Genomic DNA, 55448 nt, shown 5'->3' on the forward strand with positions numbered 1-55448 from the left:
CCAGAGCAGCCGGTAGTCCCGGGAGGACCGCCAGGGGGAGAGGTCGGGGCGGAGCCGCTGCCAGCGGGAGGGTTGCTTGGTCACGGCGCATGGTGCGGTTTTCGGCCGGACGGCTGCAACCGAATTACCAGGTGGCGATCGGCGATCCGGTGAGGCGCTCGGCCAGCCTGGCCAGCCGGGAGGAGGGGGTCCCGGCGGCCGAACTGACGAGGTGTTGGATCAGGTCGAACGGTTCGGGCTCGGCGGCCGGCACGGTCAGCCGTTCGTGCGCCAGCTCGGCCAGCTCCGGGTCGCCGGTGTCCAGCGCGAGCACGGTGGCCCCGCCGCGCCGGGCGTCCTGCACCCGCTCCAGCAGACCGGCCTCCGCGGAGGCGGGCGCCACCAGCAGCACGGTCGCGCCCCGCCGAGCCTCCGTCAGACCGCGCAGCCCGTACGAGAGATGGGCTGGATCACCGGGCTCGACCCGGTGGCGCAGCAGGGTGGGGGCCAGTCGGGGGACCCCCGAGCGGGTGGCCTCCTCGTCCAGGTGGGCGGCCAGGTGCCAGGGTTCGTACGCCTCGGTGCCGACCAGCAGCAGGCCCCGGGCGGTGCGGCGGCCCACCGAGCGGCGCAGCGTCCCGGCGAAGAGCAGGGCGGACTCGGGCCAGCCGGTACCGGCCAGCCGCTCGCGTAGTGCTGAAACTCTCACCGGGTCCATCTCTCTCCTTGCGTGGGTGTCCCCGGCTTCAGCCCGGGAGGGAAACGCATCCTTGGCCCGTAGGCGCGGAGCGCCGTAGGCCGCTGCGTTGTCAGTGGCTAGCTTGATCGCATTGACCGGAGGAGGGCGGGCCGGGTGATCCGGGCGTTCGGCCCGGAGCGGCAGGGACGCTGGTCCTTCTCCAGCCAGCAGGCCACCCTGCGCCGTCTCGACAAGGCGTTCGCCGCGTTCTTCCGCCGGGTCAAGTCCGGTGATACGCCCGGCTATCCGCGCCTTCGCGGGGTGAACTGGTTCGACACGGTGGAGTTCCCCAAGGACGGGGACGGCTGCCGCTGGGACTCCACGCCGCACGACCCGCAGACCCGCGTGCGCGTCCAGGGCGTCGGCCACGTCAAGGTCAAGCAGCGCCGCGCCGTGATCGGCAAGGTCAAGACCGTCTCCGTCAAGCGCGAGGGCAAGCGCTGGTACGTGGCGCTGACCGCCGAACAGGAGCAGCCCGAGCCGCTGCCTGCGACCGGCAGTGTGGTCGGCATCGACATTGGCACAGCCAACTTCCTCACCACCTCCCACGGTGAGCACATCGCCAACCCGCGCCGTGGCCGCAGGGCCGCCGGGAAGCTTGAAGCCGCGCAGCAGGCCCTGGCTCGGTGCAAACGCCGCAGCAACCGGCGCCGCAAGGCCGTGGCCAAGGTCGCCGCCCTGTACCGCAAGGTACGACGCCAGCGCCTCGACCACGCGCACAAGAGCGCCCTCGCCCTGGTCCGCGCGCACGACCTGATAGCGCACGAAGACCGCTCGATCAATGATGCCGGATGGGGGGTGTTCCTGACGATCCTGCACGCCAAGGCTGAGAGTGCCGGACGGGAAGTCATCGCCGTGGACCCCCGCAACACCTCCCGGACGTGCCCGCCCAGCGGGCGCCTCCACTGCGTCAACTGCGGCCACCGCGCGCACGCCGACACAGTAGGGGCTCTCAACGTCCTGCGGGCCGGGCCGGCCCGTCGCGACGCCCGGAAGGGTTAGCGAGAAGCCCCCTCGTTCGCAAGGGGGAGTAGTCACGGACCAAGAGGATGGAGCAGGGCGAGGGGCTTTGGCAGAATCTTCGGCATGACTACCCACGATTCAGTGACCACGCCCGCGCTCCCCGACGTCTCCGGTCTGGTGGTCGGCGTCCTGGGCGGCACCGGCGACCAGGGCCGTGGGCTGGCCTTCCGGCTGGCCAAGGCCGGCCAGCAGGTGGTGATCGGCTCCCGGACGGCCGAGCGCGCGGAGGCGGCGGCTGCCGAGATCGGCCTCGGGGTCCGGGGCGCGGACAACGCGGGTTGCGCCCGGGAGAGCGACATCGTGATCGTCGCGGTGCCCTGGGACGGCCACGCCGCCACCCTGTCGGCGCTGCGCGAGGAGCTGGCCGGGAAGATCGTGGTGGACTGCGTCAACCCGCTCGGCTTCGACAAGCAGGGTGCCTACGCGCTCAAGCCGGAGGAGGGCAGTGCCGCCCAGCAGGCCGCCGCCCTGCTGCCGGACTCCCGGGTGACCGCCGCCTTCCACCACCTCTCGGCGGTGCTGCTGCAGGACGAGTCGATCGAGCAGATCGACACCGACGTGCTGGTGCTCGGCGAGGACCGGGAGGCCACCGAACTGGTCCAGGCCCTGGCCGGCCGGATCCCCGGCATGCGCGGCATCTTCGCGGGCCGGCTGCGCAACGCCCACCAGGTCGAGTCCCTGGTCGCGAACCTGATCTCGGTGAACCGCCGCTACAAGGCCCACGCGGGCATCCGGATCACCGACGTGTAGCCCCGTCGGGAGCGGTCGGAACGGTCGGCGAGAATGGGGGCCGACCGTTCCCGGCTCTAGGAGTCCCGCGCCATGCCCCGCAACGCCCTCTTCTCGCTGATCATCTGTGTGCTCGCGCTGACCGCCGCCGTGGTCTCGCTGATCCAGGGCCGCTGGCTGGGCCTGATCTGGGTGCTGATGGCCGGGGTCTTCAGCAACTTCGCCTGGTACCACCTGCGCCGGGCCCGGCAGGCGAAGCCGGTCCCGCCGCAGGGCTAGCCAAGCAGTGTGTGCCATGTAACATTTCACCGTTGTTTGACGGAGGGATGACGCATGTCCGGTACGGCTCTGGTGGTGCGCGGCGGCTGGGCGGGGCATGCACCCGTCGAGGCGGCCGGGCAGTGTGCGCGGCTGCTCGAACGGGACGGCTTCGAGGTGACGGTCTCCGACACCCTGGACAGCTATCTCGACGAACGGCTGCTGGCCGCCACCGACCTGGTGGTGCAGTGCTGGACGATGGGCCGGATCACCGACGAGCAGGCCGCCGGGCTGTCCCGGGCGGTCCGGGCCGGGACAGGTCTCGCGGGCTGGCACGGCGGGATCGTCGACGCGTTCCGGGACTGCACGGACTACCAGCTGATGACGGGTGGTCAGTTCGTCCACCACCCGCGCGAGTTCGTCCGTTACCGGGTCGAGCCGGTGGCACCCGGGCACCCGGCGATGGCCGGGGTCCACCCGTTCGAGGTGACCACCGAGCAGTACTACCTGCACGTCGACCCGGCGGTCGAGGTGCTCGCCGACACGGTGTTCACCGAGGACCCCGACCACCCCGAACTCGCGGGCACGGTCATGCCGGTGACCTGGACCAGGCGGTGGGGCGCGGGCCGGGTGTTCGTCACCACCATCGGTCACACCCCGGCCGACCTGGCCGTCCCCGAGGTGGAGCTGATGATCAGGCAGGGGATGGCATGGGCGAGCAGGTGACGGACCTTCGGACGGCGGACCTCCGGATCGGCGTGGTCGGCGCGGGGAAGATCAGCGCGGTCTACCTGGACACCCTCACCCGCCTCCCCGGCACCCGGGTGACGGCCGTCGCCGACCTGGACATCGCGCGGGCCGAGGCCGCCGCCCGCACCGTACCGGGCGCCCGGGCCACCGGGCTCGCCGAGCTCTGCACCGCCGCCGACGTCGACCTGGTGCTCAACCTGACCGTCCCCGCCGCGCACGCCGAGGTCGCCCACCGCGCGATCGCCGCCGGCAAGCACGTGTACGGGGAGAAGCCGCTGGCCGCCGGCACCGGCGAGGCCCGTGAACTGCTGACCGCCGCCGCCTCGGCCGGGGTCCGGATCGGCTGCGCACCCGACACCGTGCTCGGCACCGGCCTGCAGACCGCCCGGGCGGTGCTCGACTCCGGCCGGATCGGCACCCCGATCGCCGCCACCGCGTTCATGACCACACCGGGCCACGAACTCTGGCACCCCGACCCGGACTTCTACTACCGCCCGGGCGGCGGCCCGCTGCTCGACATGGGCCCGTACCACCTGAGCGCGCTGGTCACCCTGCTCGGCCCGGTCCGCCGGGTCACCGGTATGGCCGCCACCCCGCGACCGGTGCGCACCATCGCCACCGGCCCCCGGGTCGGCACCCGGATCGGGGCCGAGGTGGCCACCCACGTCACCGGCGTGCTGGAGCACGCCGACGGGGCGCTGACCACCCTGCTGATGAGCTTCGACGTCTGGGCCGCCCGGCTGCCGCACATCGAGGTGTACGGCACGGCGGGCTCGCTCTCCGTCCCCGACCCGAACCACTTCGACGGCCCGGTCCGGCTGCACGGCCCCGACGAGGCGGGCTGGTCGACGGTGCAGCCGAGCGCGGGCTACCGGGACGCGGCCCGTGGCCAGGGCGTGGCCGACCTGGCCCGCTCACTCGTCACCGGCACCCCGCACCGGGCGGGCGCCGAGCTGGCGTACCACGTGCTCGACGTCATGGAGTGCCTGCTGGCCGCCACAGTCGGGGGCCGCCCGGTCGAGGTGTCCAGCAGCTGCGAGCGCCCCGGGGCAGTTCCGCTGGGCTAGTTCTCCCAGAACCGGAACAGGTAGCTGCCGAGCTGGCTGAGCGCCGGGTTGGCGCCGAACAGGTCCATCACCGAGTAGACCAGGTCGAAGAACCAGCGGTTCACCTCGGACTGCCAGAGCAGGATGAAGACCGCGAGCAGCCCGTACGGGGCGAACGGCTCGACCGCCCGGCGGGCCTTGAGGGAGAGCCACGGCTCGACGATGCCGTAGCCGTCCAGGCCGGGGACCGGCAGCAGGTTGAGCAGGGCCGCGCTGACCTGCAGCATGCCGAGGAAACCGAACGCGGCGGCCAGCGGTGAGACCGAGAGCTGCCGGCCGTCGAGCTCGACGAAGACCGACGGGTTGTCCAGCCAGCCGACCCCGATCGGGATCAGCAGGACGGCCGCGCAGAGGACGTTCACCAGCGGCCCCGCCGCCGAGACCAGGCTGTGCTTCAGCCGGCCCTGGATGCGGTGCCGCTCGATGTAGACCGCGCCGCCGGGCAGGCCGATGCCGCCCAGGATCACGAAGATCACCGGGAGCACGAAGCTCAGCAGGGCGTGGGTGTACTTGAACGGATTGAGGGTCAGGTAGCCCTTGGCGCCGACCGAGATGTCCCCGCCGTGCAGCGCGGTGCGGGCGTGCCCGTACTCGTGCAGGCAGAGCGAGACCACCCAGCCGGACACCACGAACAGGAAGATCCCGAACTGCGCGCTGCCGTAGCCGGTGGCCACCGCCCAGCTCGCCGTGCCGAGGGTCGCGAGCAGTACCCAGAACACCGGACTGATCCGGCGGTCCTCGCTGCGCGAGCGCTGGGTTTCGGCGAAGGTCATGGCGGGATGGCTCCGATGCGTGGGGAAGGGCCGACGGTCGATCATGCCGGGTCCGGCCGGGCCCGGACAAGGCGTGCCGGATGAACGGACCGGACGAGGCAGCAGTTCCGGGCGTACCAAGGGCTCGGCATCACCCAGAATGGCCGAGTGCACTACGGCATCCTCGGAACCACCACGGCCCACCACGACGACGGCACCCCCGTACCGCTCGGCGGCGCCCGGCTGCGCGCGCTGCTCACCGCGCTGGTGCTGCGCCAGGGCCGGCCCGTCCCGGCCGACCTGCTGGTGGACGAGGTCTGGGGCGCCGACCCGCCGCAGGACTCGGCTGCCGCGCTGCAGACCCTGGTCGGCCGGCTGCGCCGCACCGTGGGCCGCGAGCAGGTCGGCTCCGGGCCCGCCGGGTACTGGCTGACCGCTTCGGTCAGCGATCTGACGGACTTTCAGCGGCTCGCCGCCGAGGGCCGCCGGGCCGCCGAGCAGGGCGACCACGCGCTGGCCGCCGAACGGCTGACCGCCGCGCTGGCGCTCTGGCGCGGCCCGGCGCTGGCCGACCTGCCGGACCGGGGCGGCTCCGCCACCCGGCTGGAGGCCGACCGGGACGAGGCCCGCCGGCACCGGATCACCGCCGAGCTCGCGCTCGGCCGGGCCACCGAGGTGACCGCCGAACTCGCCGAACTCTGCGAGGACCGCCCGCTGGACGAACCGCTCGCCGCCCTGCTGATCCGGGCACTGCGCGACGGCGGCCGCACCGCCGAGGCCCTCCAGCAGTACGAGCACACCCGGCGCGCGCTGGCCGACCAGCTCGGCACCGACCCGGGCGAGTCGCTTCGCGCTCTGCACCGGGACCTGCTGAACGGCGCCGAGCCCGCCCCGGCGGCCCCCGAGCGCCCCCGGACGACCGGCAACCTGCGGCCCCGGCTGACCAGCTTCGTCGGCCGGGACGAGGACCTGGCGGCGGTCCGGGCCGCCCTGAACGGCGGCCGGCTGACCACGCTGACCGGCCCGGGCGGCTCCGGCAAGACCCGGCTCTCGGTCGAGGTCGCTCTCACCGAACAGGCGGACGGCAGCTGGCCGGACGGCGTCTGGCAGGTCGAGCTGGCCTCGCTGGACGACCCGGCCGCCACCCCCGGCGCGGTGCTCTCCGCGCTCGGCCTGCGGGAGACCGTGCTGCACAACGGCGGCACGGTCGGCGAGGTCGCCCGGGTGCACGACCCGGTCCGCCGGCTGGTCGAACACTGCGCCCAGCGCCGGATGCTGCTGGTGCTGGACAACTGCGAGCACCTGATCCAGGCCGCCGCCGAGCTGGCCGACCAGCTGCTCGCCGAGTGCCCCGGGCTGACGGTGCTGGCCACCAGCCGGGAGCCGCTCGGCGTCCCCGGCGAGGCGCTGCTGCCGGTCGAACCGCTGCCCGGCGCGGTCGCGCTGCGGCTGCTGGCCGAGCGCGGCGCCGCCGCCAGGCCCGGCTTCGACCCGGCCGAGGACCCGGCCGCCTGCGCCGAGATCTGCCGCCGCCTGGACGGCCTGCCGCTGGCCATCGAACTGGCCGCCGCCCGGCTGCGCGGCCTGACCCCGCGTCAGCTCGCCGACCGGCTGGACAGCAGGTTCGCCCTGCTGACGGCCGGTTCGCGCACCCTGCTGCCCCGGCAGCAGACCCTGCGCGCGGTGGTGGACTGGAGCTGGGACCTGCTGGGCAAGCGCGAGCGCGCGGTGCTGCGCCGGCTCGCGGTCTTCGCGGGCGGCTGCACCCTGGAGGACGCCGAGCAGGTCTGCGCCGACGAGGCCGAGGTGCCCCGGGAGGAGGTCGCCGACCTGCTGCTCTCGCTGGTGGACAAGTCGCTGCTGGTGGCCGGTCTCGGCGGGCACCCCCGCTACCGGATGCTGGAGACCATCCTGGAGTACGCGGGGGAGCGGCTGGCCGAGGCCGGCGAGCCGGAGGTGGCGATGCGTCACGTCCGGCACTACCGCGAGCTGGTGCGCGAGGCCGATCTCCGGGTGCACGGCCCCGAGCAGCTGCACTGGCTGGACGTGCTGGAGCGCGAGCAGGACAACATCAGGGCCGCGCTGCGCCGGGCGGTCGACCTGGGCGAGGAGCAGGAGGCGCTGGTCCTGGCGCTCGGGATGAGCTGGTTCTGGCAGCTGCGGGACTACCGGAGCGAGGCCCAGGGCTGGTACGAGGAGATCACCGCGCTCGGCCCCGACGTATTTGCCGAGGACGCCCGGCCGGCCGTCCCGCTCACCGCGGGACCGCTGGACGCGCCGCTGCCGATGTCCGAAAACATGGTGGACGAGGCCCGACGCCAGCTCCAGCTGTTCAGGCTGGCCACCATCTTCTCCGGCGACATGGAGCAGCTCGTCGAGACTGGTGTGGTCCGGCTCGCCAACCGGGTGCTGGCGGTCTACACCCCGGATCTCCCGCAGTCGTTCCGCTTCCCGGCGCTGATGCGGGTGTTCGCCGCCTTCGTGGCCGGGCAGATGGACAGCCTGAAGGAGCTGCTGGACGGCGCGGTGGAGGGGGCAAGGACGCACGGCCGCCCCGGCGACCTGGCGTTCGTGCTGGGGATCCGGGCCCGGATGCTGAACGACTGGGTCGGGGGCCTGCCGCAGGCCACCTTGGACAGCGCGGAGGCGCTGGAGATCTTCACCCGGATCGGCGACACCTGGGGCCGCTCGGAGGCGCTGGCCGCGCAGGCGGAGGCACTGGGCAACAACGGTGACTCCGAGGGCGCGGCCGAGACGTACCGGCAGTCGATCCGGCTGGCCGAGGAGCTGGGGGCGCACCACGAGGTGCCGATGCTGAAGGTCCGGCTGGGTGAGGCGGTGCTGCAGAGCGATCCGGAGCGCGGTGAGGCGCTGGTGCGGGCCGCGCTGGCGGACGTGGTGCCGGGCAGCCAGTCGGCGGACGGGGCCCAGCTGTTCGGCAACCTGGTGCTCTGCTCGGTGCTGGCCCGCCGGGGCGAGTACGCCGAGGCGCTGGCCAGGCTGGACTTCCTGATGGGGAACCGGCAGATGCTCGGCCCCCTGGTGCCCGAGGTGTTCTCCGGTCTGCTGCTCTGCATCCGCAGCTGGGTGGTGGCCAGGGCGGGCGATCCGGAGCTGGCGATGACGCTGCTCCGGGAGGGCCGGCAGAAGATGCGGGCGGTCGACGACGCGGCCGGGGTCTTCGCCCAGCACATGACGGTGCTGCTGCTGCCGGCCTTCACCGGCACCCTGCTGGCCGTCGCGGTGCTCCGCGACGACCTGCGGATCGTCCGGTACGCCGCGGTGCTGCTCGGTGCGCACGACCAACTGCACGGCCCCCGGGGCACGTTCATCGAGCGGCAGGAACGGCTGGAGGCCGAGCAGACCGCCCGGGAGCTGCTCGGCGAGGCCGGGTACCTGGCCGCACACGCCGAGGGCGGCGAACTCGACCTGGCCGAGACCGCCGCCCTGCTGGACGTGGTGGGTGCCCTCTGAGGAGCCGTCAGGTCCGCTTGCGGAACCGGGCCACCGCGAGCGGGGCGGTGACGGCGGTGATGGCCACCGACCAGATCACCACGATCAGCACCGAGTGGGTGAGCGGCCCGCCGTTGATCAGGTTGCGGCAGGCGTCGGCCAGCGCGGAGAGCGGGTTGTACTCGGTGAAGCTCTGCAGCCAGCCCGGCATGGTGGTGGTCGGCGCGAAGATCGAGCTGCCGAACTGGAGCGGCATGATGACCAGCATCGAGACGCCCTGGACGGCCTGCGCGCTGCGCAGCGACATGCCCAGCAGCATCGAGATCCAGACGATCGACATGCCGAACATCAGCGACAGGCCGACGGCGGCGAGCAGGTGCAGGACGTCGGTCTTGATCTCCAGCCCGAGGATCATCGCGAAGGAGATCAGGATGGTGAAGGAGACCAGCCCGCGCAGCGTCTCGGCGACGAGCTTGGAGACCAGCACCGCGGACCGGCCGATCGGCAGGGTACGGAACCGGTCCATCACGCCGGTCTGGAAGTCGCTGTTCAGCCCGGTGCCGACGGCCATCGCCAGGTTCAGGCCGGTGGTGCCGAGCAGGCCCGGGATCATGTACTGGATGTAGTCCTGCTGACTGCCCGCCACCGCGCCACCGAAGACGTAGACGAACAGCACGGTGAAGATGATCGGCACCAGCAGGGCGTCGAGCATCGACTCGGGGTCGGCCTTGATCCGCATCAGGTTGCGGCGGGTCAGCGCGCCGATGTGCCGCAGGGTGGCCCGGGGGCCGATCCGGACGTCGTCGGCGTTCAGGGTCGCGGGCTTCACGGTGGCGGGGCTCAGGGTGGCGGCGCTCATGCCACGGCCTCCTTCTGCAGGGTCGGGACGGCGTCGGTGGGGCCGGACTTGCCGGTGATGGTCAGGAAGACCTCGTCCAGGCTGGGCAGCTTGGTGTCGATCCCGGCGATGCCGAAGCCGCGCGAGCCGAGCACGCCGACCACGGTGGTGAGCTGCTCGTCGTCGGTCAGCTGGACCGAGAGCAGCGAGGTGTCGGCGGAGAAGGTGACCCCGGTCAGGCCGCTCTCGTGCAGGCAGCGGGCCATCTCGGGCAGCTCGGCCGGGTGCACCGGGCGGACCTGCAGGGTGCGGCCGCCGACCTGGGCCTTGAGCTCGGCGACCTGGCCGTTGGCGATCACCTTGCCCTTGTCGATCACGGTCAGCTCGTCGGCGAGCTGCTCCGCCTCCTCCATGTACTGGGTGGTGAGCAGTACGGTGGCCCCCTCGGACACCATCCGCTGCACCTCGTCCCAGACCTCGTTGCGGGTGCGTGGGTCGAGACCGGTGGTGGGCTCGTCCAGGTAGAGCACCTTGGGGTTGCCGATCATCGAGGCGGCCAGGTCGAGCCGCCGGCGCATCCCGCCGGAGTAGGTCTTGGCCGGGCGCTTGGCGGCGTCGGTGAGCGAGAAGCGCTCCAGCAGCTCGGTGGCCCTGGCCTTGGCCTGCTTGGCGGAGAGGTCGAGCAGTCGGCCGATCAGGTAGAGGTTCTCGTAGCCGGAGAGCAGCTCGTCGACCGAGGCGTACTGGCCGGTCAGGCCGATGGTGCGGCGCAGCTGCTTGGGCTGGCGCAGGACGTCGTAGCCGCCGACGAAGGCGGTGCCCGCGTCCGGCTTGATCAGGGTGGAGAGGATCCGGACCAGGGTGGTCTTGCCCGCGCCGTTCGGGCCGAGCACGCCGAGCACGGTGCCCTGACGGACGGTCAGGTCGACCCCGTCCAGCGCCTTGGTCTCCCCGTAGTGCTTGACGATGCCTCGTACCTCGACGGCGTTCGTGCCGCTGAGCCCCCGGTCGTTCGGGGCGGTGTCGTTTCGGTTCATGGCATCAGCCTGCCCGGGGCCGCTGTCACGGCGCTGTCAGCCCGCTGTCGCCACCGACAGCTCACCGACAGCCCACTGTCAGGGCCGACCAGTTGTTCAATCTGACGACGCCTCAGATTCATGCGTATAGTGCAATATCACATTGCAGCAGTTCTTGGCGTGGGGCCGAGAACGCTGTTCAGAGGGAGGGAACTCTCATGTTCCGCAAGCTTCTCGTTGTCGCCGGTTCGGCCGGTCTGGCGCTCGCCGCCACCCCGGCTTCGGCCGCCACCGCCACCGAGACCGTCGTCACCTGCGGCTACGCCGGTCTGCAGTCCGGCCTGCAGACCAAGGTCTGCGCCGAGGTCACCGGCGACCAGGTGCAGCTGTACGGCCAGGTCGGCCTGGCGGGCCCGCCGAGCCCGGGCACGGTGCTGCAGCCCAAGGAGCTCATCGTCAACCTGACCGGCCAGATCGTCGGCGGCGCCTCGCTCGGCTCGGTCCAGGGCTACCGCACCTTCACCGCCTCCACCATCCAGGTGCGCGGCGTGGGTGGCACCGTGCCGTGCGGCTCGACCGTGCACGCCTCGTTCTCGGTGGCGTCCTACCCGTGGGCCCCGAACCCGGTGACGCTGGACCTGCCGATCGCCTGCTGATGACGCGTCAGTGAGACGCGGGGGGGGGGGGGGGGGGGGGGGGGGGGGGCGGCGTCGCCGAGCACGGCCCGCAGGTTCGCGTACTGCTTGACGAACTTCGGCACCCGGCCCGCCGTCATCCCGGCCATGTCGGTCCACACCAGCACCTGGGCGTCGGTGCCCACCCCGGCGCCGATGCCGACGGTCGGGATCGCCAGCTGCTCGGTGACCTGTGCGGCGAGCTCGGCCGGTACGGCCTCCAGCACGACGGCGAAGGCGCCCGCCTGCTGGACCGCCTTGGCGTCCCGGAGCAGCTGGTGCGCGGCCTCGTCGCCGCGTCCCTGCACCGGGTACCCGCCGAACGCGTGCACCGACTGCGGGGTCAGCCCGATGTGGGCCATCACCGGGATGCCGGCCTCGACCAGCAGCTCGATCGAGCGGGCGCTGCGCTCGCCGCCCTCCAGCTTGACCGCGCCCACCCCCGCCTCCTTCATCAGGCGGGCCGCGTTGTGCATGGCCTGCGCGGGCGACTCCTGGTAGGAGCCGAACGGCATGTCGCCGATCACCAGGGCACGCTTGGTGCCGCGCACCACGGCGGCCGACAGCATCACCATCTGATCCATCGTCACCGGGACGGTGGTCTCGTAGCCCAGGTGGCAGTTGCCGGCCGAGTCGCCGACCAGCAGCACCGGGATGCCGGCCTCGTCGAAGACCCCGGCGGTGAGCGCGTCGTAGGCGGTGAGCATCGCCCACCGCTCACCGCGCTGCTTGGCGGCGGCGATGTCGCGGACGGTCACCCGGCGGTTGGTGACCCCGCCGTAGAGGGTGTGGCCCTCGCCCTGGGCCTTGCCCTGGCTCTGGCCCTGGGCAGGCTGAAGCGGAGAAGCGTTCATGGAACAGGCTCCTGAAGGTTGTCGTCTCGTGGCGCCGTACGGCGTCCCCGGATCTGCTCCCATGCTTGCACGCCGACCCCGCTTGGCAAAGGGCGGGCGCGCCCCGGGTTCTTTGCCGAGAATTTACGATACGGACCCGTCTCGTATCGTAAAGCTCGCTAGTCTGATTCGAGACGCTTCCGACTCGTAAATACCCGCTCTTCGGGGGAGACCAACTCATGACCACCGCCGCACCGTCCCGGATACCCGAGGCCGTACACCGCCGCCGCTGGGCGATCCTGGGCACGCTGGTGCTCGCCCTGCTCGTCGTCGTCCTCGACAACTCGATCCTCAACGTCGCGATGAAGACCATCGCCTCGCCCGCGCCCACCGGGCTCGGGGCCAGCCAGAGCGATCTGGAATGGTCCATCAACTCGTACACCCTGGTCTTCGCCGGGCTGCTGTTCACCGCCGGGCTGCTCGGCGACCGGCTCGGCCGCAAGTGGGCGCTGCTCGGCGGCATGGTGGTCTTCGGCTTCGGCTCGCTGCTCTCCGCGCTGGCCAGCTCGCCCGGCGAACTCATCGGCTTCCGTGCGGTGATGGGCCTGGGCGGCGCCTTCGTGATGCCCGCCACGCTGGCCATCATCATGAACGTCTTCGAGCGGGACGAGCAGCCCAAGGCGATCGGCATCTGGGCCGGCGCGGTCGGCCTGGCCATCGCGATCGGCCCGATCACCGGCGGCCTGCTGATCGAGCACTTCTGGTGGGGCTCGGTCTTCCTGGTGAACGTCCCGATCGTGCTGCTCGCCCTGGTGGCGATGGCCCTGCTGGTGCCCAACTCCAAGGACCCGAGCCCGGGCCGGCTCGACCCGGTCGGCGTGCTGCTCTCGATCGTCGGCCTGGTCGCGCTGATCTACGGCATCATCAAGGGCGGCGAGCTGGCCGACTTCACCGCTCCGGCGGCCTGGGTGCCGACCCTCGGTGGTGTGCTGGTGCTGGCCGGCTTCGTCCTGTGGGAGAAGCACACCGACCACCCGGCGATGAATGTGGGCTGGTTCCGCAACAAGGTCTTCAGCGCCTCCGTCACGGTGATCGGCCTGGTCTTCTTCGCGCTGATGGGCGTCGCGTTCTTCGGCGTCTTCTACACCCAGAGCGTGCGCGGCTACAGTGCCCTGCAGGCCGGCGTGCTGATGCTGCCGCTGGCCGTCGCCCAGCTGGTCTTCGCCCCGCGGGCCCGGCTGGTGGTGGACCGCTTCGGTGTCCGGGCCACCTGCGCGGCCGGCATGGCCCTGATCGCGATCGGCTTCCTCGGCTACCTGCTGCTCGGTCAGACCACCTCGATCTGGCTGCTCGTGGTGCTCGGCTTCCTGATGGGCGCCGGCATGGCGCACGTGATGCCGCCGGTCACGGTGGCCATCATGGGCTCGCTGCCGCGCGAGAAGGCGGGCGCAGGATCTGCTCTCAACAACACCTTCCGCCAGGTCGGCGGCTCGCTCGGGGTGGCCGTGCTCGGCGCGGTGCTCTCCACCGTCTACCGGGACGGCGTCTCCGACTCGCTCGGCAACCTGTCGCCCGCGCTGCGCGACAAGGCCGGCGAGTCGCTGGAGGCCACCCTGGCGATCGCCGCTCGGACCGGCGACAGCGCGCTGGTGAGCCAGGCCTCGGAGTCCTTCATCCACGCCATGCACGTGGTCGCCGGGCTCTCCGCCGGGGTGACCGCGGTCGGTGTGCTGCTCGCCTGGTTCCTGCTGCCCGGCAAGGTCGCGGCCCCGGCCCCGGCCGCAGGCCCGGCACCGACGGCCGAACAGGTCACCGAACAGACCGCCGGACCGGCCGCCGAACAGACCGAGCGGGTCTGAGCAGGCGTCATGGTTGATCAAGGTGGTGTCCGGGGCGGGCAGAATGGCCCCATGCAGACCGAGACCACCACGCCCGCCCCCGGTGGGGAGCCCTGCGCCCCCCGCCGGGGGCGGCCGCGCAGCGAAGCGGCCGAGCAGGCGATCGTGGCCGCCGTCGAGCGGCTGATGGAGGAGGGCACCGGGCTGGCCGAGCTCTCCGTCGAACGGATCGCCGCCGCGGCGGGCGTCGGCAAGGCCACCATCTACCGGCGCTGGCCCAACAAGGAGGCCCTGCTGGTCGACGTGGTGGCGCGGCTGGAGGAGCAGCCGGAGCCGGTGCTCACCGGCGTCGGCGTCCGGGACAGCCTGATCGCGATGGTGGACGACATCCGGCGCCGGGGCCTGGCCAAACGCTCCCGCTGGGCGCTCAAGGCCGCGCTCGGCCAGCTCGACACCTGGCCCGAGCTGCGCCAACTGTACAAGGAGCGGATCATCCAGCCGCGCCGCGAGCTGGCCAGGGAGATCATCCGGCGCGGGGTCGCGGAGGGCGTGCTCCGGGACGACATCGACATCGAGCTGCTCACCGAGATGGTGATCGGCCCGATCCTGGTCCGCGCCGTGCTCTGGGGCGAAGGCCCGCTGGACGACGACGGCCTGGCCGAGCAGATGGTCGACGCCGTGCTGACCGGCGCGGGCGTGCGGCCGTCCGGTGGCGAATCTCACTGACCGGGGGCGCGCCGCAACCCGGCGCGGCTCCGGTGGCGTCTGTCCCGTCATAGGCTGAGCCGAGAATCCGACTAAATCGGTGGCAGTCCCGACGAAGCGGAACAGCACGGAGGATCGGTTCATGGCGCAGACGGACGAGGCAGCGGCACCGGCCGAAGGTGGGCAGCCCGCGGCTCGTCGGTTCTGGCGGACCGACGGCTGGCGGTCCGGCACCTGGCGCCGGGGCTGGGTCCTCGCCGTGCTGGCCGCCCTGACGGCCGCTCTGCTCGCCTTCCACTCCTCGGTGCCGAACGCGATCGGCAACCTCGGCAGCCTGCTGGAGACCTTCCTGCCCTGGCTCGGCCTGGCCGTCCCGGTGCTGCTGGTGCTCGCGCTGCTGCGCCGCTCGGCTCTCGCCCTGGTCGCGGTGCTGCTGCCCGCGGCGGTCTGGCTCAATCTGTTCGGCGGCCTGCTGACCGACAAGGGCACCGGCAAGGGCGACTTCACCGTGCTCACCCACAACGTCGCGGCGGGCAACCCCGACCCGGCCGGCACGGTGCGGATGCTCAACAGCTCGGGCGCGCAGATCGTCGCGCTGGAGGAGCTGGCCTCGAACGCCGTCACCACCTACCGCAACGGCCTGGCCGCCGGTTACCCGTACCACGTGGTGGAGGGCACCGTCGGGCTCTGGTCCAAGTACCCGATCACCGACGCCCGGGTGGTGGACATCAAGATCGGCTGGACCCGGGCGTTCCGGGCCACCGTGACGACCGGTCAGGGCCCGCTCGCGGTCTACGTCGCGCACCTGCCCTCGGTCCGGGTCAAGTTCGACGGCGGCTTCACGGCCGAGCAGCGCGACGTCAGCGCGCAGGCGCTCGGCGACGCGATCGAGGCCGAGCCGCTGAAGAAGGTCCTGCTGCTCGGCGACCTCAACGGCACCATGAACGACCGCTCGCTGGCGCCGGTCACCTCACAGCTGCGCTCCGCCCAGGGCGCCGCCGGGGACGGCTTCGGTTTCAGCTGGCCGGCCGACTTCCCGATGGCCCGGATCGACCAGATCCTCAGCAAGGGCGGCCTGAAGCCCACCGACTCCCGGGTGCTGCCGGCCGACGGCAGCGACCACCTCGCGGTCGCTGCCGACTTCCGGTACTGATGTCTTCGGTTGAGTGACCGTCAGCCCTGGCGCCAGCGGTTGGTGATGGGGAGGCGGCGGTCCCGGCCGAAGCCCTTGCGGGAGATCTTCGGGCCCGGCGGGTACTGCCGCCGCTTGTACTCGGCGGTGTCCACCAGCCGGACGATCCGGTCCACCACGGCCGGGTCGAAGCCCCGCGCCACGATCGCGTCCCGGCCCTGGTCGCCCTCGACGTAGAGGTCGAGCACGGTGTCCAGCAGGTCGTAGTCCGGCAGCGAGTCGGTGTCCACCTGATCCGGCCTCAGCTCGGCCGACGGCGGCTTGTTGATGGTGTTAGCCGGGATCGGCGGCACCTCGCCGCGCTCCTCGGCCACCTCGTTGCGCCACCTCGAGAGCCGGAAGATCAGCGACTTGTAGACGTCCTTGATAGGCCCGTACGCACCCACCGAGTCGCCGTACAGGGTCGAGTAACCCACCGCCAGCTCGCTCTTGTTGCCCGGCGCGAGCACCAGGTGCCCCTCCTGGTTGGAGATCGCCATCAGCAGCGTGCCGCGCAGCCGGGACTGCAGATTCTCCTCCGCCAGCCCGGTCAGCCCGAGCGCCTCCATGTACGCGTCGAACATCGGGGCGATCGACACCGTACGGAAGTTGAGGCCGGTCCGCTCGGCCAGCTCGGCCGCGTCGTCCCGGGAGTGCTGGGAGGAGTACCGGCTCGGCATCGAGACGCAGTGCACGTTCGCCGCCCCGATCGCGTCCACCGCGATGGCCGCCACGAGTGCCGAGTCGATGCCGCCGGACAGGCCGATCAGCACCGAGCCGAAGCCGTTCTTGCGGACGTACGCCCGGGTGCCCTCGACCAGCGCGCCGTAGATCTCCGCCTCGTCGCTCAGCCGGGGCTGCGGCTCGTACGTGGACTGCTTGCCGTTTCCGGGCTCGCCTTCAGGCCCGCCGCCGAGCTCGGTGCGGACCAGTCGGAGTCCGTCCACCAGCAGTAGCCCGTCGGTGTGGTTGGCGGGCGCGGCCGGCAACTCCAGGTCCACCAGCAGCAACGTCTCCTCGAACTGCGGCGCCCGCGCGATCACCTCGCCCTCGGCACTCACCACCAGCGAGTCGCCGTCGAAGACCAGCTCGTCCTGCCCGCCGACCATGTTGAGGTACGCCAGCGGGCAGCCCGCCTCGGCCGCCCGCCGCTGCACCAGCTCCAGCCGGGCGTCGTCCTTGTTCCGCTCGTACGGCGAACCGTTGATCACCAGCAGCAGCCCGGCCCCCGCCTCGCGGGCCGCGCTCACCCGGCCGCCGTCCTGCCAGATGTCCTCGCAGATCGCCAGCGCCACGTCCACGCCGTGCAGCCGCAGCACCGAGAGCTGGTCGCCCGGCACGAAGTAGCGGTGCTCGTCGAAGACGCCGTAGTTGGGCAGGTAGTGCTTGGCGAACCGGTTCACCACCTCGCCCCGGTGCAGCACTGCAGCGCAGTTCTGCGGCGAACCGGCCGGCCGGTTCGGTCTCGCCTGCTCCGACCGCCCCAGATAGCCGACCAGCACCGGCAGCTCGCCCAGGCCCTCGGCCGCCAGCCGCACCGCCAACTCCACCAGCGCCGACCGGGACGCCTCCACGAACGAACCCCGCAGCGCGAGGTCCTCGACCGGATACCCGGTCAGGGCCATCTCGGGAAAGGCGACCAGCTGGGCACCGGCTTCGGCGGCCTGCCTGGTCCAGCGCACCACCTCATCGCAGTTGCGCGCGATGTCACCGACCCAGGGGTCGGTCTGACTCAGGGCGAGACGGAGATTGGGCATGGCTCCGAGTGTAATCGTCTAACTGACGCTATGTCTGCACGGGCGTAGCCTGAGAGCGCAGTCTGGACAGACTAGACGGAGGTATTGGGATGAGATGGCAGGTGCAGGAGGCCAAGCAGAAGTTCAGCGAGGTGCTCCGATTGGCGGAGGCGGAAGGGCCGCAGGTGGTGACCAGGCACGGTGACGAGGTCGCGGTGGTCATCGACATAAGGGAGTACCGGCGGCTGCGCGGAGAGGATCTCTCCTTCGAGGAGTTCCTGCTGCGCAGGGCCGAGCCCCACCTCGACGACGCGGCCATCGCCGAGATCGACGCGATCGTGACGAACCGTGGGATGCCCCGCCCGGTCGAACTCTGGGAGGACTGATGGGCTATCTGCTCGACACCAATGTGCTGTCCGAGCTGCGCAGGCGGAACCCCGATCCGGCGGTGCTGTCCTGGGCAGCCAAGGCCACCCCACTGTTCACCAGCGCCTTGGTGATCGGCGAGATCCGCCAGGGAGTCGAGGCGCTCCGCCGAAGGGACACCGCTCAGGCGGACCGGCTCGCGGAGTGGCTCTCGACCGTTCGGCACAGCTACGCGGACCGGATTCTGCCGGTCACCGCCGAGATCGCCGAGACGTGGGGGCGGCTCACTGTCTCCGACCCGCTGCCGGTGATCGACGGGCTGCTCGCGGCCACCGCGCAGGTGCACGGGCTCACCTTTGTGACCCGCAACGTGAAGGACGTGGCTCGCACCGGAGTGCCTGTGCTCAATCCGTTCGAACCGGCCGACCCGGTCGGCTGAGGGTCGCCCGGGGGTGGACTCCGGACGAAGATCCGACATGATGGGGGCAGTTGTCACCAGGTCCCTTCGGGCGCGCCTCGGGACGTAACACGAACGTAAAGAGCAGAGGTGAGACTGTCCCCATGGGCAAGCAGCAGGAGTTCGTGCTTCGTACGCTCGAGGAGCGTGACATCCGTTTCGTCCGGCTGTGGTTCACCGACGTGCTCGGGTTCCTCAAGTCGGTCGCCGTCGCTCCGGCCGAGCTGGAGCAGGCGTTCGAGGAGGGGATCGGCTTCGACGGCTCCGCGATCGAGGGCTTCGCCCGGGTCTACGAGTCCGACATGATCGCCAAGCCGGATCCGACCACTTTCCAGATCCTGCCCTGGCGTTCGGAGACCCCCGGCACCGCCCGGATGTTCTGCGACATCCTGATGCCCGACGGCTCGCCCTCGTACGCCGACCCCCGGTTCGTGCTCAAGCGCACCCTGGAGAAGGCGTCCGCGCTCGGCTTCACGTTCTACACCCACCCGGAGATCGAGTTCTTCCTGCTGAAGAACCTCCCCGGTGACGGCACCCCGCCGATCCCCGCCGACCAGTCCGGCTACTTCGACCACACCCCGCGCGGGGTCGGCCACGACTTCCGGCGCCAGGCCATCACCATGCTGGAGTCGATGGGCATCTCGGTGGAGTTCTCCCACCACGAGGGCGCCCCCGGCCAGCAGGAGATCGACCTCCGCTACGCCGACGCACTCTCCACCGCCGACAACATCATGACGTTCCGTCTGGTCATGAAGGAGGTCGCGCTGGAGCAGGGCGTGCACGCCACCTTCATGCCGAAGCCGTTCTCCGACCACCCGGGCTCGGGCATGCACACCCACCTCTCGCTGTTCGAGGGCGACCGCAACGCCTTCCACGAGTCCGGTGCCGAGTACCAACTCTCCAAGGTCGGCCGCTCGTTCATCGCCGGCCTGCTCCGGCACGCCGCCGAGACCGCCGCCGTCACCAACCAGTGGGTCAACTCCTACAAGCGGATCTGGGGCGGCTCGCAGCGGACGGCCGGTGCGGGTGGCGAGGCCCCGTCGTACATCTGCTGGGGCCACAACAACCGCTCCGCCCTGATCCGGGTCCCGATGTACAAGCCCGGCAAGCAGGGCTCCACCCGCGTCGAGGTCCGCTCCCTGGACACCGGCTGCAACCCGTACCTCGCGTACGCGGTCACCCTGGCGGCCGGCCTGAAGGGCATCGAGGAGGGCTACGAGCTCCCCCCGGGCGCCGACGACGACGTCTGGGCACTCTCCGACGCGGAGCGTCGGGCGATGGGGATCCAGCCGATGCCGCAGAACCTCGGCGAGGCCATCGACCTGATGCAGCGCAGCGAACTCGTCGCGGAGACGCTGGGCGAGCACGTCTTCGACTTCTTCCTGCGCAACAAGCGCCAGGAGTGGGAGGAGTACCGCTCGGAGGTCACGCCGTTCGAGCTGCGGAAGAACCTCCAGGTGCTGTAACCGCAGGTCAGAGCAGGTCTGTAACGCATGAAGCCCCACGGGCCGGCGGATGGATTCCGTCGGCCCGTGGGGCGTTTTCGGTGCTTATGTCACTCCTGGGCCGTCTCTGGGCCGTGAGGCCGTGAAGCGGGAGCCCACCCGAGGGCGTCGTAGAGCGCATCCACGGCCCGCCGGGTCCGCCCGTCGCTGCTCGGCATCAGGTGCGTGTAGACCCGGAGCGTGAACCCCGGGTCGGTGTGCCCGAGATACCCGCTGAGCGCCTTGACGCTCTCGCCGGCGTCGAGCAAAACCGAGGCGTAGAAGTGCCGCAGGGCATGCATCCCGTCCTCCCGAGCGGACTGGAAACGTGCCCACTTCACCGGGGGAGGGATCACACCCGCGCTGACGAGTGCGGGCTTCCAGGCGTAGGTGTTGAAGTCGCTCCGCCGGACCGGGCCGCCCTGCTCGCGCGAGAACAGCAGCTGCTTGGTGACCAAGGGGCCGTCGGGTGTCAGCCAGGGCAGGGTCACCTGCTCCGGGGGGAACGCCTCCAGGTGAGCCGCGAAGATGTCGGCCACCCGTTCCGGCAGCGGTACATCGCGGACCTTCCCGCGCTTCGGCGGCGCGAACACCAGCCGCCCACCGATGTCCTTGACCTGGTAGCCCACGTGCAGCCATCCAGTGTCGGAGCGGATCTCATCAACGGGGAGACCGAACACTTCGCCCTGCCGCAGACCGCAGGCACCGGCCGCATCCACCATCGCCCGGTAGCGGGCCGGCAGCCCGGCCCGCACAGCCTCGACCCGGTCCGCCGTCCACGGGCGGACCCTCCCAGGGGCCCGTCCGGGCGGAGTCACGGCACGGGAGCGGCATGGGTTCGTTGTCCGGAGCCGGTCCTCCATCGCGGCCATGAAGATCGAGGACACGTTCCCGAAGATGACCCGGCGATACGAGGACGCCGGAATCGCCTTCTCCAACTCGCTCAGCCACTCTCGAATGTGCGACGGCTGGAAGGAGTCCATCGGGCGGATACCGAGGTACGGGATCGCGTGCCGGCGGATCTGCGCCTCGACTGAGGAGCGAGTATTCAGATCGGTGGTCTGCGACTCCAGCCACCGTTCTGCGAACTGACGGAACGTCACCCGAGCTTCCTGCGGGTTGATGTACTGCCCGCGCGACATGTCGGCCTCAATGTTGGCCAACCACTCTTCCGCCTTGCGCTTCTGACGATCGGGGAACGACTGGCTCTTTTCCTTGCCGTCCGGGCCGATGTACCGGGCCCGGTAGCGGGAGCCAGATCCGTGCCGACTGCTCTTCACTCGATGTGGCTTGCCGTCGGGGCCGGTCTCGGTCTTGAACCACCGGTCCTGGATGTGTCCGGCCAAGGGTCAGGCCACCTCTCGGTTCTGGTCGGCCACCCATTGAGCGACCTCGCTGGGGTCGTAGCGCAGGTGCCGGCCGACGCGGAAGCCGGGCGGACCGGTGCGCTTGCGACGCCACTGGTAGATGGTTTCCAGGGGGACGCCGAAGATCCGGGCGATGTCCTCAGGTTCGAGGTACGCATTGGGGAGAGGGCGGACTTGGACGTTCCTGTCACCGCGGTCGGCTGGACGCGCGTCAAGGAAGGATGTTCGACGGGTTGCCATTCTTGGGCATCTCCTCGATACGAAGGGGGCGGTGACCCGCTCCCTTCTCCCAGATCCGCTACCGCCGCTACCTCCGCTACCGCGCAGGTCAGGGGCATGATCGTGGTAGCGGATTGGGTAGCGGTAGCGGATAGGTGCCGCCACCGCCGGTGGGCGGTGGCGGCCGGGTCCGGCTACGGGGTGCCGGTGCTCGCAGTGGCGAGTTCGGGGGTGGGTAGCGGATGGCTATCCGCTACCTGCGGCTTATCCGCTACCGGAAACAGGGCTCTGACCTGCGAGGTAGCGGAGGTAGCGGAGGTAGCGGATTCCTGGGAGCGAGGCGGGCAGTAGCGCAGCCAGGCGTCGGCGAGGTCGGTGGCGTAGTAGCCCTTGGCGACGCTCTTGCCGGTCTTGATGTTGCGGGGCTTGATGGGCTGGTTGTCGGCGGTGACGTAGTCGCCGAGCATCTTGGACAGGGCCCGGGTGGTGAGGGGCTTGCCGTCGAGGTCGGCCCAGGGGGCGTCGTCCATCGCGGTGAGCTGGCTGACGAGTTCGGCGCTGAGCATGCGCTCGGCGCCGTCGAAGACTTCGCGCAGGTCTGTGAGCAGGCGGATGCCGACGGAGCCCTTGTCGTTGGCCTTGGCGGCGTGGACCAGGTGAAGGCAGGCGGCTCGGCCCCGCGCTGGCCAGTCGCCTCCGGCGGCGTCGGCGACGGCGAGCAGGGGCTCCCAGACGTCGGCGGGCCGGTCGTCGATGCCCTCCGGCAGCTCGGGGAAGGCGTCGGTGATCTGCTCGCGGATGCTGTCGGCCCAGGCGGCGAGCCGGTCGCGCAGCACGTTCCCCTGGGGGATGTGGATCCGCTCGCGGAACGGCTCGACCTTCTCGTTGGGTGCGCGGCGGCGCATCCGGATGACGATGGAACGGCTCATGATCGTGTCAGGCAGGTCCCCGAGGCCGCCCATCGCGAGGGCGGCGTAGACGGGGAACTTGGTGACCTGCTGGTTGGAACCGTCGCCCACGCACCGGTGGATGCCGCCGGTGCGCCGGTATCCGGCGTTGATGAGGCTGCGAAGTTCCTCGTTGCCGTTGGCCTTGGGGCCGAAGATGGCGTCGACCTCGTCGAAGAGGATGGTCGGCCGGCCGTCGGGGTCGGCCACGGTGCGGAACAGGGCGGCGTGGCTGGCGTCGGTGGTGACCATCGGCCGGGGGACCAGCGTCTCGATGACCTCCAGCGCGCGGGTCTTGCCGCTGCCGGGTTCCGGGGACAGGAACGGCAGGCGCGGCGTGGCTCCGAAGCAGTCCAGCAGGTGCGTGTGCGCGTCCCAGAGGACCACGGCGACGTAGGCGTGTTCGCTGGGGAACACGTTGAAGCGCCGGTGGTGGGCTTCCACCGCGTCCAGCAGCAGCGCGCCGCTCTCGGCTGCCGGTCCGCCGTTGCTCTGGGGCTTGCTCTTAGGGGCGGTGTGGGTGGGCTGGTTGGTCATGCTGCGGCGCCGGGGTTGTTGCGGATGGACCAGTTCAGGGCGCTGGTGACCACGCCGTCGACGTAGCGGGACTGGAGGCCGGCTGCCGCGCCGGCGCCCCTAAGAGCGTCTTCGACGTCAACGCGGTCGAGCTGGCCGCTGGCGACGAACCGTCCCAGGGCGCGGGCGGCTCGCAGCAGGGTGGCGTTGCGCTGGCCCTCGGGGGCGCTGGCAACGGCGCTGGTCTCGTTGACCAGGGCGGCGACCACGTACGCACCGGCCCGGTCGCCCGTCGTCGGCGCCGGGATCCAGGCGCGCCGGGGGGCGGGCTCCGGCTCGACCAGCAGGTCGGCGAGCCAGCGCGGAAGCGGGACCGGGTCCGTGCCGCATTCCACGGTGTAGGGGCGGCCGTTGACGGTGCTGTCGGGGGCGACGACGTAGCCACCGCCCGCGCGGGTGTCGATCTTCCACCCGAGGCGGCCGGCCGTGTTCCGCAGCAGCATTCCGTCTAGGGCGGTGAAGTAGAGCTGCCAACCCCCGCTCCACGTCCGGACGGTGAACGTCTCCGGCATCTGCTGCTGGTGACGGCGTGCCAGGTGGTCGAGCATGGCCCGGCCGTCGGTGATGCCCAGCTCGGCGACCTCCAGCGGCGCGGTGTCATCGGGGCTCTTGGGGACATCCAGGTCGATGACAACCAGGCGGGAGGGGCCGGTGGCCAGGCCGATGTTGTACGGGGCCTGCTCCCACGCCTGTCGGATGTTCTCCGGCGCCGTGGTGGCGCGCTGCTCCCAGCCTTGGTGGCCGTCGGCGCAGATGCCGGTGCGGGGGCAGCGGGCTTCGCCGTGGAGGGCGGGGCGCTTGGTGCCGGGGGCGAGGGGGAAGACGTGGAAGCCGCAGGCGGCGAGCGCGAGCGCGCTCTCCAGCAGCGGGTTCGAGCGTGTGGTCATCAGGGCCCTTTCGGGAAGCACCGCGCCCGCCCAGTGGCTAAGGGGCGGGCGCGGTGGTGGTGGGTCAGAGGGTGAACAAGGCGTCCGGCGCGGTGGCCTGGACGGTGGCGTGGTGCTGCTTGCGGGCGGCGGCGAGGGCGCCGTGGTGGCAGGCGGGGCACCAAGCGGCGAGCGCGCCGGCCGGGAGCGCGGTGGGCGGGCAAGAGCAGGTCCGCCGGGTGGATGGGGGCGGCGATGAGGCGGATGGTGCCGCCACCGTGCCGGTGCCCGTGGCCGCCGTCCTCGCGCTGGCAGCGGATGCCTCCGTCGTCGGCCTTGTGCTTCTTGCCGCACTGCCCGGTGCACCAGCAGCGGTACCCATGCGCCTCCATGACGCCCTGCCAGAGACCGGCGGCGGTCATGGGCGGGGCGGTCACCGCAGTGCCCCGAGCAGGTGGGCGTGCTGGTTGGCGTGCTGGGCCAGGGCCTGGACGGTGCGCTTGGCTTCCTGGGTGGTGCTGCGGCCGTGGTAGCCGCCGGCGGGCGCGGTCAGCAGGTGGAGCGGCACCGGGATGAGGAAGACGGCGGTGGTCAGCAGGGCCGGGTGGGTGACGGTCTCCGGCTGGACGCGCGCCTGCCAGGGGCTGGGGTTCCAGGCGTCGCGGTAGGTGTCCCAGTCGTCCATGCGGGTGGCGGGCCGCACGGCCAGGGCCCGGTGGGTGATGGGGAGTTCGGCGCGCAGGTGGAGGTTGCCTTCCTCGTCCCGGTCGGTGGTCAGGGTGGCGAGGTCGGGGCGGATGAGGACGTAGCCGGGGCTCATGACGGGGCTGGTGGCGATGTGCCAGGCGGTCATGGCGAACTCGACCGGGGTGAGCGGGTCGCGGGGGCCGCCGAACTGCTCGGCGCGGTCGGCGAGGTAGGCGCCGTAACGGGAGTGGCCGTCGGAGGCGCGCTCCCGGTCGTACACGTCGTCCGTGTAGGCGATGGTGTGCTCGTCGAAGCTGGTGTTCTGGGGCATGCTGGACCTCTGGTCTCGTCTCGTACGGGATTGATGGGCCCCGCAGTGGCCGGCTCTCTGCCAAGATCAGGCGGCTGCTGCGGGGCTTCGTGCTGTCCGGCCCGGGGTTAGAACGGGGGCTCCGCGGTGTCGCCGGGCCACTGGCCACCGGCGCCGACCGAGGCCGGCGTGCTGGCCGACCACTGATCGGCGGTCGGGCCTTGAGTCGAACTGGTCTGGGTGCGCTGGGCTTTGGTGACCGTGGCGGTCGCGAACCGCAGGCTGGGGCCGATGTCGTCCAGGTCCAGGCCGAGCATGGAGCGGTTCTCGCCCTCAGGGGTCTGCCAGTTGTGCTGCACCAGGCGGCCGGTGGCGACGACGCGCATGCCCTTGGTGAGGGACTCGGCGGCGTTGGTGGCGATCTCGCGCCAGGCGGTGACCCGCAGGAACAGCGCGGTGCCGTCCTTCCACTGGTTGGTGGTCTTGTCGTAGGAGCGCGGGGTGGAGGCGACGGTGAAGCGGGCCATCGCCACCCCGGCCGGGGTGAACCGCAGTTCGGGGTCGTCGGTCAGGTTGCCGACGACGGTGATGGGGGTGTCTCCAACGGACACGGGAGCCTCCAAGAAGGTGGGGCGTGCGGTGGTCCGGGAGCGGGTCTGCCCGTCCCCCGCACCACCCACCAACCGCCTTCTAAGCGGTTGCTGGGTAGCGCGGCCGGTCGAACAGCTCGGATACAGCGGCGCTCGGTGGTAACTGAGCGTCAGGAATGCTCGATGGTCGGCCCGCTGCCGGACTGGCAACGGGCCAGGGCCGCCGTGGGGCCGTCCGGGGCTCGATCGTGGGGGGTGTTCAGATCTGATCGGCTGGATTGGATTCCGCAGGTCACGATCGGTTCTCTGATCGGCGGCTGATCGGTTTCTGATCGGCTGCGGTACGGTCCGCTGCCGATCGGAAACCGATCGCCCGCCGATGGATCGCCGATCAGCCGCCGATCGCGTGTCAATCACGCGTAGTGACGGAGTGCACTGTGGAGGTCGTCGCGGCGAATGCCCCGGGGGCTGCCGTCGAGCTCGTCCAGGCGGACCGTGGACAGGTCGATGTCGGCTCGGCGAAGCTCGGCACTGAGGGCCTTGCCGACTTCCCGCAACCGGTCCTGCTCGGTCCGGACGTCCCATCGCCCCCACCGTTGGGGGTCGGCCCGCACCAGGTACGCGTGGAGCTGGTCGAGGGTGAGGCATGCGGCGTTCTCGGTGGTAAAGGCGTCGCGCAGGAGGGCCAGGACGGCCGGGGCTTCGGGCCGGGGGCCGGTGCTGCCCCTGGTCGTGGCCGGGTCGAGGGCGGGCAGGCCGGCGGCGAGCCGTTCCACCGCCCGCTGCTTGGCTCCGACGGCGTCCAGGAAGGTGGCTTTGCGCAGGATCGGGTCGGCCAGGCCGGGCGCGATGATGTAGAAGCAGCCGGCGTCGGCGAGGTCCCAGTCACCCGGGGACGGGGTGAGGCGGTGCGGCATCCAGCCCTCGGAGATCGCGGTGTCGGAGCCGACGACCAATGGCACGTCCGCCTTGCGGCACGGCAGCATGATGCGGATGCCGAACACGTCGGCGACGGCGTCGCCCACCACGTCGGCGGTGGCGTCCTGGGAGGCGAGGACGACGGTGAAGCGGGCCTTTCGGCCGATCCGCATCAGGTCGATGACCTTCGCTTTCTGCTTGGGCGTCAACTGCGGGTGCTCGTCCACGAACACGAACCCGGCGGGCGACTCGTCGGTGACCTGCCAGTTGTCGACGTCGTCGTCCATCACCTGGGCCCGTGCCTTGGCGAAGGCGATCGCGTCGTCCAGCGCGTCGTCGATGTCCTCCGGCGTGTAGGCCTTCCGGGCCGCCAGGCGCCGCAGAGGGCCGAAGCCGCGGCCGGTCGGGTCGATGTCCCAGGCGATGGCGTCCGTGCAGCTGGTGATGTAGTCCACCAGGCTCCGGATCACTGCCGACTTGCCACCACCCGGAGAGGCGATCAGCAGCACGTTCTGCCCAGCGAGGGTGACCTCGGTGGGGGTGGCGTCCATGGACGGTCCGAGGACCATGGGGTTCTTGATGCTGTTTGAGCGGGGCGGGTAGGCGGGGTGGGGAGGCATCGGGTCGAAGGCGTCCGAGGTGACGATCCGCAGTACCACCGAGGCGGCGGCGCTCTTCTGCGGCTGCGCCATCACTCCGCCTTGGCGGACGCCGAGCAGCACGTCCAGGTTGGCCAGCTTGGCCACCAGGTCGGCGGGCTTGCCCTTGGTGAGGCGGGCTTCCGCCCGCCAGCCCCACCGTTCCTTGGTGACGCCGGTGACCGACCCGACCGCCAGGCCCTCGGCAGCCAGCGCCCGCAGGATGCCGGCGGCGGCCAGTGCCGGATCGGTGACGTCGCGGACAGGGAACGGCTTGCCGGTGTCGCCGGGGAACAGCTCCTCGCTGCTGGTGGCGTCGGCGGGCGGGGCCTCGGGGCTGAATAGTTTGGCGGGCGGGGCGAGTTCGGGCAGCAGCAGGTCCTCCGGTATCGGGCGGTGGGTGAGGCGGGGCGGGTGAGTGCCGGTCCACCAGGCCAGGCCGGTGGCGGCGAGCCCGCCGAGCAGTGCGAGGGCCGGTTGGTTGACGGCCAGCATCACGGTTGCGGTGGCGGCGCCGAGCAGGGCGGCGCCGCGCCGCAGGCGGCCCAGCGAGCGGGCCCGGGCGATCTGCCGCTCGGTGGGCTGCACCGGACGGAAGTTGTCTTTGCGCAGCTCGTTCAAGGACTTCTCCAGGCGCCGCGCCGCCTCCCGTCGGAAGGTGAGGTCACCGCGCTGTGCCTGGGTGAGACCCCCGTCGGAGGCTTCCTCTTCCAGCCGCACGATCTTCTTGACCTCGGCGATGAGAGCGTCTTCGGCGTCGGTGCGTCGGTCGTTGTGGGCTTCGAGCTGGTCGGCGATGATGCGGCGGCGGATCTCGTCGCCGGACTGGTCGGCGGTGGAGGCCCAGTGGCCGAGCCAGGCGCCGAGGTGGCGGGCGCCGTCGCCGGTGCGGCGAGCCTGCGAACCGGCCCACCGGGTGGCCCGGTTGGGCACGGCGTCCTTGGCGGACTCGGCGCTGGCTGCCTCGGCAGCGACGGCGGATGGGTCAGTCTCGGTACTCAACTCGCTTCCTCCTGTGGCGCGTTGGTCTGGGTGGGGGTGTGACGCGGTTAGCCGATGAGGAGGTGGCCGAGCCAGTTGGCCAGCGGGATGGCGGACCAGGCGGCGGCGCCGCCGAGGGAGATGGTCAGGCCCCAGGTGGAGCCGGTGAGCGCTCCGGAGAGCATGAGCAGGCGCTCGCCCCACTTCTTGGCGAAGTACAGGAACAGGCCGCAGATCACGAGGATCGCCAGCGCGATCCAGGACCCGGAGAACGTCAGCTGGGTGTGCTGGCCGACATCCACCGCGCCACCTCCGCCGACCATGCCCCGGCTGACCAGGTCACCGGCCTTGTTGCCGGAGGCGGTGGTGGAGCCGGAGACCAGGGCGAGCAGGCCGCCCGCGCAGGACGACGCCAGCACCATCACGAGCAGGCCCAGCAGGTAGGGGACGAGGAACTTCTTCTTCTTGAGGGCCTTGAACTTGCGGCCGTTCTGGAAGTAGAGGAACGCGAAGGTGGAGACGAACAGCAGGAACCCGAACCCGGACCCGGCGAGAGTGACGGTGTGGGTGGTGTCGAAGGCGAGCGAGTTCACCGGGGGTCTCCGATCGGGAAGTTGAGCAGGTCAAGGGCGGTGCGGGTGGCGGGGTTCGGGGTGGTCACCGAAGGGCGCCAGTGCTGATGGCGGTGGCCAGGGCGATGGCCCAGGCAAGGGCTGGCGGGTGGGTGAGCGTGCCGAGGACGACGGTCCAGGCGGCGAGGCGGGCGATCGTGCGGCCCAGCGGGAGCCGGCGGACCCAGTGACGGACGATCAGAACACCAGTCAGCGCCATCAGCCCGAGGCACAGCCCGGGGTCGGCGATGTCGGCGGCCGGCGCGAACGAGCCGGACGCGTCGGCGACAACCGAGCGCCACAGCCAGGCCGGGCCCGCGAGGACGACCGTGGCGGCGGCGGTGTTGGGCCAGAGCTGGAGGGCGCGGCGAAGTGCGGTGGCGGCGCGGCGGACCTTGGGCCAGTCGATCAGGTGGTCCGCGTCGTCGGCCTTGAGCGGGATCGCGGCGTCCAGCCGGGCCTGTCGGCTCTCCTCGGTCAGTGCGGCGAGGTTCTCCGCGATCCCGTTCAAGGCGGCCGTGCCAACGACTGGTGGACGCGGGCGGGTCCAGAAGTCCTCCACCAGTCGCTCCGCCGCCAGGTCCCGGTTCTGGGGCGGGGTCGGGGCTGTCATGTCGGGGGCGTGGGTGGGGCGGGGAGGGATCTCGCTGGTGTCAGGCATCTGCGGCCCCCTTGCGGGCTCGGCGGAGCGGGGACAGGTAGGTGCGGGTGCCTATCGCGAGCAGCAGCCACAGGCTGGTGGCCGCGTTGGTGGCGAAGAAGGCGAGGAACAGCAGGTCGAGCACGGGTGCCTCCCTTCCGAGGTCAGTGGGTGAGCAGGAACCGCAGCAGCGCGGGGCCGGCGTGAACGGCGGCCAGGCCCAGCAGAGGCGATGCGGTGAGGCGGGCCAGGTCGGCGGCAGCGGCGCGGGTGTGGGCGGATCCCCGTCGGGCCAGGCGCCACAGCCGCACGGCGGCAAGCAGGTAGAGCGAGGCGGCGGCGGCGCGGGCGGGCCACCAGGGCAGGGCCCAGGCGAGTGAGGCGAGGTCGGCGGCCACCGCGATCGGGCGCCGTCCTTGGGTGGAGAAGCGGTGGGGCCAGGCGGGCAGGCCGCAGACGGCGGCCACCAGGTCACGGATGATCACGGGTCGGCCCTTTCGGCTGCGGCCAGCAGGTGAGTTGGGTGTCAGGCCAGGGCGTGCAGGGCGGCGCTGGCGAGGTCGAGTACGGCGCCGAGCGCGGACAGGGCGATCAGCGCCCCGGCGGCGGCGAACACCGGGAACAGCAGGTCGGCGAGCGCCTCGCCACCGATCGGCCGGCCGCATGAGGCGGAGCGGGCCCAGCCGAGCAGCAGCGGCACGGTGTAGACGGTGGCGAGGATCAGGAACAGCGCCCACAGCGGCAGCGCCGCCAGCGCGGACACAACAGCACGCATTCAAGGCCCCAAGGAGCGAAGGGACCGGGCCCCAGGCAGCGTCGCCGCCCGGGGCCGATCCGGCTGGTGTGGTGGCTAGTTGGCGGCGCGCAGGCAGGGCGAGTCGATGTGCGATCCGCCCTCCGTCGTCTTGAGGGCGGTGCGGGTCTGGGGGCCGACGACGCCGTCGATCTCGATCCCGGCGCAGGTCTGGAAGAGGGTGACGGCCTCGGCGGTCAGCGGCCCGAAGCGGCCGTCGACGGTCAGCGGGGTGAGCTGGGTGAGTTCGGCGTTGAGCTGGCGCTGGAGGTCGGCGACCGCCGAGGACGCCGCCCCCTGGGCCAGGGCGGTCGGGGCGGTGGCCTGGGCGGGGACGGCGGTGCCGAGGGCGATGGCGGCGGTCAGGGCGAAGGCTGCGGTGGCGGTGCGGGTGCGCAGGGTGCTCACGGTTGCGGGTCTCCTTCACGCGGGGGGAGGGGGCCGTGGTGGTCCCGGAACTCCCCTTCACCCCCGGCCGGTTGGGCCGGGGGATCAGGCAGCCACGGGCTTATGAACATGGGCATGACAGGGCATCGCGCACGGAAGTGGCGGCGCGGTTCCGAGCTGGGGTGGGGGTTAGCGGCCGAGGCGGTCGCGGCTGGTGCCGGGCGCGGGCCTGGGGCTGAGCAGGCGGCGGCCCCGGTTGTCGGTGGCGGCCGGCTCTGGGTGGACCTCGCGTTCGGGCAGCGTGACGTTCGCGTCGCTGCTGAACCAGGGGCCGGAGTTGGACTGGCCGCTGGTGCGGGTGGTGGTCGAACCCGACTGCGAAGCACCGGAGTTGCTGGCGATGCCGAGGTAGGAGCGGATGCCCATCACTGGCCCTTCCCGTCGGACGGGCCGCTCGGCGGCGGGGGCGGGGAGGGCTTGGGGTCGTGGCCGTAGCCACCGTTGACGTTGTAGTCGCTCATGACGGTGATCTCCTGTCCGGTCAGGCGGATGCGATGAGGGCGGCGGCGGTCTCGAAGGTGTGGTGGAACGCCTGGTCGAGGGCGTAGGCGCCATTCATGCCGTAGTCGGTGAGGCGGACGAAGTTGGCTTTGCCGGTGGCGTCGGCCAGGCGCCGCAGCGGCTCGCGGCGGTCGGCGGCGTAGTGCGTGGCGGCCGACAGGGCCAGGGCGACGGCGACCGGGCCGGGCCGCAGGCGGACGCCGAGCACGCGGGAGCCGAGCAGCAGAGCGGCGGCCTGGGTGGCGGTGTAGGTGACGACGTGGGCGGCGCAGGCGCGGCGGCCGGCCGCGCTGGACTGGCCGTCGTTGTGGTCGTGCTGGCCCTTGTTGCTGGCCTGGTGGTCGGTCTGCACCCAGTGGTCCGCCAGATCGGCGGAGGCGCGGAGCAGGGCGTAGGCGGCGGCGAAGCGGGCCGCTCGGGAGTGGGACACGGCTGTCTCCAGTTGGGTCAGGCGGCTTGGGAGTGCTCGGAGTTGAGGCGCTGGTAGACGCGGCCGACGTAGGACGGCGCGCGGGTGGCACGGCGGCCGGCCTCGCGCAGCGGTACGCGCTCGCGCCAGCACCGCTCGATCTCGGCGGCGGCGTCCTCCTCCGACAGGCGAACCGGCGCGGGCTCCTCGCTGTCGTCGTCGCCGTCCACGGTGGACAGCTCACCGGTGGCGGCGTCCACGGCGGTGGACGGCTCGGCCGATTCAGCGGCCACCGGCTCCGGTTCAGTGGACGGCGTGGTGTCCACTGGGTCCGGCAGCGTGTTCCCGGAAGCGTCCGGGGCGGACTCCGGGATGCTCTCGGCCGGAGTCGGGTTGGTCTCGGTGGGGGCGGTGGGTGTCCACTGTGCGGCGGTGGGCGCGGGGTGGACGGTGATGCTGTCCACCGGAGCCGCTTCGAGTACCGCAGGGGCGGCCGGAAGTGACGCGGGAAGCGCGCCAGCGGGCACCAGCTCGACCGCCTCGGGAGTGGCGGTCGGTGCGGTGTGCAGCGGCCACGGTGCCGCTTCGGGCTCGGGGAAGGTCGGCGGCTGGTGGTGCTGCCGGGCGCGGTGGGCGAGGTGGACCAGGGCCTTGCGGTAGGCGGGTCCGGCCTCGGCGACCAGCAGCAGCAACAGGGGCGGGATCAGGTGCACGGCCACGCCGACCAGGTCTTTCACCAGGATGGAGTGGCCGATGTTGAGCCAGACCGTGGACAGGCCGGTGGCCCAGCGGAACAGCCGGGTCCACCATCCGCCGTCCGCGCCGAAGCGGGCCAGGACGCTGTCCGCTTGGAGGGCGAGAATGAAGCAGCCGTCCGTGCCGATGACCATGATCGGGCCGGTGCCGTAGCCGGTGGAGTGGGCGTCCACGAAGGGGGCTGCGGTGAACATGCTCGCCGCGACCACCGCTCCGGTCAGCACCCACGTGGCGGCCGTGATGACCGCCGACGTGCGCCGTACCTGCTCCTCGGTGGGCACCTCCGTGCCGTCCAAGCGACCACCGGTGTCCACCGGGTGGGTTCGGTGGGCGTTCACCGTCCACCACCTGTGGACAACCCGAGCGCGTTGCGGTCCCGGTCGCGCAGCACCGCCAACTTGAGCTGATGCCGCTGGGCGTCGGCGGCGTTGCGCTCGGCCGCCAAGCGCACCCGACGCAGTGACTCGTCCACCTGAACCGTGCCAGTGGCCATCACGCCGCCTCGCCGTACGTGGCGGGCGCGGCCACCGGTCGGGTGGTGGACAGGCGGCGGAGCAGCGGGACGGCTGCGGTCCGCAGCAGGCGCTCCGCGTAGGCGGCCAGCTCGAAGTCCTCGCGGCGCAGGTCCTCCAGCACCGCGCCGGCCACCTCCAGCCGAATCGTCCGCTCCTCGGCGGACTCGCCCGGCACGCCGGCGAACAGCTCCTCGTCCACGCCGAGCGCCAGCTCGGCGAACTCATCCGGACTGTAGGCGCGTTGGCCTGCGACAATGTTCCTCATGGGTTGTGGTTCCTTCCAAGTAGGCACGGCCCTGAGCGGCTCCGGTGTTCCAGCACCGGGGCCGCAGCCGTAAGGGACGGGGTGGATCAGGCGCTCAACGAGCAGCCGCGGGACCCGACGTACCGCCGCCGAAGCGGTGCACGCCGGGAACCGTGAACGCTGGTCGAGAAGCCTCACCGGCAAACGGCACGGTGAGGCGGCCTATGGGACTCGCGGATCATCAGGCCCATCGGGACCTCCTCCAGTTGGCACGGACAAACGGATTCACACTGCAAGGGGGGCCACGCCCCCACTCTCCGGCCGTTGCTCGCGGTCACCGGGCCACCTCGCCAGTAGGAGCCGAAGCCCCCGTTCCTCTGGCCTTTGCGGAGATTGCAGCGTCCTCCGCCTCAGCTCACAGCCACCCAGTTCGGACAGCTGCCGCCCCTAGCCGCAGGGCGTATTTGCGCAGTTCAGAGCAGCCCAAAGAAGGGCCAGAAGCTCGTCAGCCTCGCCATGCGAGACATGTTGAACATGTCTCTTACGATGACGTGAGAGTGACGCTGCGTCAAGTCCTTCGTTTGGTTGGGCCGGAGAGCTTCCCGACCGCGCATCACTAGATTCGCCCGTTGGGCCATGTCGAGATACGGCGGCACTGGACGGCTTCAGCCCGACCTCGCTACGGTCAAGTCGTCCCGCATCGTCCAAGCGGCACAACTTCGTCCAGGGGAGGGCGAGATGGCCAACGAGAGACTCCGAGGCGCAATCCTGGCCAGTGGCCTGACGGTCGAGCAGATCGCGGACAGGCTCGGCGTCAGCGCGCGCACGGTTGAACGGTGGGTGGAGGCCAAGGACCAGCGCCGTCCATACCGACGCTTTCAGTACGCCTTGGCGAACCTGCTGAAGCGCGATCTGTCTGAGCTCTGGTCAGACGAACAGACCAGCGCTGAAACCATCGAGGCGGGCAGGGCGGAGTTGGTCACGCTGTACCCGCATCGCGCGGTCGTCCCGAAGGAGCTGTGGACCTCGCTCTACGCCGGCGCGAGGCGACAGTTCGACCTGGCGGTCTATGCAGGCTTCTGGTTGTCCGAAGACCCGCTCTTCTTCCGGCTGATCCGAGAGAAGGCGGGTGAAGGTGTGCCTGTGCGGCTCATGCTGGGCGACCCCGACTCCGCTGGCGTGGCCCAGCGCGGTGAGGACGAGGGCATCGGCCCAGCGATGGCAGGCAAGATTCGCAACGCGCTGGCCAACTACGCACCGCTGTTCGGTGTGCCAGGAGTTGAGTTCCGGCTCCACTCGACCACGCTCTACAACTCCTTGTACCGGGCCGACGACGACATGCTCGTCAACGGCCACGTCTACGGCGTAGGCGCCTACCTTGCGCCTGTTCTCCATCTCTCGCAGGTCCCAGGCGGTGAGCTGTTCAGCACCTACGCGGCGAGCATCGAGCGAATCTGGGAGAGTGCTCGGACGATCACATCTCCTGCGTTCGCGAGTGAGGCAGCATGAGCCGCGTCGACTACTACCACGATCCGGAAGCGCCGCCGGCTAACTCGGTCGTCCCGTCGGTGACCGCAGTGGTCACAGACGAGACCGGACGGCTGCTGCTGATTCACAAGACGGACAACAACCTCTGGGCACTTCCCGGGGGCGGTCACGACGTCGGAGAGTCCGTTGCCGAGACCGTAGTGCGTGAGGTCCGGGAGGAGACGGGTATCGACGTCGAGGTCATTGCGGTCACAGGGCTGTACACGGACCCCGACCACGTCATGGCGTACGACGACGGCGAGGTCCGGCAACAGTTCTCGATCTGCTTCCGGGCCCGCCCGATCGGCGGTGCCCTTCGTACCAGCGAGGAATCAAAAGAGGTCCGCTGGGTAGCCCCAGCGGACCTCGGAGACCTGGAGATTCACCAGTCGATGAGACTCCGGATCAAGCACGGCCTTGAGCCCGAGAGGGTCCGGCCGTACATCGGTTAGGCCCTCTCGTCCGTTCGAGCGAGTCGGCGCTCCACCCGCTCTGCGGCGGCGTGGATCTCGGGTTCGGCGCGGCGAATGAACCGCCCGACGATACTGTCCGGGCCGTACCGGCCCACGATCTCGGCGACCCTTGCCGGGGTCGTGGTCGAGGTGCCGTCAGGGGTGGTCGTCATGTCGCAGTAGATCAGCGCGTCGACCAGGCGGGGTTCCTCCAGAGGGAACTCGGTTTCCAGCTCCTGGCGGAGACCGCGCTCCTCTGCTTCGAGCAGTGCGCACGAGTGGTGGGCCACGAGGCGGACGATGCGCTCGTCCACCTTCTCGACCTGACGCAGGAACCGTGCCCCGTCCAGCGGGTGAAAGCCAGTGTCGCTGATACGAGGGGAATAGCCGATGTCGTGGAGCACTGCGGCGGCTTCCAGCAGTTCGGCGTCCGGGCCGAGGATCGGAGCCAACGAGCGGGCTCGGTCGGCTACCCCCTTGGAATGGGCCCAGCGGCGAGGGAGGTCGTCAGAGAGCAGGGATTCGGCGAGGTCGTAGGCCCACACAGTTGAGGTCCGTTCTGAAGCGGGGACGTGTCAGTTGTGGTTGGTCGGCAGTGCCCGAACGTGCCGGCCCTTGCCGTGGCGAGCCTCTAGGACTCCTGCGCCTTCGAGTTGAGCGAGTGCCCGACGGACGGTGCCACGCGATGCGCCCGTCAACGCGCAAAGGTCCTTCTCGGACGGGAAGCTGTCGCCAGCCGTGAGCTTGTCCGGTCCGATCAGGGCGGTGAGCTGGTCGAGGATGGGCGGCTTGCCGTCTTGGCCGGCGACCATCCAGCCAACCCCAGGCTGAGACTTGATGAGCCCCTCGCTCGCGAGCACATCCAAGGCCCTTTTCACGGTGGTTCGCGCGACGCTGTGAGTCCCCATCAGCTCCGCCTCGGACGGCAGCGCAGTCATCTGAGAGCCACCGATGATCTCTGCGCGCAGTGCGTCGGCAATGCGCAGGTACGTGCCGCGCGGGCTCCGCTCGGACACTGGCCACTCCTTCCGTACGATCGATTCCTGACCAGGATGGACGATGAGAGCGTACGGTGACCAGCTTCCCTGAGGAGCCGAAGCCCCTGGCCGTCGGGGGGTGAGGGCGCTGGTGTGGAACATGCGCGGAACGCTCAGAGCCTGGAGGTAAGCGCGCAGATGAGCGGCAATAGCCGCGATGCGCTTGAAAGTTGGTGTGGACTCACCGTCACCGGAGCTCAGCGTTCACGCGCTCCGCGACACTGGTCCCGACCAGCAGGGCTGGTCGGGGACCGGTGTCGCACTGAGCGGGTGATGGGTGATCAGATCAACATGCCATCACTGCCCTCCCAGCGTTGGCTGGCTCCAGGAAGCGGCCGAGGCAGCAGTGTTGCGCAGAGATCTTCTCTGCGACGTCAAGGCCGCGCGCGGCCTCCGCCGCTCGCCGTCGGTCTTGCCTTCGCCCCGCTTCGGCGGCGACCGGCCGCGCCAGGCGGAGGAACGGTTCGAGGGTGGCCCAACCCCGCCGTGGCTGGCGGCGGGTGGTTCCACGGTTTTACCCACCTGTCCGGACCGGGACCCGCACCGAACAAGACCGGGGGGCCACTCGGCCAAATTGCGGTCAGGCCCAAAAGCCCTGACCGAGACGCGATGAGCTTGCGGCCCCCCGATCACGCTCGGACCCAGACCAGACAGCACACCGGCCAAAACCGCTCCACCACCCGCTGGATGCCGCTACCGTGAAACAGGAGCATCCAGCACAATGCGGACTGGTGCACGCCATTCGATGATGGTCTAAAGTTGGCCAACAAGATTCCAGGCGATGGCGCGCCTCCTGTTCTTCATTGTAGAAGGGGAAAAATGAAACCTTGGTCTGTGCAATGGAACAACTTTCGAGGCTTCTCTAGGCCTACATCGCTAGACTTTCCGCGCCTTACTCTTCTAATTGGAAGGAATAATGTCGGGAAGACGTCGGCATATGCTCCGCTGTTGATGCTCCGGCAGACGCTGGAGGCCAGGAATCCCCGAACTGCCCTGCTGACAAGCGGCGCCATTTTTGATGCCGGAACATATCGGGATCTAATTACGGATCACAATTCCGAAAAAAAGCTCACCTTTTCCATTGGGCTGGATTCAGAGAGCTTCTTCGGTCAACGGCGGCAAAGGGTTGCAGTCCCCCGTGCCTTGGAGGTCTCCTTCTCTGAAGGCGGCGGGGGTGAGATTGCTCTGTCAAAGTATCGAGTGGTGGATTCGGGCAATGCATCGCTTATTATGCGATCGCTTCGTGCGGACGGCACCTATAATGTGGCGTCACCAATTCTTCCCACGTCCGAATCGATCGGCAGGCCACTGCGGGAGGTTTCGGGACTCAGGAAGGCTCTCCGAGAAGAGCGCCCAGAAGGGTTCCTCTTTAGTGGATATGGCGCGCTAGGGATGCCGAGCTCATGGCGGGAAGATGAGGATCGGTGGAAAAAGTCTAGGCACTGGTATGTGGCAGCAAATGATCTCGTGGATCTCCATATGGATGTCAATAATGAGATCGAGAACCGCCTGAAGTCAATTTCCTATCTGGGCCCGCTAAGGTCGCTCCCTAAGCGGACCTATCGGGTTTCTGCGGAGCCCCCAACCGACGTCGGCCGCGATGGAGAATTTGCCCCAGAGCTCCTTTTTCGTAGGGCAGATGATGAGGTTCACGAGTCAGTCAATCGCTGGCTGCAGGCTCTCGGGTATGGAAAGTTGGTGTTCTCTGCGCCAGCAGAGGATTTCTTCCAGGTTCACCTTCGCCCGGAGGGGAGATCTACGACGGAGGTAAACCTCGCGCACTGCGGAATTGGACTATCGCAGCTCCTTCCGATGCTCGTTCAAGGCGCTATTACGCCAGTCGGCGGAACCTTGATCTCGCAGCAGCCCGAGATTCATCTAAACCCTGCCCAGCAATGCCAGGTATCGGACTTTCTCATTGAGACGGCAGTACATGGGAAGAGGGTGATTGTAGAGACGCATAGTGAGCACGTTCTGCTGAGAATTAGAAGGAGGATTGCTGAGGGGAGGATCGACAGTGGTGACGTTGCAGTTTACTTCCTTGACAAGGAAGAGGGTCGCACTGTAATTGAAAGAATCCCTATGGGGGGCATGGCGGAGGTCGAGCCATCCGCATGGCCAGTGGGGTTCTTTGAAGAGCAGCTTGAAGATTCTTTTGCGCTCGCTGTGGCTCAGTCGAGAAAGAAGCGCGCGTGACTAGGGAAATCTCCGAGATCTGCGCGACTGATTTTGTAATAGATACAAACGTGCTAGCTCACTCCTGCCGTGATGATTATCCGCTGTACGATTCGGCTTTCGCTCTTGTGGCGTGGATTGCTGAGCAGAAAGGTGCAGCTTGGGTGCTGGATGACAACGGCAAGAAGGCCCCTGCGATAGAAACAAGCACTCTTTATGCAGAGTATCTCGCGACTCTTCCACCGCAGAGCCTCCCATTGATACTCCTGGCGCGATACATGCGTTTTGGGATGGTTGGGTTTTCCCCGCGGCCGGACCAGAAGCTACGCGAGGGGATCAGATTATTGATCCCGAGAAACAAGAAAGACCAAGTGGTTCTTGGTGCGGCTGCGGGGTCTGTCGACAGGGTGCTCTTCAGCAACGACGAGGACGACTTCTCCTACGATGTGAGGCAAGAGGTCGCTGAAAGCATCGATGTTCTGATCCTGTCTTCGGACGAGGTTCATGGGACTTCCCCGGGCAGCTAGATAGTCGGCAACGCCGACGCAGGTAGGGATTTATCAGGCTGGGCCATGAGGAGAGGCGCAGTGGCTGCGGCGCCTCTAGGCAGCCACAGGCTGGGCGTTGCGGGTGCGCTTGGACGAAGGCAAGCAGTCGCGGCAAGTCGAGCCCGTGGACGCATTGGAAGTCCGTCGCAGGTGCACTTCCTTCCCTGGCAGGAGGGTGCTCGGCCGAACTTATGAGTCCGTCGTCAGTAGTGGATGACCGGCCTGTGGGCGATGAGCGTGGCCTGATCTAGAGCCGCAGTCCGAACGAGCGGGGCGAGGTGAAGATGGGCTGGTACCAGTTTCGCTACCTAATCAAGGCTCGCGGCGCTGGCCCGCCGCTCGCCGTCGCTCCTCTCTTCGCCCCGCTTCGGCGGCGCCGGCCGCGCCAGGCGGGGGAAGGTGGGTGGGTGGCGAGACCCGCCGGGGCCGGGGCGAGTGGCTGGCCGCTGCGGTGCAGTACGTTCACTACACACTGGAGACGGCGACAAGGGGACGGCATGGCCGTGTGGGGCCGCAGCGAGCAAGAGTGGGATCAACTTGTCGAGGCCGGGTACAAGTTCCTCGTGGAGCGGGCGCGACTGCACAAGGTGACCACGTACACCGAGTTGAACGCGACCCTGATGAGGCGTACGGGTTTCGGGGGCTTTGACTTCGAGCGGCCCGATGAGCGCGCCGCGATGGGGCATTTGCTCGGACTGATCGTTGAGCGGGACGTGCCGGACAACTCACGGCTAATGATCTCTGCGCTGGTGAACTATCTGGGCGATAACAACGCTGGCCCTGGTTTCTACGAGCTTGCTCGACGGCGCGGCCTCCTTCCGAAGGGAGCCTCGGAGTCGGCCAGGCTAGAGTTCTGGGTGGGGCAGATGAATGCTATTTACGACCGGCATGCCCAGGGCTGAATACCGGTCGTGGACGAGGCTGATGGGTCGCCTGTGTGCTATCAGTCCTCGTGGCCTTGGATGTTGAAAGGAGGCGATGGTGACGGCACAACCTGGGCACCTACGTGAAGAGACTTGCATACGTCTCAATTGTCTTTAGAAGCTCATAGGAGATCTGGCGGACAGACGCGGCCACCATATTGCCGCTAAGGGGCAGATTGGCGCCGCTGTAGAAGAAGATGAACCCGAGCCCGTTGTGCTTAGCAAGGCTTTCATATGCAGCATTCAGGTTCGGGTCAACGTGTGCCCCGCCTTCCTTGTTTGCCATAGTCAGGACGAATTTCTTCCTGCACCATAGCGTGCCATCGGAATCACGCGCGATGTCTTCAGTCCACCATGCGTCGAAGGTAGCAGGCGGGTTGATCCGGTTGGGCGGAAGCGGGAGCCTATCGAGCGGCGGGACGTAGGAAGCTCCCACCCCTGCTGTCACCTGCATAATGACAAGCCCGGGCGAACTCGGCAATAGGTTGGTCGGGTCGATGTGGTAGGCCGTGTCCATGAAGGTCATCTGATGCTTCACGCCGAGCTGGTCAAGCAATGAGTGGCTCTGCTGTGTGTTGTGAAGCAGTACGCGCAGGGCCACGGCGAGGCGCTTCGCCTCAGCTTCGAAACCCTCATCGAACGAGGCTGACGACGCCTTCAGAAAGCTGAGATTCTCCTCAAGCAGCATAAGGAGGTCCGATCGGTCTCGCTGTGGCACTGTGATCCTTTCGGCCCGATACCTCTTGGCGGGGCAAGCGTACCGAGATGAGCCGGACCAGGACGCTATCTAGATGAACGGATCGCCACTCGGGCAGGCGCTCTCCGGGCGTCAGGGACTACGCCGGGCCGTCTGTGGGCCGTGCGAGGCGAACCGAGGGCAACCGGCGACGACAGTCGCCGACGGCTCGATCCCAGGTCCGGAGCGTGCGGCCGGGTAGAGCCGCACGTCGATCGGACGGCTCGTCAGTTCCTGCGCAACAAGCGCCAGGAGTGGGAGGAGTACCGCTCCGAGGTCACGCCGTTCGAGCTGCGGAAGAACCTCCAGGTGCTGTAGCCCAGGTCAGCGGGTTTCACCGAACGTAAGAGGGCTCCGGCTCAGCGGATCATCACCGCTGAGCCGGAGCTTTCTTGGTCTCTCAAGGGGCGGCTGGCGGCGCAAGTGGTCAAGTTTGGAGCAGAGATTCCAAACGGGGTCGCTTACCTTCCCGAAGGCACCACCATCGGGGACCTTCCCCTCCCCCACCTGTTGCAGCCTCACCACGAGGCCAGCTGGGCGCTCCCGCTGGACATGGCTCAGGCAATGGTCTCCGCCGCATCCGGAACTTGGCCGGACAAGGACTTGAGTCGGGTGCGGATGTTCGTTCAGGTAGCGGGCCGCCAGAAGATCTACGCCAGGGGCTCTCTTCGCCTCTCCGCAGACTAGGCAGTCAGTCCACTGGGAACCCAGCCGTGCCACAGCCATGCCAGATCGTGCGGTACGTAGCGGTCAGTCAGAGCCCTTGGCGGACTGGTTAGTCGACCCCAGCCAAGGCCGCGTTCGTGCAGGTCGCTCATTGTGAGCACCTCCCGCCCTCCGGAGGCGGTGGTGTCGGCGTCGACCGTTATGGTCCGACCATGATGATCAGACCGTCTAGGACTTGGCGCGAAGGCGTAGCCGAGGAGGCGCGCGAGCTTGCAGCAGGCACTCTTGATCCCGAGCAGGCCTACATGGCGAGCCTCTTTCCGGAGGCGCTTTCGGCCGCCACAGATGCCGTCCTCCAGGACTTCGAGACTGACGTTCGTGCGCTCGCAGAACCATCGGACGAGCAAGTCTTGGAGGTGGTCAAGCGCGTAGTGCTCGCGTTGAACGCCGTCAACGAGTCTTTCGATCATGCCGCCTACGAGACCGGCGAGCGAGAGCAACTGTGCGACTACATCGACCAGGTGCTAGCGAACAGCGGCAATGACGTTTCAGCGCTTACAGCGCGCCACGGCATAGACCGACATGCGATCACGGATGAGTGGCGTGACTGGTGACAGCGATGCGCAGGCCAGCAAGCGCTGTTGTGAGCGTCTAACTGCGCCACAACGGGGGCGCACAGCGAGGTACTTCCACGGACACTCACGGACTATCAGCACAGGTCAGTGGCACTACGTGCCCAGGTCGATCAGGTGTCCGAGTTGCTTCGGGGCGAAGAGGCCCGATCATCATGATCCGGACCAGTGGCGGACCACGAGCGGTGGGCTACCAACTGATGGCACGTCAGAGTTGCTCCGCTCAGCGGACTGTAATCTGTCGATGCTGTGGTGCAGCCTGGAGCTGTGTCACAGTCGCGCCAGAACAGGTGGTACGTGACGGGCAGTCGGCGGGAGGACCGGATGACGGAGGGCGCGGCCGGTTCGGTGGGCGGTAGGAAATAGGGCTGCCGGACGGAGCGGGGGCGCGCCTAGGATCGGGTTCATGATGTCGCGAAGGTCGGATGCCGCGTAAGGCCCCGCGTGTGGTGCGTGCCGCTCTGACTGATCGTCTGGAGCGTGGTGCGGTCAGTTTGCTGTTGATCGGTGTCTGTCCTGGGATACCGCTGTGTGGTGCCGTGCACACGTATCTCTTTGTCGACGGCCTCGACCTGATCACGCGGAGCAATGCTCACGCGGTCGGTGGCCCTCCGAGTCAGTTGCTCAGGCCCGGCGGGCCGCTCTACCCGACGGACCGGGCCCGGACTGTGGGTGTGGCGGTCCAGGATGAGGCGTCCGGCGGGGAGGCGGGGGTTGAGGTCCGGATCCGGTTGCGGGGCAAGGTCGTCATCTGGAGCGATCTGATGTACCCCGGCGTCGACGGCGGGGTAGTTGGGGAGGTTCGCTTCGACCTGCGTCAGTACCTGGCCGAGATCGAGCGGGGCTACGCGCGATGGGGCCGTCGCAACGGCAGTCGATCGTCGGAGGTCGGTTGACCAGGGTGATGTCACTTCGGCTGGAAGGTGTTCAGGACGGTGGCGAACTGCTGCTGGGTGGTGGTCAAGTCCCCCTCCGGCGAGGCCAGGTAGATCGCGTACTCGGTGCCGTTCGTCGCGACGAACGCTTGGTCGACCGCGTGTCGCGGGCCGCGTTTGGCGTCGGTCCAGCTGAACTCCCACAGGGCGCCGTAACTGCCCTGGTAGACGTTCGCCTGCAGGGTGATCCGCTGGTAGTCGGTCTGCTGGCCGACGGTCTGTTCCAGTTCCAGGAAGTGTGCCTCGGAGCTCTGCGTTGCGCCGGGGCCGATGCCGAAGCGGAGCAGGTGGAGCCCGCCGTCGGGTGAGTAGTCGATCTGGCCGCCGGTCTCGGTGCGGGTCCAGTTCTGCGGGACCGCGACGCGGAAGCCGGCCGGATCGTCCACCCAGCGGAAGCCCGCCGGTGCCGCCGGTACGGTCGGCGCGGCGGAGGTCGGCGGCGAGGCTTTGGGTGGGCTGGACGGCGGTTGTGAGGTCGGCGTCTGCGAGATGGGGGGCTGGGTTATCGGGGCKGGGGTCGTCGGTGGTTGAGAGCTCGGCGGGGTGGTCACAGGGGCGACGACGGTTGTGTTCTGGGCAGCGTCCTCCGAGCCGCTGTTGACCACCGCGAACACCACACCACCGGTCAGGAGCGCAGCCAGTACGGCGCCCCCGACGACCAGCAGGGTTCGGCGACGGCGGCCGTCGCCGGGCGGGCCCGGGGGACTCGGGGCAGGGGGAGCCGGAGGCGGCGGTGTGGGGCCCGGTGCCGGGGGCAGCTGGATCGGGGTCGGGGGTGTGGTCTGGGTCGGGGCGTGGGGCTGGGTCGGGTGGGTGCCCGTGCCTGTGCCGGTGAGTGCGGTCTCGGCGAGCATGGCCAGCGCCTGGTCCGCCGTTGGGCGTTCGGCCGGGTCCTTGCGCAGCAGTGCCTCGATGACGGGAGCGAGGGCGCCCGCGTGCCGGGGTTCGGGGAGCGGGTCGGCGATCACCGCCTGGAGGGTACCCATGGTGGTGGTGCGGTGGAACGGTGACTGGCCCTCCACCGCCGCGTACAGCGTGGCGCCCAGGGACCACAGGTCGGACTCGGGGCCGGGGCGGTGGCCGTTGACCCGCTCCGGGGCGACGTAGTCCGGCGAGCCGACGATGTCGCCGGTGCGGGTGAGTCCGGGCGCGCCCTCCAGCAGGGCGATGCCGAAGTCGGTGAGCACCGCCCGACCGCCACGTTCCAGCAGTACGTTGGCCGGCTTGACGTCCCGGTGCAGCACGCCGTGCCGGTGTGCCTGGTCGAGCGCCGCGAGCATCTGCTCGCCGACCTTGGCGGCGTCGCGCGGGAGCAGGGTGCCCTCGGAGTCGATCACGTCGGCCAGGGAACGGCCGTCGATCAGCTCCATGACGATCCACGGCCGACCGTCCTGTTCCAGCACGTCGTAGACCGTGATCACCCCGGGATGCTTGATCTTCGCCGCCGCCCTGGCCTCCTGCTGCATCCGGGAGTTGAGAGTGGGCAGTTCGCGCTCCGGGATGCCGCTGACGCTCAGCTCCTTGACGGCGACCAAGCGTTCCAGTTTGGTGTCCCGGGCCTTCCAGACGGTGCCCATCCCGCCGCGCCCCAGCTGCTCCTGCAGCAGGTAGCGGTCGGCCACCACCCGGCCGACGTCGGGCGCACCATCGTCCTGAGAGCTCATGCCGAACCCACTGTCCGTCCCATGGTGTCCCCGAGCTGCTCCTCCCAGTCTGCTGCCGCACGCCGTCCGGCGCGCCCCGGGCGGCGCGGCGCCGGTCGAGCTGCCCCCCGATCAGACCGTGCGGAGAGAAGGGCCAGATTGAGCAGTCGTCAGATCGTCAGGCCGGACGGGCCTTTCAGGCCCGTTCCGCCGCGAGGAGCTCGGCGACGATCTCGGTGCCGAGGGCGTAGGCCGGTACACCGGCGGTGATGAGGGCGGTTTCGGTGACGCCGATCAGGTCGGTGAAGGTGGCGCCGGTGTGGAGGGCGCCCCGGGCATGGATGCGGGCCGGGGTGGGGTGGTTGAGGGCCAGGAGCTGGCCGAAGTGGACGAGTTGCTGGACCCGGGGGCCGAGCGGGTTGTCGGTCAGCACGATGTGGCGGAGGGCCGCGAGGGCGTCCTCGGTGGGGAGGCGGCCGAGGTGCTGGGCCAGCTGGAGGCGGTCCTCGACGCCTTGGGGGACGGTGCCGAGGGTGCCGCGGTAGCGGTCGCGGATGGCGTCGGCGGGGGTGTGGTCGGTCATGACGCGACCCGGGCGATCGAGGTGCGGACGGCTTCCAGGGCGCCGGCGGGGAAGTCCACCGCTCCGCCGAGGGCCACGGCGGCGAGCTCCGCCTCGGCGCTCTCCTCGATGGCGACGACCAGGTGGGCGGTGGCCGCCGAGTCGGGGCCGAAGACCAGCAGGCCGTGGTTGGCGAGCAGTACGGCGGAGGTGGTCGGGCGCAGCTCCAGGACCGAGGCGATACCGCGGACCGAGACGTCCGAACCGCGCGGGCCCCAGGGCACCACCGGGACGTCCTCGGGCTGGCCGAAGCGGAGCATCGGTTCGGTGCGGCAGGGCAGCGGCCGGTGGGCCACGGCGAAGGCGGTGGCGGCGGGGGAGTGGGTGTGGATGATCGCGCCCACCTGGGGGCGGGCGCGGTAGACGGCGCTGTGCATGGCGATGATCTCGGTGCTGACGGACCGTAGCTCGCCGGCCAGCAGCTGCCCGTCCAGGCTGACGGTCGCCAGCTGCTCGGGCCGCAGGCCGCGGACGAATCCCGGGGTCAGCAGGAAGCGGTCGCCGTCGAGCCGGGCGCTCAGGTTGGCGTGCCCGGAGTGGGACATCACCCCTGCCGTGAAGAGGCTCTCGGCGGCCTCGACGAGCTGGTGGGCCTGCTTGCTCACTGCTGCTGTCTCTGTCATCGCGGCATCTCCTTGGTCTGCTGCCGACGGTCGCCGATGCGCCGCTGTCCAGCTGCCGACCACTCTTCAACTTGCACTAAGGTTTAAGTCAAGCCGAGGCGAAGAGGGGTACGGAGAGTGCGATTGACGATCGGTCAACTCGCCCGGATCACCGATGTGCCCGCCTCGGCGATCCGGTTCTGGGAACGTCACGGTCTGCTGCCCGAGCCCGAACGTCAGGGTGGGCAGCGGCGCTATCCGCCGGAGGCCGCCGGGAGGATCGTGCTGCTGCGCAAGTGCCAGCAGGCCGGCCTCACGCTGGCCGAGATCCGCGAGTTCCAACGGGAGCAGCCGCACCGGCAGGCGATGATCCGCAGCAAGATCGCCGAGGTCGAGCAGCGCATGGTCGATCTCGACCACGCCCACCAGCTCCTGACCCACGCCCTGCAGTGCGGGGAGGAGGACATCGTCAGGTGCCCGAAGTTCGGGGAGCAGATGGCGGCATGGCGGACGCCGGACACGCCGCAGTGACCTCGGCGGGGGTGCGTACTCCGGCGGCCCCGGCGGGAGGTTGACGGTGGGTCAGGCCACCCCGGGCGACGCACTCACTGATGGCGGTATGTGTTTAGCCAGTGACGGAGGGTTGTGTTCCGATGGATTCTGTCCACCCTCACTGGCAGGCCGCGACGGAACGCGCGGCTCCCGATCCGAGAGGCCCACATGCCCCCCACCGTTAGTCGCGCCGTCGGCGCCCGTCGGCTGGCGCGTCGCGCCGGTATCGCGGGTGCGGCCCTGGTCGCGGTCGCGGCCCAGCTCCTGACCAGCCCGATCGCGGACGCCCGTGGTTCGGGCGGGCAGCACCGGGTCGGCGACGACGTGCTCCAGCAGAACGTGCTGCCGATGAGTACCCGGTTCAGCGAGCAGTTCCACGGTTCGATCACCCGGATCAGCAACTCGCTGATGACCTGTGACGAGACCAAGCCGCCGCTGGACCCGGCGCAGCCGCCCTGTGAGCAGGCCAGGACCGGTGAGGGTTCGCGGCCGATCAACAACAACTACTACATGAAGTACGTCAATATCGACCCGGGCACCATCGGTCCGCTCGGCGACGAGATCTACTCCGCCAGCTCGGCCGACCTGGGGCTGCTCCCGGACTCGACGGTGAAGTACGCCCGGCTGTACTGGGGCGGCACCCGGGGCATCGAGGGCACGGTGCTGCCGGAGAGCCAGATCGACGAGGTCTACCTCAAGCTGCCGGGCGACAGCACCTACACCAACATCGCCAACGACCAGCCGTCGATCGGGTACATCACCACCGAGGCGGAGAGCAGCTACCAGGCCTCGGCGGACATCACCGACATGGTGAAGGCGAAGGGCAACGGCACCTACACCGTCGCCAACATGGACTCGGTGGTGAAGCCGCACAGCTGGGGCGGCTGGACGATCGTGGTCGCGTACGAGAACCCGTGCAAGCCGCTGCGGCACATCCACCTCTGGGACGGCTTCGTCCCCGAGCTGCCGGACAGCCCGGAGATCAGCCTGAAGCTGGACGGCCTGGTCACGCCCGCCGTCGGTGAGCTGCACGCCAAGCTCGGCTACGTGGTCTACGACGGCGACCTGAAGTGGACCGGCGACACCTTCTTCGCGAAGTCCACCACCGGGCCGAAGACCGAGTTCACCGACCAGAACCACTTCTCCAACGACGCGTTCAACTCCACCATCGAGGAGCTGACGCCGGCCGACCAGTTCGTCCGGGTGCCGTACAACCGGAACAACTTCGGCTACGACTCCAACCGTTGGGACATCTCCCACATCCTGCGCAACGGTGACACCGACATCACCGCGACGGTGGACACCGACAAGGACGGCTACAACCTGGGCGTCTTCTACGCCTATGTGAACCTGGACGCGTCGAACGAGGGCTGACCCTCCGTCACCTGCCGCGCTCCCGGTCCTCGGGGGCGCGGCAGTCGCGTTCCCGGGCCGGTCCCGCCACGCAGGCGGCGCTCCAACGGCCGTTCCACCCAACGGAACAGGGCTCCCGCCACGGCCAGGCTGCCGCCGGCCAGCAGCAGCCAGACCGCGAGGGTGGCGGCGCCCGAAGCCGGGCGGCCGGAGAGGGCCAGCCAGGTCCGGAAGCCGATCTCGTGCACCAGGTACCAGGCGAACGACCAGTCGCCCAGCCGGACCGACACCCGATGCCCGAAGCCGCTGCCGCCGCGCAGGTCGGCCTGGGCGGCGGCGGTGATCAGCAGCGCGAACAGCGGGGCGGAGAGCAGCTGCGCGGCGGAGTAGGGCCCGTACCAGAGGCTGTCCGGGACGGCCCGGTGCCAGGGGATCAGCGCCGCGTGGAAGAGGGCCACCGCCAGCACGGCGGGGCGCAGCGGCAGCGGGCGGACCAGGCCGCGCCGGAGCGCCAGGGCGGCTGCGGCGCCGAGCACGAACTGCGGGGTCCGGCTCAGCGGGAGGTAGTCCAACAGCCAGCTGCGCAGCGCCGGTTCGGGCAGCAGGGCGCCGGCGAGCCAGAGCAGGACGCCGAGCAGCGCGCAGCCCGCCAGCACCGGTCCCGGCCGGCGCCGGGCCAGGGTCGGCAGCAGCAGCGGGAAGAGCAGATAGAACCAGGCCTCGTCGCCGAGCGACCAGCCCGCCGGGTTGCCGCCCATCACCATCCCGTGCAGCCAGGGGTGCAGCAGCGGCAGCGACCAGAGGGCGGCCGCCAGCGGGACGGCGGCGCCGATCGCGGCGTACACGGCCAGCGAGACGGCGGTGGTCAGCACGTGCAGCGGCCAGATCCGGGCCAGCCGGCGGCGGTAGAACACCAGCGCGGGCACGGGGGAGTCGGCGTACGTCCAGGCCAGCACGAAGCCGGAGAGCACGAAGAAGAAGGTCACCCCGCTGCGGCCGTACCAGGCCAGCGGGGAGATCAGCGGCAACTCACCCAGCTGGCGGGAGAGGTGATAGAGCACCACCAGCAGGGCGGCCCAGAAGCGCAGTCCGGTGAGGGAGGGGAGTCGGAGGGGCACACCTGGGTTAACGGGTGACCGGGTGGCGGAGTGACGGGACGTCGGCCACGGCCGCCGGGCCCTCGCACACGTACGCTCGTATCGAACACGTGCGGGTGCTCGGACAGGTACGGGTGGCAGAGAGGCGACCGTGGTGGCGGAGCGGAGCAGTCGGCTGGAAGTACGCCTGGTGCGGCGGGGGTTCTCCGACCCGCAGGCCGCCGTCGGGCTGCTCGGCGAGCCCTGGCTGCACGATCTCGCGGACGACCCGGTGCTGCTGGACGCGCTCGGCACGACCGCCGATCCGGACCTCGCGCTGCTCGGCCTGGGCCGGCTGCTGGAGGCGCTCGACCCGGCCGAACGGCACACCCTGCGGGACACCCTGACCAGCTCCAAGCCGCTCCGCGACCGGCTGCTCTCGGTGCTCGGCGCCTCCACCGCGCTCGGCGACCACCTGGCCAGGCACCCGCGCGACTGGCACGCCCTGGTCACCTTCGAGCTCCGGGACATCCACCCCGGCACCGAGGACTTCCGGCGCGAACTGCAGCGCCGGATGCGGACCGCCGGCACCGACCAGGCGGACGCGCTGCGGATCGCCTACCGGCGCTGTCTGCTGACCATCGCCGCCCGGGACCTGAGCGGCACCACCGACCTGACGCAGGCCGCCGCCGAGCTGGCCGACCTGGCCGGCGCCACCCTGCAGACCGCGCTGGAGATCGCCACCGAGGAGGATCCGGAAGCGGCCGGGCGCTGCCGGCTCGCGGTGATCGGCATGGGCAAGTGCGGCGGCCGCGAGCTGAACTACGTCTCCGACGTGGACGTGATCTTCGTTGCCGAGCCGTGCGAGGGGGGCGAGGAACACCTGGCGATGCAGGCAGCCACCCGGCTGGCCGCCCGGCTGACGCGGCTCTGCGCGGACACCACCGGCGAGGGCACCATCTGGCCGGTGGATGCCAACCTGCGCCCTGAGGGCCGCAACGGCCCGCTGGTCCGTACCCTGGCCAGCCACCTGGCGTACTACCAGCGCTGGGCCAAGACCTGGGAGTTCCAGGCCCTGCTGAAGGCCCGTCCGGTGGCGGGCGACGCCGAGCTCGGCGCCGCGTACGCCGAGGCCACCGGCGCGCTGGTCTGGCAGGCCGCCGAGCGGGACAACTTCGTCGCCGACGTCCAGCAGATGCGCCGCCGGGTGGTGGACGCGATCCCCGCCCGCGAGCTGGACCGGCAGCTCAAGCTCGCCCCCGGCGGGCTGCGGGACGTCGAGTTCGCGGTGCAGCTGCTGCAACTGGTGCACGGCCGGACCGACCCCCGGCTGCACAGCCCCACCACCCTGCAGGCGCTGGAGGCGCTCAGCGCGGGCGGCTACGTCGGCCGGGCCGACGCGGCCTCGCTGGACGCGGCGTACCGGTTCCTGCGCGCGATGGAGCACCGGATCCAGCTGCACCGGCTGCGCCGGACCCACCTGATGCCCACCGACCCGGCCGACCTGCGCCGGCTGGCCCGGTCGCTGGCCGCCCAGATCAACGACGACACCAGGGCCGACCCGGTGGCGGCGCTCCAGCGGGAGTGGAGGCGGCACGCGGTCGAGGTCAGGCGGCTGCACGAGAAGCTGTTCTACCGCCCGCTGCTGGACGCCGTGGCCGAACTGCCGACCGGCGCGATCGGGCTCTCCACCCAGGCGGCCAAGGCGCGGATGGAGGCGCTCGGTTACGCCGACCCGGCGGCCGCGCTGCGCCACCTGACCGCACTGGCCTCCGGGGTGAGCCGAAAGGCCGCGATCCAGCGGACCCTGCTGCCGGTGCTGCTCGGCTGGTTCGCCGACTCGGCCGACCCGGACGCCGGGCTGCTGAACTTCCGTCAGGTCTCCGACGCGCTCGGCCGCACCCCCTGGTACCTGCGGCTGCTGCGGGACGAGAGCGCGGCCGCCGAGCAGCTGGCCCGGGTGCTCTCGGCCGGGCGGCTGGCCCCCGACCTGCTGCTCCGGGCCCCCGAGGCGGTGGCCATGCTCGGCGACCCGCAGGGCCTGCTGCCGCGCGGGCGGGTCGCGCTGACCCAGGAGATCCAGTCCGCCGTCGGCCGGGCCGGATCGGCCGCCGACGGGGTCGCGGCAGCCCGCGCGGTCCGCCGCCGGGAGCTGTTCCGAACCTCCGCCGCGGATGTGCTGGGCCGGTTCGGCGAGGAGCCCGGTGCCGCCGTGGACGCGGCGGGTGAGGCGCTGACCGTGCTGAACGCCGCCACCCTGCAGGGTGCGTTGCGGGCCTGCGTGGCCGAGTGGGAGAGCGCCAACGGCGAGCTGCCGACCAGGCTGGCGGTGATCGCGATGGGCCGGTTCGGCGGGCGCGAGATGGGCTACGGCTCGGACGCGGACGTGCTCTTCGTGCACGAGCCGCTGCTCGGGGTGCTGGACCAGGACGCCGCCAAGGCCGCGTTCGCGGTCTGCAACCAGTTGCGGACGCTGCTGGCCTCGCCGTCCACCGAGCCGCCGCTGCTGGTCGACGCCGACCTCCGGCCCGAGGGCCGACAGGGGCCGCTGGTGCGGACGCTGGGCTCGTACGAGGCGTACTACCGGCGGTGGTCGCACGTCTGGGAGTCCCAGGCGCTGCTGCGGGCCGAACCGGTGGCCGGTGACCCCGAGCTGGGGGAGCGGTTCCGGGCGCTGATCGACCCGCTGCGCTACCCCGGGGCCGGGGTGCCGACCGCGGACCTGCTGGAGATCCGGCGGATCAAGGCCCGGATCGAGGCCGAGCGGCTGCCGCGCGGGGCCGACCCGACCACCCACACCAAGATCGGCCGGGGCGGTCTGGCGGACGTGGAGTGGACCGTGCAGCTGCTCCAGCTGCAGCACGGGCACGTGGTGCCGGGGCTGCGGACCACCCGGACCCGGGCCGCGCTGGCGGCGGCGGTCGAGGCCGGCCTGGTGTCGGCGGAGGACGCGGCGGTGCTGGACGCGGCGTGGGTGCTGGCGTCGCGGGTGCGCAGTGCGGTCATGCTGGTCCGCGGCCGAGCGGGGGACAGCTTCCCCGGGGAGGCCCGCGAACTGGCCGGCGTGGCCCGCTACCTCGGCTACGGCTCCGGCCACACGGGCGAGCTGGTCGACGACTACCGCCGCACCACCCGCCGGGCCCGGGCCGTCGTGGAGGAGCTCTTCTACGGCTGAACCATTCTGCAGGGCCCAAGGTTGCACTATCCAGGGGCTCGGGGAACCGCGACGCCGACCTCAGGAAACGTTGCACCTGTGTGGGTGGTCAGGCACTTTCGCAGACCCGCAGCGCCTGCAGAAGGCTAGTGGTCGACCTTGGTGAGAGCCCACTGTTCCGGGACGGTCAGGTCGTGTTCGCGCTCGCCGCGCTTGCGGGGCAGCTGGTAGACCCAGACGTGGTAGATCACGCGGGCGGCCGCGAAGCCGAGGGCCAGGCAGAGTGCGCCGCCGACCGCGTCCATCCAGAAGTGGTTGGCGGTGGAGACGATCACCACCAGGGTGGCGGCGGGGTAGAGCAGTCCGAGCACCCGGACCCAGGGCGTGCGGGCGAGGCAGAAGATGGTCAGCCCGCACCAGAGCGACCACCCGATGTGCATCGAGGGCATCGCCGCGTACTGGTTAGAGACGCTGGCCCCCGCGCCGGAGGCCATCGAGCCCCAGGTGTCGTGCACCTTGACGGTGTCGATGAAGCTGCCGCCGGTCATCAGGCGGGGCGGGGCCAGCGGGTAGAAGTAGAACCCGACCAGGGCCAGGCCGGTGGTCACGAAGAGCACCGTGCGGGCTGCCGCGTAGCGGCCGGGGTGGGAGCGGTAGAGCCAGACCAGCACGCCTATGGTCACGATGAAGTGCAGCGTGGCGTAGTAGTAGTTCATCCCGACGATCAGCCAGGTGACCGAGTCGACCGCATGGTTGACGCCGCGTTCGACCGCGATGCCGAGGTGCTGCTCGATGTCCCAGATCCAGCTCGCGTGCCGCTGGGCGATGACGTCCTGCTCGGGCACCGCGTTGCGAACGAGCGAGTACAGCCAGTAACTGACCCCGATCAGCGCGAGCTCGAACCAGAGCCGGGGCCTGGCCGGCGTGCGGCGCTGGTCGCGGATGCGGCCGCGCACGGCGGCGCTGGTGGACTGGGCGGCGCGGGTGGCTCCGTCCGGCCGGTGGCTCGTACGGCCCTCGTCCGGGACGGAACCGGCCTGCGCCGCTGCCTGGCCGCCTGCGGCGTCGGCTGCGAACTGCTCGGTCGATTCCCCCATGGGCGAGAAGTCTGCCAGACGGCTCGTGGCCGTCTGCTCATCCTGCGGTAGTGGATTCTTCACCGCCTGTCCCCCTTCCGGGGTACGGGGCTGGGTACCGGGGTCTGACATGGGGTCCATTGTGACTCGTTCGAGGGCGCTCGGTCGACGCGGCCCCCACCTCGGCGGTCGGCAGGCAACGGTTCGGTCAAGACCACGACTGCAACCTTTTCTGCATCTTGCTGAAACATTTTGCAGCCGCTAGCGTCCAGCCACCCAACGACGTCCAGCCGCCTTCAAGGGAGCCCGCAGTGGCCGAAGCCCAGCCCCGCCGCCCACGGAGCACGACCACCTACCGACGGCCCGGCCGTACGGCCGTCCTGATCGCCGCCTCACTGCTGGCGACCGGGCTGGGGGCCGCCCCGCTGGCGATGGCCGCCCCGGCGGGGCCGCCCTCGGACCGGGCGATGGCCGGGCAGGCGGACCGGCACGACCTGACCCGGGAACAGTTCTACTTCGTGCTGCCGGACCGGTTCGCCAACGGCGAGGCGAAGAACGACACCGGCGGTCTGACCGGATCCCGGCTGGAGACCGGCCTCGACCCGGCCGACAAGGGCTTCTACCACGGTGGTGACCTGCAGGGCCTGATCGACAAGCTGGACTACGTCCAGGGCCTGGGCACCACCGCGATCTGGATGGCCCCGCTGTTCAAGAACCGCCCGGTGCAGGGCACGGGGGCGGACGCCTCGGCCGGCTACCACGGCTACTGGATCACCGACTTCACCCAGGTCGACCCGCACTTCGGCACCAACGCCCAGCTCAAGGAGCTGATCGCGAAGGCGCACCGGAAGGGCATCAAGGTCTTCTTCGACGTCATCACCAACCACACCGCCGACGTCGTCGACTACACCGAGGGGAAGTACGACTACCGCTCGGCCGGCGCCTACCCGACGCTGGACGCCGACGGGAACCCGGTGGACGAGACCGCGATCGCCGACGCGGCCGCCCAGTGGCCGAAGATCGGCGCGAACTCGTTCCCCTACACGCCGTCCTTCCGCAGCGCGGCGGACCAGAAGGCCAAGACCCCGTCCTGGCTGAACGACCCCGCGCTCTACCACAACCGGGGCAACTCGACCTTCGTCGGCGAGTCCTCGACCGAGGGCGACTTCTCCGGCCTGGACGACCTGGACACCCAGAACCCCCGGGTGGTCGAGGGCATGAAGCAGATCTACCAGACCTGGGTGAAGGAGAGCGGGGTCGACGGCTTCCGGATCGACACCGTCAAGCACGTCAACATGGCCTTCTGGTCGCAGTGGGCCCCCGCGCTCAAGCAGTACGCCGCCGAGCGCGGCAACCAGGACTTCTTCATGTTCGGCGAGGTCTACTCCGGCGACCCGTCGGTCACCGCGCCGTACGTGACCAAGGGCAAGCTGCAGGCCACCCTGGACTTCGCGTTCCAGGAGAGCGCCCGCAAGTACGTCTCGCAGGGCGGCTCGGCCAAGGCACTCGCCGAGCTGTACGCGCAGGACTTCCGCTACACCACGGCCGACACCAACGCGTACGAGCTGCCGACCTTCCTCGGCAACCACGACATGGGCCGGTTCGGCAGCTTCCTGCAGAGCGACAACCCGGGGGCCTCGGCCGAGCAGCTGCTGCAGAAGGACCGGTTCGCCAACGAGCTGATGTTCCTGACCCGGGGTCAGCCGGTGGTCTACTACGGCGACGAGCAGGGCTTCACCGGCGCGGGCGGCGACAAGGACGCCCGGCACGACATGTTCGCCTCGAAGACCGGCTCCTACAACACCGACACCGTGATCGGCGGCAGCAAGGGCCCGGCCGACCGGTACGGCCAGGGCGGCGCGCTGTACCAGGGGATAGCCACCCTGGCGGGGCTGCGCAAGGCGCACCCGGCGCTGGCCGACGGCGCGCAGATCGAGCGGTACGCGGCGGACGGCGCGGGCGTCTACGCGTTCTCCCGGATCGACGCCGGACAGCAGGTCGAGTACCTGGTCGCGGTCAACAACTCGGCCGAGCCGAAGACCGTCACGCTGGACACCTTCTCGGCGGGCATGGACTTCAAGCAGCTCTACCCGAGCACGGGGGCCAAGACCACCAGCGGTGCCGACCGCAAGGTCACCGTGACCGTCCCGGCCTACTCCTCGGTGGTGCACCAGGCGGCCGGGAAGCTCGCCAAGCCGGGCGCCGCGCCCCAACTCGCCCTGAAGGCACCCGAGAACGGCTCGACCGGCACCGTCACGGTCGGCGCCGAGGTGCCGGGTGGCGGCTTCAACCGGGTCTCGTTCGCCGCGCAGGTCGGCAACGGCCCCTGGCAGCAGCTCGGTTCGGCCGACAACGGAACGTACCGGGTGACCCAGGACCTGACCGGGGTCGCGCCCGGCACCGTGGTCCGGTACAAGGCGGTGGTCAAGGACTCCGGCGGCAACCTCCGTTCCGCCACCGGGAGTTTCACCACCGGGACCCCCGCGCCCAAGCCCGCGCCGAGCGCCACCTCGCGCCCGTACGCGGTCGTGCACTACCAGCGGAAGAACGCCGACTACGACGGCTGGAACATGTACGCCTGGGGCGACCTGGCCGACGGCGAGTCCACCCCCTGGCCGGACGGCCACGGCTTCACCGGGCGGGACGCCTACGGGGCCTTCGCCTACGTGAAGTTGAAGTCCGGCGCGGCCGACGTGGGCTTCGTGGTGGAGAAGGGCGGCACGAAGGACGGCGAGGCCGACCGGCACATCGACCTGGGCGCCACCGGTGAGGTCTGGGTCAAGGAGGGCGACCCGAACGTCTACACCAAGAACCCCG

57 protein-coding genes and 1 pseudogene (2 of these 58 cut by a window edge) are annotated in these 55448 nt (G+C 70.1%); 25 read left to right on the forward strand and 33 right to left on the reverse strand.

Features of this window, described 5'->3' with window-relative positions:
- Together ACXJMZ_RS08905 and ACXJMZ_RS08910 are read right to left on the reverse strand one after the other, a co-directional pair.
- Positions 1-84 carry the 5' portion of an MFS transporter gene (locus ACXJMZ_RS08905; RefSeq protein ID WP_457029427.1) on the reverse strand. 1227 nt of this gene lie to the left of the window's left edge, so only the first 84 of its 1311 coding nucleotides appear in the window; the start codon lies at positions 82-84; its stop codon lies beyond the left edge, outside the window.
- A 40-nt stretch (positions 85-124) separates the two neighbouring features.
- Complete coding sequence (locus ACXJMZ_RS08910) at positions 125-697, reverse strand: hypothetical protein (protein WP_457029428.1); 573 nt, start codon at positions 695-697, stop codon at positions 125-127.
- Positions 698-832: 135 nt separating this feature from the next.
- On the opposite strand from ACXJMZ_RS08910, the gene ACXJMZ_RS08915 reads away from it, so the two are divergent.
- From ACXJMZ_RS08915 to ACXJMZ_RS08935, 5 genes are all read left to right on the forward strand, one after another.
- Complete coding sequence (locus ACXJMZ_RS08915; RefSeq protein WP_457029429.1) at positions 833-1720, forward strand: RNA-guided endonuclease InsQ/TnpB family protein; 888 nt, start codon at positions 833-835, stop codon at positions 1718-1720.
- Between the two features lie 84 nt (positions 1721-1804).
- Positions 1805-2491, forward strand: coding sequence for an NADPH-dependent F420 reductase (npdG, locus tag ACXJMZ_RS08920; protein WP_057239097.1), 687 nt, complete (start codon positions 1805-1807; stop codon positions 2489-2491).
- 72 nt (positions 2492-2563) lie between these two features.
- Complete coding sequence (locus ACXJMZ_RS08925) at positions 2564-2749, forward strand: hypothetical protein (protein WP_457029430.1); 186 nt, start codon at positions 2564-2566, stop codon at positions 2747-2749.
- A 54-nt stretch (positions 2750-2803) separates the two neighbouring features.
- Positions 2804-3454 carry a ThuA domain-containing protein gene (locus tag ACXJMZ_RS08930; protein ID WP_457029431.1) on the forward strand — a complete coding sequence of 217 codons (651 nt, stop codon included), beginning with the start codon at positions 2804-2806 and terminating at the stop codon, positions 3452-3454.
- A complete protein-coding gene (locus ACXJMZ_RS08935; protein ID WP_457029432.1) occupies positions 3439-4545 on the forward strand; it encodes a Gfo/Idh/MocA family protein in 1107 nt (368 codons plus the stop codon). Before ACXJMZ_RS08930 ends, ACXJMZ_RS08935 begins: the two co-directional genes overlap by 16 nt.
- Here ACXJMZ_RS08935 and ACXJMZ_RS08940 read toward each other — a convergent pair.
- Entirely contained in the window at positions 4542-5357 is an 816-nt protein-coding gene (locus tag ACXJMZ_RS08940; protein WP_457029433.1) for a site-2 protease family protein, read from the reverse strand. The genes ACXJMZ_RS08935 and ACXJMZ_RS08940 overlap by 4 nt on opposite strands.
- A 147-nt stretch (positions 5358-5504) precedes the next feature.
- Here ACXJMZ_RS08940 and ACXJMZ_RS08945 point away from each other — a divergent pair, with 147 nt between their 5' ends.
- Entirely contained in the window at positions 5505-8810 is a 3306-nt protein-coding gene (locus ACXJMZ_RS08945; protein ID WP_457029434.1) for a BTAD domain-containing putative transcriptional regulator, read from the forward strand.
- A gap of 7 nt (positions 8811-8817) precedes the next feature.
- Here ACXJMZ_RS08945 and ACXJMZ_RS08950 read toward each other — a convergent pair whose 3' ends face one another.
- The gene (locus tag ACXJMZ_RS08950) at positions 8818-9648 is read right to left on the reverse strand and encodes an ABC transporter permease (RefSeq protein WP_457029435.1); all 831 of its coding nucleotides are present in this window, start codon (positions 9646-9648) and stop codon (positions 8818-8820) included.
- Positions 9645-10664, reverse strand: coding sequence for an ATP-binding cassette domain-containing protein (locus tag ACXJMZ_RS08955; protein ID WP_457029436.1), 1020 nt, complete (start codon positions 10662-10664; stop codon positions 9645-9647). The genes ACXJMZ_RS08950 and ACXJMZ_RS08955 overlap by 4 nt, the downstream gene beginning before the upstream one ends.
- A gap of 197 nt (positions 10665-10861) precedes the next feature.
- On the opposite strand from ACXJMZ_RS08955, the gene ACXJMZ_RS08960 reads away from it, so the two are divergent.
- Complete coding sequence (locus ACXJMZ_RS08960; RefSeq protein ID WP_457029437.1) at positions 10862-11299, forward strand: hypothetical protein; 438 nt, start codon at positions 10862-10864, stop codon at positions 11297-11299.
- Here the strand turns inward: ACXJMZ_RS08960 and panB are convergent.
- Positions 11248-12171, reverse strand: coding sequence for a 3-methyl-2-oxobutanoate hydroxymethyltransferase (gene panB, locus ACXJMZ_RS08965; RefSeq protein WP_457029438.1), 924 nt, complete (start codon positions 12169-12171; stop codon positions 11248-11250). The two genes, ACXJMZ_RS08960 and panB, sit on opposite strands and share 52 nt — an antisense overlap.
- Before the next feature lie 218 nt (positions 12172-12389).
- On the opposite strand from panB, the gene ACXJMZ_RS08970 reads away from it, so the two are divergent.
- From ACXJMZ_RS08970 to ACXJMZ_RS08980, 3 genes are all read left to right on the forward strand, one after another.
- Positions 12390-14009, forward strand: coding sequence for an MFS transporter (locus ACXJMZ_RS08970; RefSeq protein WP_457029439.1), 1620 nt, complete (start codon positions 12390-12392; stop codon positions 14007-14009).
- Positions 14010-14060: 51 nt separating this feature from the next.
- On the forward strand, positions 14061-14714 hold the full coding sequence (locus ACXJMZ_RS08975) for a TetR/AcrR family transcriptional regulator (protein ID WP_457029440.1): 654 nt from the start codon (positions 14061-14063) through the stop codon (positions 14712-14714).
- 121 nt (positions 14715-14835) lie between these two features.
- Positions 14836-15846, forward strand: a complete 1011-nt coding sequence (locus ACXJMZ_RS08980) for an endonuclease/exonuclease/phosphatase family protein (RefSeq protein ID WP_457029441.1) — start codon at positions 14836-14838, stop codon at positions 15844-15846.
- A 20-nt stretch (positions 15847-15866) separates the two neighbouring features.
- Here the strand turns inward: ACXJMZ_RS08980 and ACXJMZ_RS08985 are convergent, their stop codons facing one another.
- Entirely contained in the window at positions 15867-17621 is a 1755-nt protein-coding gene (locus ACXJMZ_RS08985) for an NAD+ synthase (protein ID WP_457029442.1), read from the reverse strand.
- 89 nt (positions 17622-17710) lie between these two features.
- On the opposite strand from ACXJMZ_RS08985, the gene ACXJMZ_RS08990 reads away from it, so the two are divergent.
- The 3 genes from ACXJMZ_RS08990 (at position 17711) to glnA (ending at position 19889) form a co-directional block, all read left to right on the forward strand.
- Positions 17711-17986 carry a type II toxin-antitoxin system Phd/YefM family antitoxin gene (locus tag ACXJMZ_RS08990; protein ID WP_457029443.1) on the forward strand — a complete coding sequence of 92 codons (276 nt, stop codon included), beginning with the start codon at positions 17711-17713 and terminating at the stop codon, positions 17984-17986.
- Complete coding sequence (locus ACXJMZ_RS08995; RefSeq protein ID WP_457029444.1) at positions 17986-18405, forward strand: PIN domain-containing protein; 420 nt, start codon at positions 17986-17988, stop codon at positions 18403-18405. The genes ACXJMZ_RS08990 and ACXJMZ_RS08995 overlap by 1 nt, the downstream gene beginning before the upstream one ends.
- A 122-nt stretch (positions 18406-18527) precedes the next feature.
- Positions 18528-19889: a type I glutamate--ammonia ligase gene (glnA, locus tag ACXJMZ_RS09000; protein WP_057239125.1), complete on the forward strand. Its 1362-nt coding sequence runs from the start codon at positions 18528-18530 to the stop codon at positions 19887-19889.
- An 89-nt stretch (positions 19890-19978) separates the two neighbouring features.
- On the opposite strand, the gene ACXJMZ_RS09005 is transcribed toward glnA, so the two are convergent.
- From ACXJMZ_RS09005 to ACXJMZ_RS09090, 18 genes are all read right to left on the reverse strand, one after another.
- Complete coding sequence (locus ACXJMZ_RS09005; RefSeq protein WP_457029445.1) at positions 19979-21253, reverse strand: tyrosine-type recombinase/integrase; 1275 nt, start codon at positions 21251-21253, stop codon at positions 19979-19981.
- 3 nt (positions 21254-21256) lie between these two features.
- Entirely contained in the window at positions 21257-21514 is a 258-nt protein-coding gene (locus ACXJMZ_RS09010; RefSeq protein WP_457029446.1) for a helix-turn-helix domain-containing protein, read from the reverse strand.
- A gap of 173 nt (positions 21515-21687) precedes the next feature.
- Positions 21688-22977, reverse strand: coding sequence for a DUF3631 domain-containing protein (locus ACXJMZ_RS09015; RefSeq protein ID WP_457029447.1), 1290 nt, complete (start codon positions 22975-22977; stop codon positions 21688-21690).
- Positions 22974-23903 (reverse strand): bifunctional DNA primase/polymerase, encoded by a 930-nt coding sequence (locus ACXJMZ_RS09020; protein WP_457029448.1) that lies wholly within the window; start codon positions 23901-23903, stop codon positions 22974-22976. Before ACXJMZ_RS09020 ends, ACXJMZ_RS09015 begins: the two co-directional genes overlap by 4 nt.
- Before the next feature lie 412 nt (positions 23904-24315).
- A complete protein-coding gene (locus ACXJMZ_RS09025; RefSeq protein ID WP_457029449.1) occupies positions 24316-24900 on the reverse strand; it encodes a hypothetical protein in 585 nt (194 codons plus the stop codon).
- A gap of 107 nt (positions 24901-25007) precedes the next feature.
- The gene (locus ACXJMZ_RS09030; RefSeq protein WP_457029450.1) at positions 25008-25490 is read right to left on the reverse strand and encodes a single-stranded DNA-binding protein; all 483 of its coding nucleotides are present in this window, start codon (positions 25488-25490) and stop codon (positions 25008-25010) included.
- Between the two features lie 392 nt (positions 25491-25882).
- Positions 25883-28027, reverse strand: a complete 2145-nt coding sequence (locus ACXJMZ_RS09035; RefSeq protein WP_457029451.1) for a hypothetical protein — start codon at positions 28025-28027, stop codon at positions 25883-25885.
- 47 nt (positions 28028-28074) lie between these two features.
- Positions 28075-28599, reverse strand: a complete 525-nt coding sequence (locus ACXJMZ_RS09040; RefSeq protein ID WP_457029452.1) for a hypothetical protein — start codon at positions 28597-28599, stop codon at positions 28075-28077.
- Positions 28600-28663: 64 nt separating this feature from the next.
- Positions 28664-29278, reverse strand: a complete 615-nt coding sequence (locus ACXJMZ_RS09045; protein WP_457029453.1) for a hypothetical protein — start codon at positions 29276-29278, stop codon at positions 28664-28666.
- Positions 29271-29402 (reverse strand): hypothetical protein, encoded by a 132-nt coding sequence (locus ACXJMZ_RS09050; RefSeq protein ID WP_457029454.1) that lies wholly within the window; start codon positions 29400-29402, stop codon positions 29271-29273. The genes ACXJMZ_RS09045 and ACXJMZ_RS09050 overlap by 8 nt, the downstream gene beginning before the upstream one ends.
- A 19-nt stretch (positions 29403-29421) precedes the next feature.
- Complete coding sequence (locus ACXJMZ_RS09055; protein ID WP_457029455.1) at positions 29422-29742, reverse strand: hypothetical protein; 321 nt, start codon at positions 29740-29742, stop codon at positions 29422-29424.
- A 41-nt stretch (positions 29743-29783) separates the two neighbouring features.
- Positions 29784-30032, reverse strand: a complete 249-nt coding sequence (locus ACXJMZ_RS09060) for a hypothetical protein (protein ID WP_457029456.1) — start codon at positions 30030-30032, stop codon at positions 29784-29786.
- A gap of 75 nt (positions 30033-30107) precedes the next feature.
- On the reverse strand, positions 30108-30458 hold the full coding sequence (locus ACXJMZ_RS09065; RefSeq protein ID WP_457029457.1) for a peptidoglycan-binding domain-containing protein: 351 nt from the start codon (positions 30456-30458) through the stop codon (positions 30108-30110).
- Positions 30459-30626: 168 nt separating this feature from the next.
- Positions 30627-30863: a hypothetical protein gene (locus ACXJMZ_RS09070; protein WP_457029458.1), complete on the reverse strand. Its 237-nt coding sequence runs from the start codon at positions 30861-30863 to the stop codon at positions 30627-30629.
- A 115-nt stretch (positions 30864-30978) separates the two neighbouring features.
- Positions 30979-31428 (reverse strand): hypothetical protein, encoded by a 450-nt coding sequence (locus tag ACXJMZ_RS09075; RefSeq protein WP_457029459.1) that lies wholly within the window; start codon positions 31426-31428, stop codon positions 30979-30981.
- A gap of 17 nt (positions 31429-31445) precedes the next feature.
- On the reverse strand, positions 31446-32501 hold the full coding sequence (locus ACXJMZ_RS09080; protein WP_457029460.1) for a hypothetical protein: 1056 nt from the start codon (positions 32499-32501) through the stop codon (positions 31446-31448).
- A complete protein-coding gene (locus tag ACXJMZ_RS09085; RefSeq protein ID WP_457029461.1) occupies positions 32498-32656 on the reverse strand; it encodes a hypothetical protein in 159 nt (52 codons plus the stop codon). The genes ACXJMZ_RS09080 and ACXJMZ_RS09085 overlap by 4 nt, the downstream gene beginning before the upstream one ends.
- Entirely contained in the window at positions 32656-32943 is a 288-nt protein-coding gene (locus tag ACXJMZ_RS09090) for a hypothetical protein (protein WP_457029462.1), read from the reverse strand. Before ACXJMZ_RS09090 ends, ACXJMZ_RS09085 begins: the two co-directional genes overlap by 1 nt.
- A gap of 717 nt (positions 32944-33660) precedes the next feature.
- Between ACXJMZ_RS09090 and ACXJMZ_RS09095 the strand changes: the two genes are divergently transcribed.
- Both ACXJMZ_RS09095 and ACXJMZ_RS09100 read left to right on the forward strand, forming a co-directional pair.
- Positions 33661-34431: a helix-turn-helix domain-containing protein gene (locus ACXJMZ_RS09095; protein ID WP_457029463.1), complete on the forward strand. Its 771-nt coding sequence runs from the start codon at positions 33661-33663 to the stop codon at positions 34429-34431.
- Entirely contained in the window at positions 34428-34901 is a 474-nt protein-coding gene (locus tag ACXJMZ_RS09100) for an NUDIX domain-containing protein (RefSeq protein WP_457029464.1), read from the forward strand. Before ACXJMZ_RS09095 ends, ACXJMZ_RS09100 begins: the two co-directional genes overlap by 4 nt.
- On the opposite strand, the gene ACXJMZ_RS09105 is transcribed toward ACXJMZ_RS09100, so the two are convergent.
- Positions 34898-35446, reverse strand: a complete 549-nt coding sequence (locus ACXJMZ_RS09105) for an HD domain-containing protein (RefSeq protein WP_457029465.1) — start codon at positions 35444-35446, stop codon at positions 34898-34900. The genes ACXJMZ_RS09100 and ACXJMZ_RS09105 overlap by 4 nt on opposite strands.
- Before the next feature lie 30 nt (positions 35447-35476).
- Complete coding sequence (locus ACXJMZ_RS09110; RefSeq protein WP_457029466.1) at positions 35477-35917, reverse strand: GntR family transcriptional regulator; 441 nt, start codon at positions 35915-35917, stop codon at positions 35477-35479.
- 969 nt (positions 35918-36886) lie between these two features.
- On the opposite strand from ACXJMZ_RS09110, the gene ACXJMZ_RS09115 reads away from it, so the two are divergent.
- The 3 genes from ACXJMZ_RS09115 (at position 36887) to ACXJMZ_RS09125 (ending at position 39563) form a co-directional block, all read left to right on the forward strand.
- On the forward strand, positions 36887-38134 hold the full coding sequence (locus ACXJMZ_RS09115) for an AAA family ATPase (RefSeq protein WP_457029467.1): 1248 nt from the start codon (positions 36887-36889) through the stop codon (positions 38132-38134).
- Positions 38131-38640 carry a hypothetical protein gene (locus ACXJMZ_RS09120; RefSeq protein WP_457029468.1) on the forward strand — a complete coding sequence of 170 codons (510 nt, stop codon included), beginning with the start codon at positions 38131-38133 and terminating at the stop codon, positions 38638-38640. The genes ACXJMZ_RS09115 and ACXJMZ_RS09120 overlap by 4 nt, the downstream gene beginning before the upstream one ends.
- Before the next feature lie 518 nt (positions 38641-39158).
- Positions 39159-39563, forward strand: a complete 405-nt coding sequence (locus tag ACXJMZ_RS09125) for a hypothetical protein (RefSeq protein ID WP_457029469.1) — start codon at positions 39159-39161, stop codon at positions 39561-39563.
- A 100-nt stretch (positions 39564-39663) separates the two neighbouring features.
- Here the strand turns inward: ACXJMZ_RS09125 and ACXJMZ_RS09130 are convergent, their stop codons facing one another.
- On the reverse strand, positions 39664-40272 hold the full coding sequence (locus tag ACXJMZ_RS09130) for a hypothetical protein (RefSeq protein WP_457029470.1): 609 nt from the start codon (positions 40270-40272) through the stop codon (positions 39664-39666).
- Between the two features lie 279 nt (positions 40273-40551).
- On the opposite strand from ACXJMZ_RS09130, the pseudogene ACXJMZ_RS09135 reads away from it, so the two are divergent.
- The 3 genes and pseudogenes from ACXJMZ_RS09135 to ACXJMZ_RS09145 form a co-directional block, all read left to right on the forward strand.
- A pseudogene (locus ACXJMZ_RS09135) lies at positions 40552-40638 on the forward strand (glutamine synthetase); the annotation flags it as partial.
- A 560-nt stretch (positions 40639-41198) separates the two neighbouring features.
- A complete protein-coding gene (locus ACXJMZ_RS09140; protein WP_457029471.1) occupies positions 41199-41600 on the forward strand; it encodes a hypothetical protein in 402 nt (133 codons plus the stop codon).
- Positions 41601-42064: 464 nt separating this feature from the next.
- Complete coding sequence (locus tag ACXJMZ_RS09145) at positions 42065-42514, forward strand: hypothetical protein (protein WP_457029472.1); 450 nt, start codon at positions 42065-42067, stop codon at positions 42512-42514.
- Positions 42515-42525: 11 nt separating this feature from the next.
- Here the strand turns inward: ACXJMZ_RS09145 and ACXJMZ_RS09150 are convergent, their stop codons facing one another.
- The 3 genes from ACXJMZ_RS09150 to ACXJMZ_RS09160 all read right to left on the reverse strand — a co-directional run bounded on the left by ACXJMZ_RS09150 (position 42526) and on the right by ACXJMZ_RS09160 (position 45441).
- Positions 42526-44217 (reverse strand): serine/threonine-protein kinase, encoded by a 1692-nt coding sequence (locus ACXJMZ_RS09150; RefSeq protein WP_457029473.1) that lies wholly within the window; start codon positions 44215-44217, stop codon positions 42526-42528.
- Between the two features lie 175 nt (positions 44218-44392).
- Positions 44393-44779, reverse strand: coding sequence for a carboxymuconolactone decarboxylase family protein (locus ACXJMZ_RS09155; RefSeq protein WP_457029474.1), 387 nt, complete (start codon positions 44777-44779; stop codon positions 44393-44395).
- Positions 44776-45441 (reverse strand): class II aldolase/adducin family protein, encoded by a 666-nt coding sequence (locus ACXJMZ_RS09160; protein WP_457029475.1) that lies wholly within the window; start codon positions 45439-45441, stop codon positions 44776-44778. Before ACXJMZ_RS09160 ends, ACXJMZ_RS09155 begins: the two co-directional genes overlap by 4 nt.
- A 117-nt stretch (positions 45442-45558) precedes the next feature.
- Here ACXJMZ_RS09160 and ACXJMZ_RS09165 point away from each other — a divergent pair, with 117 nt between their 5' ends.
- The gene (locus ACXJMZ_RS09165; RefSeq protein WP_457029476.1) at positions 45559-45951 is read left to right on the forward strand and encodes a MerR family transcriptional regulator; all 393 of its coding nucleotides are present in this window, start codon (positions 45559-45561) and stop codon (positions 45949-45951) included.
- A gap of 189 nt (positions 45952-46140) precedes the next feature.
- Positions 46141-47346 carry a hypothetical protein gene (locus ACXJMZ_RS09170; protein ID WP_457029477.1) on the forward strand — a complete coding sequence of 402 codons (1206 nt, stop codon included), beginning with the start codon at positions 46141-46143 and terminating at the stop codon, positions 47344-47346.
- On the opposite strand, the gene ACXJMZ_RS09175 is transcribed toward ACXJMZ_RS09170, so the two are convergent.
- Positions 47313-48443 (reverse strand): acyltransferase family protein, encoded by a 1131-nt coding sequence (locus ACXJMZ_RS09175; protein ID WP_457029478.1) that lies wholly within the window; start codon positions 48441-48443, stop codon positions 47313-47315. The two genes, ACXJMZ_RS09170 and ACXJMZ_RS09175, sit on opposite strands and share 34 nt — an antisense overlap.
- A gap of 130 nt (positions 48444-48573) precedes the next feature.
- Here ACXJMZ_RS09175 and ACXJMZ_RS09180 point away from each other — a divergent pair, with 130 nt between their 5' ends.
- The gene (locus ACXJMZ_RS09180; RefSeq protein ID WP_457029479.1) at positions 48574-51576 is read left to right on the forward strand and encodes a bifunctional [glutamine synthetase] adenylyltransferase/[glutamine synthetase]-adenylyl-L-tyrosine phosphorylase; all 3003 of its coding nucleotides are present in this window, start codon (positions 48574-48576) and stop codon (positions 51574-51576) included.
- A gap of 125 nt (positions 51577-51701) precedes the next feature.
- Here ACXJMZ_RS09180 and ACXJMZ_RS09185 read toward each other — a convergent pair whose 3' ends face one another.
- A complete protein-coding gene (locus ACXJMZ_RS09185) occupies positions 51702-52652 on the reverse strand; it encodes a phosphatase PAP2 family protein (protein ID WP_457029480.1) in 951 nt (316 codons plus the stop codon).
- A gap of 290 nt (positions 52653-52942) precedes the next feature.
- Here ACXJMZ_RS09185 and pulA point away from each other — a divergent pair, with 290 nt between their 5' ends.
- A protein-coding gene (gene pulA, locus ACXJMZ_RS09190; protein WP_457029481.1) for a pullulanase-type alpha-1,6-glucosidase crosses the window boundary here: on the forward strand, positions 52943-55448 show its 5' end (the start). Its footprint extends 3023 nt past the window's final position; only the first 2506 of its 5529 coding nucleotides appear in the window; its start codon is at positions 52943-52945; its stop codon lies beyond the right edge, outside the window.

The organism is Kitasatospora sp. P5_F3, from assembly GCF_054049135.1.

What these genes read in the sequence shown, in the direction of transcription:
- ACXJMZ_RS09045 (WP_457029453.1), bottom strand. Translation starts at nt 29,278, where the DNA reads ATGCCTGACACCAGCGAGATCCCTCCCCGCCCCACCCACGCCCCCGAC.
- npdG (WP_057239097.1), top strand. Translation starts at nt 1,805, where the DNA reads ATGACTACCCACGATTCAGTGACCACGCCCGCGCTCCCCGACGTCTCC.
- ACXJMZ_RS09010 (WP_457029446.1), bottom strand. Translation starts at nt 21,514, where the DNA reads ATGGCAACCCGTCGAACATCCTTCCTTGACGCGCGTCCAGCCGACCGC.
- ACXJMZ_RS08980 (WP_457029441.1), top strand. Translation starts at nt 14,836, where the DNA reads ATGGCGCAGACGGACGAGGCAGCGGCACCGGCCGAAGGTGGGCAGCCC.
- ACXJMZ_RS09170 (WP_457029477.1), top strand. Translation starts at nt 46,141, where the DNA reads ATGCCCCCCACCGTTAGTCGCGCCGTCGGCGCCCGTCGGCTGGCGCGT.
- ACXJMZ_RS08960 (WP_457029437.1), top strand. Translation starts at nt 10,862, where the DNA reads ATGTTCCGCAAGCTTCTCGTTGTCGCCGGTTCGGCCGGTCTGGCGCTC.
- ACXJMZ_RS08995 (WP_457029444.1), top strand. Translation starts at nt 17,986, where the DNA reads ATGGGCTATCTGCTCGACACCAATGTGCTGTCCGAGCTGCGCAGGCGG.
- ACXJMZ_RS09185 (WP_457029480.1), bottom strand. Translation starts at nt 52,652, where the DNA reads ATGGGGGAATCGACCGAGCAGTTCGCAGCCGACGCCGCAGGCGGCCAG.
- ACXJMZ_RS09070 (WP_457029458.1), bottom strand. Translation starts at nt 30,863, where the DNA reads ATGGGCATCCGCTCCTACCTCGGCATCGCCAGCAACTCCGGTGCTTCG.
- ACXJMZ_RS09130 (WP_457029470.1), bottom strand. Translation starts at nt 40,272, where the DNA reads ATGCTGCTTGAGGAGAATCTCAGCTTTCTGAAGGCGTCGTCAGCCTCG.
- ACXJMZ_RS08985 (WP_457029442.1), bottom strand. Translation starts at nt 17,621, where the DNA reads ATGCCCAATCTCCGTCTCGCCCTGAGTCAGACCGACCCCTGGGTCGGT.
- panB (WP_457029438.1), bottom strand. Translation starts at nt 12,171, where the DNA reads ATGAACGCTTCTCCGCTTCAGCCTGCCCAGGGCCAGAGCCAGGGCAAG.
- ACXJMZ_RS09025 (WP_457029449.1), bottom strand. Translation starts at nt 24,900, where the DNA reads ATGCCCCAGAACACCAGCTTCGACGAGCACACCATCGCCTACACGGAC.
- ACXJMZ_RS09100 (WP_457029464.1), top strand. Translation starts at nt 34,428, where the DNA reads ATGAGCCGCGTCGACTACTACCACGATCCGGAAGCGCCGCCGGCTAAC.
- ACXJMZ_RS08970 (WP_457029439.1), top strand. Translation starts at nt 12,390, where the DNA reads ATGACCACCGCCGCACCGTCCCGGATACCCGAGGCCGTACACCGCCGC.
- ACXJMZ_RS09155 (WP_457029474.1), bottom strand. Translation starts at nt 44,779, where the DNA reads ATGACCGACCACACCCCCGCCGACGCCATCCGCGACCGCTACCGCGGC.
- ACXJMZ_RS08930 (WP_457029431.1), top strand. Translation starts at nt 2,804, where the DNA reads ATGTCCGGTACGGCTCTGGTGGTGCGCGGCGGCTGGGCGGGGCATGCA.
- ACXJMZ_RS08910 (WP_457029428.1), bottom strand. Translation starts at nt 697, where the DNA reads ATGGACCCGGTGAGAGTTTCAGCACTACGCGAGCGGCTGGCCGGTACC.
- ACXJMZ_RS08925 (WP_457029430.1), top strand. Translation starts at nt 2,564, where the DNA reads ATGCCCCGCAACGCCCTCTTCTCGCTGATCATCTGTGTGCTCGCGCTG.
- ACXJMZ_RS09015 (WP_457029447.1), bottom strand. Translation starts at nt 22,977, where the DNA reads ATGACCAACCAGCCCACCCACACCGCCCCTAAGAGCAAGCCCCAGAGC.
- ACXJMZ_RS09090 (WP_457029462.1), bottom strand. Translation starts at nt 32,943, where the DNA reads ATGAGGAACATTGTCGCAGGCCAACGCGCCTACAGTCCGGATGAGTTC.
- ACXJMZ_RS09085 (WP_457029461.1), bottom strand. Translation starts at nt 32,656, where the DNA reads ATGGCCACTGGCACGGTTCAGGTGGACGAGTCACTGCGTCGGGTGCGC.
- ACXJMZ_RS08975 (WP_457029440.1), top strand. Translation starts at nt 14,061, where the DNA reads ATGCAGACCGAGACCACCACGCCCGCCCCCGGTGGGGAGCCCTGCGCC.
- ACXJMZ_RS09095 (WP_457029463.1), top strand. Translation starts at nt 33,661, where the DNA reads ATGGCCAACGAGAGACTCCGAGGCGCAATCCTGGCCAGTGGCCTGACG.
- ACXJMZ_RS08955 (WP_457029436.1), bottom strand. Translation starts at nt 10,664, where the DNA reads ATGAACCGAAACGACACCGCCCCGAACGACCGGGGGCTCAGCGGCACG.
- glnA (WP_057239125.1), top strand. Translation starts at nt 18,528, where the DNA reads ATGGGCAAGCAGCAGGAGTTCGTGCTTCGTACGCTCGAGGAGCGTGAC.
- ACXJMZ_RS09140 (WP_457029471.1), top strand. Translation starts at nt 41,199, where the DNA reads ATGATGATCAGACCGTCTAGGACTTGGCGCGAAGGCGTAGCCGAGGAG.
- ACXJMZ_RS08950 (WP_457029435.1), bottom strand. Translation starts at nt 9,648, where the DNA reads ATGAGCGCCGCCACCCTGAGCCCCGCCACCGTGAAGCCCGCGACCCTG.
- ACXJMZ_RS09020 (WP_457029448.1), bottom strand. Translation starts at nt 23,903, where the DNA reads ATGACCACACGCTCGAACCCGCTGCTGGAGAGCGCGCTCGCGCTCGCC.
- ACXJMZ_RS09160 (WP_457029475.1), bottom strand. Translation starts at nt 45,441, where the DNA reads ATGACAGAGACAGCAGCAGTGAGCAAGCAGGCCCACCAGCTCGTCGAG.
- ACXJMZ_RS08990 (WP_457029443.1), top strand. Translation starts at nt 17,711, where the DNA reads ATGAGATGGCAGGTGCAGGAGGCCAAGCAGAAGTTCAGCGAGGTGCTC.
- ACXJMZ_RS09060 (WP_457029456.1), bottom strand. Translation starts at nt 30,032, where the DNA reads ATGCGTGCTGTTGTGTCCGCGCTGGCGGCGCTGCCGCTGTGGGCGCTG.
- ACXJMZ_RS08935 (WP_457029432.1), top strand. Translation starts at nt 3,439, where the DNA reads ATGGGCGAGCAGGTGACGGACCTTCGGACGGCGGACCTCCGGATCGGC.
- ACXJMZ_RS08940 (WP_457029433.1), bottom strand. Translation starts at nt 5,357, where the DNA reads ATGACCTTCGCCGAAACCCAGCGCTCGCGCAGCGAGGACCGCCGGATC.
- ACXJMZ_RS09125 (WP_457029469.1), top strand. Translation starts at nt 39,159, where the DNA reads ATGGCCGTGTGGGGCCGCAGCGAGCAAGAGTGGGATCAACTTGTCGAG.